Origin of the sequence: Pelagibacterium sp., assembly GCF_048264985.1 — a bacterium.
GTDB lineage: Bacteria > Pseudomonadota > Alphaproteobacteria > Rhizobiales > Devosiaceae > Pelagibacterium.
The window spans coordinates 113,416-164,321 of the sequence record NZ_JBLXCL010000005.1; the positions used below are offsets into that span (position 1 = coordinate 113,416).

Genomic DNA, 50,906 nt, shown 5'->3' on the forward strand with positions numbered 1-50,906 from the left:
CCGGCGATCTGCCCGAACTGCCCGATTCCGTGCATGAAAAGCTCAAGGCATTTTATGACGAGAAGGTGCGACCGACCATCAGAGGCGAGATCTAGCGATTGCTCGACCCCGCCGGGATAAGGATGTTGCGCCCTTGACCCCGTGGCCCGCAGGGTCATATGGATGGTTGTCAGCAGAAGGAGATTTATGCGCAGAGGCTCCGATTTGAACCGCTTTTAGCGGCATCGCCCGGCACATCGATGTGCCGGACCTCTTAGCATATCCAAATTCTGCGGAGTTCTCATGCAGACTCAGAACGTGACCATCCGTGCCTATGAACCGGCAACGGACACTGAAAAACTGTCGGGCATATGGCTCGATGCCAGTTTGCGCGCCCATGGTTTCATCGGCGAAGACCGGCTGTTGCAGCAACGCGCGCTTATCGAAACAGAGTACCTGCCCAATGCCCAGACCTGGGTGGCGTGTCTTAACGAAGAGCCCGTCGGCTTCATCAGTCTGATCGACACTTTTGTCGGGGGAATATTTGTCGCCCCAGACAGGCAAGGGCACGGCATTGGCCGGCGGCTGATCGCAAAGGCGATTGGCGAAAAGCGCACGCTTAGCCTTGAAGTCTATACGGCCAACCACCAGGCCATGCAGTTTTACACTGTGCTGGGGTTTGAGGAGGTTTCACGCCGGCCAATCGACGATGAGGGCCAGCCCTTTGAAAACGCCCTTCTGCGTTTGAGCGATTGATCGTGTGGCCGGGCAACCGTTTGCGCTGCCCGGCCATTTCTGATTGTCGAACGGGATCAGGACCAGTTTGGAAACGGATCGGCCAGATGGGCCCAGGCGTTCGGGTTGAACCGATGGGCAGGAACGAGACACCCGTCCAGCGCGCGGCGCAGAGCGGTTTCGTCCATGGGATCGCAACCGATAAAGACGATTTCCTGCCGGCGGTCACCCCAGACCGGATCGAGATAGGGCGCCATTGCGCGCTGCCAATCGGGATCATCGGGCCAGCGGTTTTTTGGCACGGAGGCCCACCACAGGCCGCGTTTTTCGGTCCGGACAAGAGCGCCCGCGTGGCTGAGTTCGCCCACATGATCGGGCCGGGTGGCAAGCCAGAAAAACCCCTTGGCACGTACGACGCCAGGCCAGGCCGAATTGACAAAGCGCTGGAAAGGCTCAGGCACGAAGGGGCGTTTGGCGCGATAGACAAACGAGCGGATGCCATATTCCTCGGTTTCGGGCACATGGTCGGCAAAGCCGCTCAACTCGCGAAACCAGAGCGGGTGTGTCTGGGCGTGATCGAAATCAAACCGCCCGGTGCCCATGATCTTTTCGAGCGGCGCCTTGCCGAAATCGGTCTCGACAATCTCAGCCTCGGCGTTGAGCGAACGGATGATCTTGCGGGCGGCATCGCGCTGATCGGCGTCGCCAAGGCTTTCGCCATGCTCGGCGAGCCTGTCGCGGGAGGCGTAATGGGTGAGAAGATTGGCCGCGTCGACGACTGTGACCATTGTGTCGAGCCGAGCGAAATCGGACAGGCTACGCTCCTCCTCGTCGCGAAACGCGAAGGTTGTGGCGACCGGAAGCGGCTCGGATATACCCGTGGATTCGATCAAAAGGTAATCGAAACGCCCCTCTTCGGCCAGCTTGCGCACTTCAACAAGCAAGTCATCGCGCAGCGTACAGCAAATGCAGCCATTGGTCATTTCGACAAGCTGTTCGTCGGTACGCGAAAGATTGGCGCCACCCTCGCGCACAAGGGACGCATCGATATTGACCTCGCTCATATCGTTGACGATGACGGCGACCTTGCGGCCCTCGCGATTGGCGAGAACATGATTGAGCAGCGTAGTCTTGCCAGCGCCCAGAAAGCCCGAAAGCACGGTGACGGGGAGACGGGTGTCCATGAGTTGTGACCTTGTGCGATGAAGACCGCGGGGCCGCGCAGAGCGGCCCCGCTCAGATTCAGTGAACTGTGCCCGAGCCACCCACTGCGACAATGTTCATGGGCACGCCTTGCACCGCGACGGTGCCGGTCGGCTCGAAGGCGACGGCGTCGATCCGGTGGATCAAAGAAGCGTTGGGATCGGTCACGAGAATTTCGTTTCCAGCCACAGCGATGCGGGGACGCGGGTCGGACCAATGGCCGTCCATCGAATAGGGCGCAGTGAGCGAAAGTTTTGTGCCAAGTTCGCCCGAAAGGATGTTCAGGCGATGCAGATTGCCATCTTCAGTGAAGATGTAAGCAAACTGGGGCCGCACCGGATCCACGGCGAAATGCACGCGGCGCGCAGGCAGATCGACAAGACGGAAAGCCGGCGCATTTGGGTCGATCAGGACAACCCGATCAGCACCGAAATTGCCCAGAAAGTATTGAATACCGACGCCGCCGATCAGGGTCGAGCTTTTGCCTTCGGGAAGATCCTCGCCATAAGCCAAATGGGATATCTGGGGGCCGTTCGCGCTATCTGTGACCAGCAGCAGGCCGGTATCGCAGGCGATGGCGAGCAGATTGGCTGAGCTTGCCTCTCCATGAAGACCGGGACATTCGTACGTGTCGCCAAGTTTTTGGTCGTTGGCGTCCAAAATATTGATACCGACAGGCAGATTTGAAGGATCTTCAGGGTCAGGCTCGGTGATGAGCACATGATCCCCATACGCTACTGCAACGCCATGATGCGGCTCACCGGCCGCAACGCGGCGCGGCGCGTCTGTGCCGAAGCGGGATTCTTGGACGATCCTGGCGGCGCCCTCCTGATCGAAGAACAGGGCGATCTGGCCGTGATGTTCAACGAAATGGACGGGATATTCGCCTTCAACCGCAACGTCGAGCAGCGCGGGGTCGCCGATTTCGATATCACCATGGTCACCGTGATCGTCGACAGCAATGCCAGTATCGATTGCCTGCACGATATTGGCTTCGGCCTGAACAGCGAAGACGTGCTTGCCGCCGGAGGTGGCGTACAGGCTGGCCGGACCTTGTAGTGTGAAGGTGTCGGTGACCTTGCCGCCATCGAGATCTATGACGCTGACACTGCCTTGCGCCTGGTCGGACACGAAAGCGCGCCAGATCGAGACCTCATCGGCAAGTGCTGCATCTGGCAGGACGATGCCGGCCAGAAGGGCGGCACTCAAAAGGGGGCCATTAAGCTTCATTACAATCTCCACTAAATGTTATAACATTACATATTGGGTTATACTCGGGCGCGCAATGATGCGTTGAGAACACCGTGACGCCGAGGGTGGGACGGGCTGCACACTGGCTGCCCGTCCCCTTGCCCATCAACCAATGCCGGCAGGCAAACCGGTTCAGTCGGCGAGGCAATCGATAAGGTTGCTGGCCATTGTTTCGATCAGCGTGAAATAGAGTTCGGGGCCATCGGCGATATCTGCACCAAGCGGATCAAGCGTTCCAATGCGTGCGCCGGTCCCTTCGGCGATGGTCTGGATGACTTGGGGCGAAAATTGAGGCTCGGCAAACAGACATGCCGCGCCTTGCTGTTCCACAACCGAACGGATCTCGGTCAACCGCCCCGCCCCTGGAGCGATTTCGGGATTGACCGTGAATGAGCCCGCAGCCTCGATGTCAAAGCTCTGTTCGAAAGCGTGATAGGCGTCGTGGAAGACAAAATATGGTTTGCCACGGGCGGGGGCGATGCGCGCATCAACTTCGTCTTGCAGTGCATCGAGACGGGCGACGATGGCTTGACCATTGGTATTGTAGGTTTGCGCGTTCTCAGGATCAGCAGTTATCAGCGCATCGGCTATAGCTGCAACCATAAGGCGGGCATTGTCGGGATCGAGCCAGATATGGGCATCGCCATGCTCATGATTGTGACCCTCGTTGTCGTCTTCATGCTCATGGCCATGATCGTCGTGATCTTCTTCATGGGCGTGTTCTTCGTGACTGTGAGCCTCGAAGAGACCACCCTCGCGAAGTTCAAGAATCGTCATGCCCTCGATATCCATCATCTCGACCTTGGTGGCGTTGGCCGATAGCGTCTCGAGCGGACCATCGAGGAAGGTTTCGAGGTCTTCGCCGATCCAGAACACCAGATCGGCGCCTTCGAGCTTTCCCGCATCGGACGGACGCAGGGAAAAGCCGTGCGGGCTGGCCGCGCCCTCGATCAAGAGCTCAGGCGTACCGACCCCATCCATGACTCCAGCGACCAAGGAATGCAGCGGCTTGATTGTGGCGACAACATTTGGCGCGGCCAGGGCTGGGCTGGCGGCGAACAATGCGACGGCGACGGGAGCGAGAAGAGCAAAAGCTTTATTGGGCATTGTCGGGAGGGCTCCAGACGATTATGTTATGACATTACACGTCAATGTAATGCTATAACATTGCAACTGAAGTCAATGCACATCTCTCAGGATTGGGCATGAAAAATTTTTCAGCGCAGAACCGTCCCGATACGCGCGACACTATTGTCAGGGTCGAGGGCGTGGGGGTCAAGCGCGACGGCCGATGGCTGGTGCGCGGGGTGGACATGGCGATTGCGCGCGGCGAAATCGTCACCCTGATCGGGCCGAACGGCTCGGGGAAATCAACGACGGTCAAAACAGCACTGGGCATCATCAAGCCCGATGAGGGCAGTGTATGGCGGGCCAAGAACCTCTCCATCGGTTATGTGCCGCAAAAGATCGCCATAGACCGTTCGCTGCCCATGACCGTTGCGCGATTGATGAGCCTTGTGGGGCGCCCAACACGGGCAGAGATTGCTGCGACGCTGGAGCTTGTCGGCATTTCCCACCTTGCGCGCGCGCAGGTGCATTCGCTTTCAGGCGGCGAATTCCAACGCGCCCTGATTGCCCGCGCCGTGATCGGGCGTCCTGATCTTCTGGTGCTCGATGAGCCCGTACAAGGGGTGGATTTTTCCGGAGAGGTTGCGCTTTACGATCTGATCGGGCGCATTCGCGACGAGACGGGTTGCGGGGTCATTCTGATTTCCCATGATCTGCACGTGGTGATGGCGCGCACCGACACGGTGATCTGCCTTAATGGGCATGTGTGCTGCCAGGGGACGCCCGATAGCGTGGCCGCGAGCGGGGAATATGCAGCGCTGTTCGGCCCACGGGCTGCGGAAACGCTGGCGATCTATCGCCATGAGCACGACCACGCGCATCTGCCCGACGGCACAGTGCGCGATGCTGCGGGGCAGCTCCATTTCGACCATCACGCCCACGGCCCTCATTGCGACCATGACCATAAAGAGGGACGCACCCATGCTTGAGAGCTTTTTCACGCGCGCACTGATTGCCGGTGTGGGACTGGCAGCGGTGACCGGTCCGCTGGGAAGTTTCATCGTGTGGCGGCGAATGGCATATTTCGGCGATACTATGGCTCATTCGGCCATTCTGGGCGTGGCGCTGGCGCTGTTCTTTTCGTTTTCCCCGGTGGCCGGGGTGTTTGCAATCGCTGTCTTGGTGGCCTTGATCCTGGCGCTGCTGCAACGCCGGGCTACGCTATCTGCAGATTCCCTGCTTGGGCTATTGAGCCATTCGGCCCTGGCGCTGGGGCTGGTGATGGTCTCGCTGATGCCTAATGTGCGGATCGACCTGATGGGACTGCTGTTCGGCGACATCCTGGCGGTCTCGGTGAACGATCTGGTCCTGATCTATGGCGGGGGCATCGTGGTTCTCGGGGTATTGGCATGGCTCTGGCGACCAATGCTGGCGGGCACCGTGTCCGAGGACATCGCGCAGGCCGAAGGGCTGAACCCAGAACGCTCGCGGCTGATTTTCATGGTATTGCTGGCGGGGCTGATCGCCATTTCGATGAAAATCCTTGGCGTCTTGCTGATCACCGCAATGCTGATTATTCCGGCAACGGCAGCGCGGCGGCTGGCCAACACGCCCGAGCAGATGGCAATTTATGCCAGCATTGGCGGAATTGCCGCCGTTCTTGCAGGCTTGTGGGCATCGCTGCATTTCGATACGCCATCCGGACCTTCGATCGTGGTTGCGGCGCTCTGCGTTTTCGCTATTACCTCCATCGTCCCGCTTGGCAACAAGGGAGCCGCTTAAGATGAGTGCGCATTCCGATCTTACCCGTAATCAATCCCTGGTGCTCGATCGGCTGGAAAAAGCCGAAACGCCGATGAGCGCCTATGCGATTTTGGATCAGTTGCGCGATGACGGGCTTCGGGCGCCGCTTCAGATCTACCGGGCGCTTGAAAAGCTCCTCGATATGGGGCTGGCGCATCGGCTGGAGTCGATGAACGCTTTCGTTGCCTGCGCCCACCCTCATTGCCATGAGTCAGGACTTATCGCCTTTGCGATCTGCGAGAAGTGCGGGCAGGTCTCGGAGTTTTCCGACGATGTTGTGCGCGAGCGGCTGAACGGCTGGGCGGACCAGGAGGGGTTCGTGGTCAAGCGCACGACCATGGAAATACGAGGCGAATGCAGGGTTTGCGCAGCTGCCTGATTTTGACTGACGGCGCGAACCGCGCCACCGGCGATCGTCATGCGTATGTGCTATGTGGGACGGCCCGCGATCACTCAAGGAAATAGGTGATCGTCGTTACGACCCTGACCTTCTTGTCCATCTGCTTTTCGCTGCGCTGATCGGGGATTTCGACGGCAGCGAGGATTTCAAAGACACCCTGATTGGCTGTCTGGATGGTGCCCACTTGCGCGCCAGCTTCATCGGCAAACTGCTGGGCGGCTTCGCGGGCGCGTTGAGTGGCTTCAGCCAGCATGTCGGTTTTCAGGTCGGTCAGTGCCGTAAAGACGTAAGACGGGCCGGCATTGTAGCTGTCTGAGGAAAACACCACCCCGGCGCGCAACAGATCGCCGATGTCGCGCGAGGCGGCGGCGATGGCTTCCACATCGTTTGAGGTGACCATGAACTCCTCGGTCAAGACGAAGCGCGCCTCGTCTGGGGTGCTGCCCGCGTTGTAGCCGGCGAGGCGATCCTCGACCAAGATGTTGTTGACCTGCATAGCCCCGTCTTCAAATCCGCGATCGGTGAGGAACGAGCGCACGGCGGCATCGGAGGTTTCAAGCTGGGCGCGAGCGTCTTCGAGGGTGGGGCCGGTGGCAACGAACTTGATGGGCCAATAGGCGAGATCGGCGGTGACGTTACGCTCGGAGAGGCCCTTGACCGTGACTGTGCGGATCGGCTGACGGGATTCGACGAGCGCCTGCCCGCCTAACCAACCGGCCAGCGCCAGCCCGATTGCGACCAAAAGCGCAGCAATGATGCGCGAAACAGATTGCATGATGGGTCCCCAATTACTCTATCCGGTCGCGACACTGCGGTTGAAATATCCAAATGTTCGCGCACCAAAAAACGCCCCCCGGCGTGCAGCCGATGGGGCGCTCTAATTGTGGTGGGTTTTGGGCGAAATCGCCCTCCCCGCAACCTGATCAGGCGACTTTGGAAATATCGGGCACAGCGTCGAGCAGCATGCGGGTATAATCGGCCTTGGGCGCGCCAAAGATCTCTTCAACCGGCCCGCTTTCGACGAGATGGCCATTGTGCAGGACGCCAACAGCGTCGGCCATCTGGCGTACAACGGCGAGGTTGTGGCTGATGAGCAGATAGGTAAGGCCAAACTCTTCCTGCAACCGGCTCATCAGTTCGAGTACCTGTGCCTGAACCGAGACGTCCAGAGCCGATGTGGGCTCGTCGCAGATGATAAACTCAGGCTGGCTGGAAAGCGCACGGGCGATGGCGATACGCTGGCGCTGGCCACCCGAGAACTCGTGGGGATATTTGCGCATCGAGATTGGGTCGAGCCGCACGCGCTCGAGCAGATCGGCAACGCGCTCGGCAATTTCACCGGGCTTTCGGGCGATGCCAAGTGCGCGCATTGGTTCGGCGATGATCTCCCCGACCCGCCAGCGCGGATTGAGGCTGGCATAGGGATCCTGAAAGATCATCTGAATCTTCGAGCGCCGTTTTGCAGCGGCACCCTTTGACCAGATATCAGTACCCTCAAGCGACACAGTGCCCGAGGTGGGGGGCAAGAGGCCGACCATCATGCGCGCGCAGGTGGATTTTCCCGACCCCGATTCTCCGACGAGACCATAGGTCTGCCCGCGCTGGATGGTGAAGGACACATCTGTGACGGCCTTGACGATCTTGCGGTTGCGACCGGTGAGCCGGGACAGAAAGGAGCCGGACAGGTCGAACTCCTTGTTGAGCCTGTCAACGACAACGAGCGGCTGGTCGGTTTTCTCCGAAGCGAAGCTGTCGCCCTTGGCGACGGCCGCCGCGAAACGCGGATTCTGTGCCTTGATCGAGGGAATGGCCTCGATCAGTTTGACCGTATAGGGCTCTTTGGGCCGATTGATGATATCGCCCACCGAGCCGGTTTCAACGATCTCGCCCTTGTTCATGACGATCATGCGGTCGGCAGCTTCAGCGATGACGCCCATATCATGGGTGATGAGCATTACGGCGACGCCACGCTCGGCGCAAAGGCGCTTGAGAACCTTGATGATCTGGGCCTGAACCGAGACGTCGAGTGCCGATGTCGGCTCATCGGCAATCACCAGTTCAGGTTCGGCCGCCAGCGCGAGCGAAATCACCACGCGCTGACGCATGCCGCCGGAAAACTGATGCGGATAGGAATCGATGCGGCTTGCGGGATCGGGAATACCTGCATCGGCCAGAAGGGCAATCGCACGGTCACGCGCTTCATCCTGGCTGAGCGGCAAATGGCGCCGGATCGTTTCGATAAGCTGTTCACCAACAGTGAACAACGGATTGAGCGAGGTTAGCGGATCCTGCATAACCATACCGATGCGGCGCCCACGGATCTTGCGCAGGCTTTCCTCGTCCAAGCCATCGATCCGGTCCCCGCTCAGGGTGATCGATGCCGAAGAAATCTCTCCCGGAGGATCAATGAGACCCATGATGGCGGTGCCGGTCATCGATTTACCGGCGCCCGACTCGCCGACCACCCCCAGAACCTCACCAGGCATGATGTCGAACGAGATGGAATTGACGGCTTTGAAATCGCCGCGACGCAAGTGAAAGACGACTGAAAGGTCTTTGACGGAAAGAACAGGTTCGCTCATCAGCGCAGCCTTGGATTTAGGGCGTCACGCAGCCAGTCACCCAACAGGTTGACCGACAGGGCAAGAAGCACAAGCGTGATGGCAGGGAAAAACAGGATCCACCATTCACCGGAAAACAGGAACTGCTGGCCGATGCGGATCAGTGTGCCCAGCGAAGGCTGGGTGGGCGGAACGCCGACGCCGAGGAACGAGAGCGTGGCTTCGGCAATGATGGCGAGCGCCAACCCGATGGTACCGATAACCAGAACCGGTCCCAAAACGTTAGGCAGGATATGGCGGATCAGGATGAACACCGGTTTGACCCCAATGATCCTGGCCGCAGAGACATAGTCCTTTTGCCGCTCGACCATTGTCGTGCCACGCACGGTTCTGGCGAACTGCGCCCAGTCTGAAAGCCCGATGGAAAAGATCAGCACAAAGATGGCCATGGACTCACGCTGGTTGGGCGGAATAATGCCGCGCGCGATGCCGAAGATCAAAAGCGCGATCAGAATCGAAGGAAACGAGAGCTGAATGTCGGCGATCCGCATGATGATGGTATCGGTCAGCCCGCCGCGATATCCTGCAATCAGGCCAAGCGTGACGCCGAGGACCATGGCGAACAGGATTGCAGACAACCCCACCATAAGCGAAACGCGACTGCCATAGAGAATGGCCGAGAACACGTCGCGCCCCTGATGGTCGGACCCAAGCAGGAAGAAGCTGCCGGAAAAACTCTCGCTCATGGGCGGGGTAAACCCGTTCATGAGGTTGAGGGTGCGCGGATTAAACGGGTCGTATGGCGCGATCCAGGGCGCAAAAATCGCGGCAAGGATCAGAACGGCTGCAACGATCGAGGATACGATGGCGACCGGCGAGGTGCGGTAGGAATAAAACACATCGGAATCGATGATGCGGGCCATCCGGCTCTTGGGGGCCAAAGGGGTGATGTCGTTCATGTTCAGTGCCCCTTTGCCGCGCCGACCCGCAAACGCGGATCAACGACGTAATAGAGAATGTCGACGATGAGATTGACGACAACGAAGACAAAGCCGACAAAAATCAGATAGGCCGCCATGACCGGCACGTCGACGACAGCGACCGACGACAGAAACAGCGAGCCGATACCGGGCCATTGGAACACGGTCTCGGTGATCAGCGCGCCCGTGATGATCGAGCCCAATTGCAGGCCCGCGATGGTGATCACGGGGACCATGGTGTTTTTCAGCGCATGGGAGAAATTGATGGCGCGCTTCGAAAGCCCGCGAGCCCTTGCGAACTTGATGTAATCCTGGCGCAGCACTTCAAGCATTTCGGCGCGTACAAGACGCATGATCAGCGTCATCTGAAACAGCGAAAGCGTGATGGCCGGCAAGATAATCGAACGCAGCCCGGTTTCAGTGAAAAACCCTGTACGCCACCAGCCAAGATCAATCACTTCGCCCCGCCCAAAACTGGGCAGCCATTGCAGCTCTACGGCAAAGATGTAGATCAACCCGATACCGATGAGGAATGTCGGTAGCGACACCCCGATAAGCGAGAATGCCATGATGGCAGCGGCGCCCGGATTCTTGCGGTTCAGCGCAGTAAACACGCCAGCCAGGATGCCGAACACGAGTGCAATGGTGGCCGAGGTCAGCGCCAGTTCAATGGTCGCTGGCAAACGCGACATGATAAGATCGGCAACCGGGGTCTGAAGACGGTACGAGATACCGAAATTTCCCTGCAGCGCGTTGACGATGAACCGGAAGAACTGTTCGTAGAACGGGTCATTGAGCCCGAGACGTTCGCGCAGGACTTCCTGATCGGTGATCGAGGCTTCCTGGGACACCATGGACGCGACAGGGTCGCCGACATAGCGGAACATGATGAAAGAGATCAGAGCGACAGCAAGCATCACCAGTACGGATTGCCCAAGTCGCTTGAAGATGAAGGCCAGCATCGATGTGGTCTCCGTAAACGCTAGTGCGCTTCAGCACGGGATACCCCGAACCTATGTGCATTGCGTTTTACTGTATCGGAAAATTCGCCGACGACAATCGCGGCCATAGGCTGGCGATCTTGTCGAGATAAACGAAACGCCGCGCCACAAATTTGAAGACCAAAAGTGTGGCGCGGCGCGCTGTCAGGATGAAAATCTTACTCGAAGACGATACCTGTCATGGACGGCTGGTTTTCCGGATGCACGGCGAGGGTCAGGTCGTCGCGCATTGCGTAGGCCAGAACCTGGTTGTGGACCGGGATGAAGACGCGGTCTTCCTGAACCTGAGCCCAGATGTCGGCCATTACGCCATTACGGGCTTCAAGATCGGTCATGGTGCCGAGCGAGACGATCATCTCGTCGACTTCCGGGTTGGAATAGAGACCGATATTGTAGGTGCCGTACTCTTCGCCCTTGGAGTGAACCAGATCGTTGAAGATGTAGGCCGAGTCAAAGGTCGGAACGCCCCAACCGAGGAGATAGAAATCGGTTTCATTGGTCAGGATCAGCGGCGAATGCTGAGCCACTGGCCGCGAAGCCAAGGTCACATCGATACCGATCTGGCCGAGCATGCCCACGACAGCCTGGGAGATCGCTTCGTCGTTGACGTAGCGGTCATTGGGCGTGTCGAGCGTAACCGAAAAGCCATCGGCATAGCCGGCTTCGGCCATCAGCTCGGTGGCGCGGTCGATATCAACTGCGGGACAGGCATCGAGCTCTTCGGTCCAGCCGTTCACGAACGGGGGCGCATTTACGCAAGTGGGCAGCGACTGGCCGCGCATCACGACCTGACGAATGGCATCGCGGTCAATGACCAGCGACATGGCTTCACGCACCAGCGGGTTTGCGAAGGGGTTTTCGTCAGTGACGTTGGAGCTGATCAGCGGCTCGTCATCCATGGCGTAACCGAAATAGATCGTACGGTTCTCAGGGCCGGTTTCGACCTTGATGCCATCGGTGCTGGCAAGGCGCTCGATATCCTGGACAGGCACGTCCTGGACCAGATCGACTTCACCTGAAAGCAGCGCAGCGACGCGGGTCGCGTTGTCCGAAATCGGAGTGTAGATGATTTCGGTGACGGCGGGCGCATCACCCCACCAGTTTTCATTGACGTTGAGAACCGAGCGCACATCGGGATCACGTTCGGCAAGGATGTAAGGGCCCGTGCCATTGGTGTTGCGAACAGCGAAGTTTTCTTCGCCAGCCGCGAAATCCTGGACTTCCTGGAGGTCGTTTTCTTCCGACCAGCCTTTGTCCATCATGAACGTGTTGGTGATGTTGTTGGGATAGAGCGGGCTTGGACCAGCCATCTGGAATTCGACAGTGTAGTCGTCAACGGCGGTCACGCTCTCCACGTCGGCATGAAGCTGACGCATGTTGGAGTTGTCGGATTTGGCGCGGTCGATCGAGAACACGACGTCTTCTGCTGTAAACTCTTCGCCGCCATGGAAGGTCACACCTTCACGCAGCTCGAACACCCAGACGGTTTCGTCGCCTTCCTTGACATACCAATCGGTCGCAAGGCGCGGCTGAAGCGTGCCTTCCACATCGCGGTCGAGCAGTGTCTCGTAGATGTGGTGGTTGAAGGTGTGGGTCACGCCCTGGTTCTGCGAGTGCGGATCGAGCGTGAGCGCATCGGACTGACGGGCCCAGCGCAACGTTTCAGCGTTGGCCGCACCAATGAACATTGTGGAAGCAAAAAGAGCAGCCGAAATACCGGCAAGCGTGTTTCGCATATCGAGTTTATCCCCTTGAAATTACCCGCCACCGGCGCCTTTTGCCAGACGCCGATGGCGGAAGCCATCATCCAGAAAGCACCCGCGCCTGTTCGGCCGCAACGAGATACTGACTTGAGGGTCGAATATGTCGAAACGGCACGGTCAGACGATTAAGCTCTTCCTGTTGATCGATGTGCAGGGATTATCTTTTTTTGCATGATGATCCCTCCCTGCGACTTGGGGCCAGCAACGCGTGGGAGTTAAGCCCCAAGCGTTGCGCGCCGAAGCCGCAACAAAGCGTCTTTTGTTTGATCGCGCAATGGGTATGTGGCGGACGTTTACGTCAGATATACTGTCCTTATTTGACTACGTGGTCAAAAAACTGCCCAATTCCGGGCTATTCCAGCGTACTGCCCAGTACGATATGATCAAAAAATCGGCAAAAAAATTTTTGTGCGCGATTGCTGAACAGCCCGCAATTCGGTGTATGCGGCCGCGTTTCGCCTCACGATTTCAAAAAGGGCTGTAAGAATCTGGCACGAATGAGGACTAAACGAGCAGGCCCTTGAAAACAAAAACTGTATTGGATTTGCGGTGATACCGGCGCAGCGCTTGGACAGAGATCAATTGTACAGCATGGCGGTGCACCGTTTCGGCCCCGCCCTGGCGCGACTGGCGCGCGGATACGAGGCTGACGGGGAATTGGCGCGCGATCTCGAACAGGAGATGCATGTGGCGCTGTGGCGGAGCTTAGAGCGTTTTCGCCGTGAGGCCGAGCTGTCCACCTGGGTCTGGCGTGTCGCGCACAATACAGGCGCCAAGCATGTGCAATCGGCCACCCGCCAGAAACGCCATGCCCCGCTTGTCCCAATCGAGGATGTCGAGCTGGCCAGCGATCAGGCGGGGCCGGAAGTCCAGACCGACAAGGCTCTGAAATTGAAGCGCCTTTATGGGTTCATCCATGCACTCGAGCCGCTCGATCGTCAGGTGATGCTGCTCTATCTCGAAGATGTGGACGCCGCAGCCATCGGCGAGGTGACCGGCCTGTCGCCGGGCAGTGTGGCTACCCGAATCCATCGCATCAAGGCTGCCTTGTCTGCACGATTTGAAACGGGAGACACGCCATGAGCCCCCACCCCAACGGAACCGAGCCGACGCGCCTGCACGATTTGTGGACTGAGCAGGACACGTCAGTTCAAGAATTCACGCCAGAGGTCCTTGCACGAAGCGCTGCAGCGCTGGACGCCAGAGTGCGCAAGCGCAATATGCTTGAATATATCGCCGCCGGTGCCGTTATCGTCGTTTGCGTCATCGTTTCGGCCATCACAATTGCCGCGGGCATTTCAGATGGTGCCGAAGGCATTGCTTTGGGGGGCATGATAGCGCTGGCGGTTGGTGCGGCAGTGGTGGCATGGCAGCTCCACGCACGCACCGGACAACCAAGGGCTGCAAGTGGCCAAGAGACCACGCTTGATGCAATGCGGGGAGAACTGGTCCGTCAGCGCGACGCACTGAAGGCGATATGGAGCTGGTATCTGCTGCCGTTTGCGCCGGGCCTGATCTTGATCTATGGCGCCGATTTCTTCCGGCCCGAAGCCAATCCGGCGCTCTCGCTGGGGCTTCTGGTCGCTTCGGCGGGGCTAGGCTTGTTTGTCGGATGGATCAACCATATGGCGGCCCGCCAAATTGACACCGAGATAAGACGGATTGATGCCGAACGCGCGCCTTAGCCCGAACTTATCTGGCGGGAGGCTCCCAAAGCTCGATGGGATTGCCTTCGGGGTCATGGATGCGGGCAAAACGGCCGGTTTCGGGCGTATCCCATTCCGCGCGGGTTTCCACTGTGATGCCCGCCGCAGTGAGGTCTGCCATTAAGGTCGAGAGATCATCGACGCGGAAATTGATCATCCATTGCTTGTCGTGGGGGAAATAGTCGGTTTCGCGCTGGAAGGGCGCAAAGACAGTCATGCCTGTCTCCTGCTCCCAGAAACCGGGGACGCCCAGATGAGCCTCGTACCATCGGGCCAGCGCTTCGGTGTCGCTGGCGCGGAAGAACACGCCGCCTATTCCTGTCGCCTGCGCCATTCCCAGCCTCCCTGACATCTTGCAACATTGGGTTATGTTGCAAGACAAAGGTCAAGAGGTTGCGCCGGAGGGCAAGGCCAATTATGACATAATTGCCTTTTTTGTGAGGAGTGCCTGCCTCTCGTGTCGATGATATCGCAAAAAGCCCGCTACGCCCTTCGCGCCCTTGTGGCGCTTACACGTGCCGGCCATGGTGAAAGCCTGATGATCTCGGAAATTGCCACAGGGCAGGACATTCCGAAAAAATTCCTCGAACAGATTCTGCTCGAACTCAAGCGCAGCGGCGTTGTGATGTCCAAGCGCGGCAAGGCCGGTGGCTATCTGTTGCTAAAAACGCCCGGAGAGATCAGCTTTGGCGAGGTGCTGCGGATCATTGACGGTCCGATTGCGCCCCTGCCCTGTCTGTCGAAAATCGCCTACCGGCGATGTATCGACTGCCGCAGTGAGGACGATTGCGAAATCCGGCACGTGTTTGCCAAGGTGACTGACGCCACCCGCGCCGTGCTCGATCGCACGACGCTGGCCGACGCAGTGGGGGAAGTCGATCTGCTGGAAAAAGCCAGCTAGAGCGGACTAGACCCCACTCGGCTTTTACCCGAAAGCCTTTTCGCCCTCGACCCAGACGCCTGAGACATCAAGCGTGTCCGAGAGGTGAACGAGTGAGGCTGCCGCTCCTGCACCCAGATGGCCCATCGTGTCGGCCAGACCGACTGCCTGAGCGGGGTAGAGCGAAGCCATGCGCAGCACCTCATCGAGATCAAGCCCGATGGTCCTGTGCATATAGGTCACAGCATCGATCATGGTAAGATCGGCCCCGGCCAGTGTACCATCGGCAAGCCGCAACGCGCCATCCGCCCTGACGATTTCACGCCCATTGAGCGCAAAACCGGTCATGTCGGTGCCCATGGGCGACATGGCGTCGGTGACAAGGAAGATCTTGCCCGGACCGGTCTTGGCGCGCAGGGCGATGGCGATGGTGGCAGGGTCGACATGGATGCCATCCGCAATGAGTCCGGCCCATACACCATTGGCCAGAGCCGCACCGACAAGTCCGGGCTCGCGATTGCCAAGCTGACTCATGGCGTTGAACAAATGGGTGACCATCGACGCCCCGGCCCCGAAGCCCGTCACAGCGCCAGCAATACCTGTATCGGAATGACCGAGCGACACCGTCACGCCCGCCTGCACCAGCCTTGCGATCTGATCGGGCCCGACGGATTCGATGGCAACAGTGGTCAACAGGGCAGGCATGGCCTGCCCAGCTTCAGCGAGGGCCGTCAGATCGGCTTCATCCATGGGGCGGATAAAACCGGGATTGTGGGCGCCCTTGCGCGCCACCGACAAATGCGGCCCCTCGATATGGAGACCGGCAAAACCGGGCACCTTCTGTTTGTGTGCGGCAACGCCGGCATCGAGCGCGGAGCGGGTGACCTCACGGGTATCGGTGACCAGGGTCGGCAGCAGCGCGGTGGTGCCGAACTGGAAATTGGCGGCACAGAGCTTGCGCAAGCCCTCGACGCTCCGATCCTCGTTGAACAGCACGCCGCCGGCGCCGTTGACCTGAAGATCGACAAAGCCCGGCGCAAGCATGCCGTGGTCAAGGTCGATCCGCCTCGCTTCGGCCGGAACATCGTCGATACGGACAAGCGATTTGACGCGGCCATTCTCGATCAGAACCGCCTGCCCCTCGTGCCAGGCGGTGCCGTCGAAGATTTTGGGCGCCGAAATGGAAAGCATTGTCATAGCGTGGATGTCACCTTGCGCAGGTGCGGGGGCTCGTCGGGATTGAAACCACGATGGCGAGCCAGCGCTTCGATAAAGCCATAGAACGAAATGACCAGAGCAATCGGATCGGTCAGCGGATGACCGGTGCGCGCGACGGGCAGCGCGATGCCCGTGCCGGGTTCGGGGTCGGTGACAAAGACCGAACCGCCCTGCCCCTGGAGCCGTGAACACGTTTCCAGAATGGACCCGCGGGCCTTGTCATCAGCGCTCAGAGCAAGCACCGGAAAGCCCTTCTGAACGATTGCAGCCGGGCCGTGGAGCACTTCAGCGGTGGAATAGGCCTCGGCATGAAGACCGGAGGTTTCTTTAAATTTGAGCGCAGCTTCATGAGCGATGGCGGCGCCGGGGCCGCGCCCCAGCACGTAGAGCGAATTGGCATCGGCAGTCGCTTCAACAAGTGGCGACCAGTCACAGGCCAGTGCCTTTTCGAGGGATTGCGGCAAAGTATCGAGTGCGGACAGAAGGGCCTTGTCGCCCGTCCAGCCGGCAACCAGCGCCAGACCGGCCACGGCCGAGGTGACGAATGTCTTGGTGGCGGCAACCGATTGTTCGGTGCCCGCGCAGATGTCGACGACGTGGTGCGCCGCTTCAGCGAGCGGGGAGCCATGGGTGTTGGTGATGGCGATCGATGTGGCGCCCGAGCGCCGGGCACTCTGGAGCATGGCGACGATATCGGGGCTTTTGCCCGACTGGGAGATGCCGATGGCGGCAGCGCGATCGAGCTTGAGATCGACGCCATAAATCGAAGCTATGGACGGCCCCACCGAGGCGACGGCAACCCCTGTCGAAAGCTCGCATGCATATTTGAAGAAGGTTGCAGCGTGGTCGGACGATCCGCGTGCGATGGTGACGATGAGGCGCGGATCGGCATCGGCGAGCGCCTTGGCGGCTGCGTCGAGCGCCGGACGTCCCTCTCCGAGCAATCGGGCGACGGCAGCGGGGATTTCGGCGATTTCGCGCTTCATATGGGTTTGGGTCATACCAGCGATGGTCCTTTTTTAGTTCTGCAGGCGCAATTCGGCGACGAAATCATAGGCGTCGCCACGATAAATCGAGCGGGTGAATTCAACGATCCGACCGGACGAAAGGTAAGAGGTTCGCTCGATACGCAAGCTGGCGGCGCCGGGCGCGACCTCGAGCAGATCGGCATCCTGTTTGCCCAGGTTGAGCGCCGCTATGCGCTGAATGGCACGGACCGGGCGATTGCCGGTTTCATCGAGCTTTGCGTAAAGCGAATGGGCAATTGAGTTGGGGTCAGGCAGCACCGATGCGGCAATCGACGCGCGCTCGATGGCGAGCGGATTGCCGTCGGCGACACGCAAGCGGGCCACGCGGGCCACCTTTTCGCCGGCACCCAGACCGAGAATTACGGTTTCCTCATTGGAAGGGTCGTAAAGCCCGCGATCAAGCCATTGGGAACTCAAGATCATGCCGCGCCGCGCCATATCCTCCGTGAAAGAGGTGAGGCTGGAAAGCGACTGCTCAACCCGCCGAACAGTGGCGGCAACAAAAGTTCCTGAGCCGTGACGTTGAATCAAAATACCATCAGCCACAAGATGCTGCACGGCTTTGCGCACTGTGACGCGGGATATTTCGGCAGTGGCAGCGATGTCGCGTTCCGAAGGCAGCGCATCGCCGGGATTGATGAGGCCCGACTTGACTGCATCCTCGATGGATCGGCGCAGGCGCATATACAACGGACCGCCGCTTCGCGCCCCGGCAGTTTGCCGAAATATGTCCTCGATGGTGGCACTCATCGGATCGCTCCTCAGCCGGCGAGACGCCGGGCACCCACATTGACCAGCATAATACCAATAATAGACCATTGGCCAAGCTGGCAGATCGCAAAATCCGTAAAAAGTGGAAAAAGGGGGCGTTTTGCCGCGATTTTGGGCCTAAAATGGGCCATGAACGACAATTTCGCGACACCCCACTGGACAAGTGGTATTTTTTTGGCACTATCGAGGCAACAGGAGGATTGTGCATGGAACGCAGGGGCAACATGCTGATCGGGTCGCTTGCGCGGAGGCCGAAGCCGTGAGCGCGCTTGTCCCAACCGAACATGCCGATCCGCGTTTTGCCGGGCTGGATGCGTGGGACGACAACGCTATTCTTTCGGCACTGCTCGCAGGCCAAAAGCGCGGCCTTGGTGCCATCGACACAGCCATTTCCGAGATTGCCAGAGCCGCCGCGCTTGGCGTTGCGGCGCTGCAATCGGGCGGACGCCTTATCTATGTCGGAGCTGGAAGTCCCGGACTGATCGCGCTGGGCGATGCACTGGAAATCCCGCAAACTTACGGCATCGCCCGTGACCGCATCGTCATCGTGATGGCTGGCGGACTGGCGATGACCGAAGAACTGCTTGGCGGGCCCGAGGATGACGCCGACCAAGGCAAATCCGATCTCGCAGCGCTGGCCCCAACCGCCAATGACTGCGTTGTCTGCGTCTCGGCAAGCGGGACCACCCGCTATACTGTCGCCGCGCTGAAGACGGCCAAGGCCGCAGGCGCCAAAACTGTTGGCATTGCCGGCAATGGCGGTGCGCCACTGCTTGAACTTGCCGATGTTGCGATCCTGCTGGCGAGCGGGGCCGAGGTCATCTCGGGTTCGACGCGCCTGGCAGCGGGGACCGCACAAAAAGCCACGCTCAACATGCTCTCGACCCTAATCGGGGTTCGCATGGGGCATGTCCACGACAATCTCATGGTCAACGTCACTGCCGATAACGATAAACTGGTCCTAAGAGCCACCGGCATCGTTGCCCGCATCGTCGGGGTGGGGCCCGAACTTGCGGCGCAGGCCATGAACACTGCCCACAACCAAGTAAAGCCCGCGATCCTTCTGGCCGCTGGCGCACAAAATCTGTCCGAGGCGCAAGACTTGCTTGCGCAATCGGGCGGTGTCGTACGCAAGGCCCTGACCTTTCTGGGTCGCCAATAACGCCTTGCGCGACAAGAGGGAACGCCCGCCCGGAACCATTCCGGACGGGTTTAACAAAGAAGAGGAACCATCATGATCTCGAAATCGAGACTACTTTGCACAAGTGCCGGCTTCGTCGTTGCCCTGACAGCGACACCGTTGCTGGCTCAGGACGTGACGCTGACAGTGGAAAGCTGGCGTAATGACGATCTGACGATCTGGCAGCAAACCCTGATCCCGGCCTTTGAATCCGCCAATCCGGGCATCAAGATCAATTTTGCACCGACAGCGCCCACCGAATACAACGCAGCGCTGAACGCCAAGCTCGACGCTGGTTCGGCCGGTGATCTGATCACCTGCCGTCCGTTCGATGCGTCGCTGGCCCTGTTCGAAGCCGGTTATCTGGCCCCGCTCGATGACCTCGAAGGCATCTCGAACTTCTCGGACGTTGCCAAATCCGCCTGGAATACCGATGACGGCTCGACACCGTTCTGCGTACCGATGGCTTCGGTGATCCACGGCTTTATCTACAACGCCGACGCGTTTGCCGAACTCGGGCTTGAAGAGCCGACGACCGAAGAAGAATTCTTCGCCGTTCTCGACGCCATCAAGGAAGACGGGACCTATATTCCGCTCGCCATCGGCGCAGTGGATCAGTGGGAATCGGCTTCAATGGGTTACCACAATATCGGCCCGGCATACTGGGCCGGCGAAGAGGGTCGCCTTGCCCTGATTTCGGGCGACGCAAAATTCACCGACGAAGAATGGACAAAGCCGCTCAGCGTTCTGTCGCGGTGGGGCGAATATGCTGGCGACGGCTATCTTGCGCAAACCTATCCTGACAGCCAGAACCTGTTCACGCTTGGCCGTGCCGCCATCTTCCCCGCCGGGTCGTGGGAAATCGCGCTGTTTGAAGAACAAGCCGATTTCGCGCTTGGCGCATTCCCGCCGCCGGTGCCTGCTGAAGGTGACACCTGCTATATCTCCGATCACAACGATATCGGTATTGGCATGAATGCATCGACCGACCACCCCGAGGAAGCCCGCACGTTCCTCAACTGGGTTGCATCGGCCGAGTTTGCCAGCCTCTATGCCAACGCCTTGCCAGGGTTCTTCGGTCTTTCGAGCGATCCTGTGACCATCGAGAACGAACTCGCCAACGAATTCGTTTCCTGGCGCGAAAACTGCGAATCGACGATCCGCCCGACTTACGCGATCCTGTCGCGCGGCACGCCGAACCTTGAGAACGACAACTGGCTGCATGCCTCCAACGTTCTGGCCGGCACCGAGACGCCGGAAGACGCCGCGGCTGCCATCCAGGCCGGACTTGAAAGCTGGTACACACCGGGCATGTTCGACGAGTAAACACGCCCCGGACTGCACGCCACCCTGGCCCTTCGAGGCGAGGGTGGCCCTTGCAGCCACCGGCCGAACGCCATGCTCCCTGCCGGCAAAGCGGGGAATGAGCGGCACTTGCACACATCATTTCTTTCGGGCGGCATCGCATCGCCCGGGTTTTGGACTTTAAGAGGGGAACATCATCATGGCGGTGGATCAGGACGTCACGTCCAAACCCGCACGGCGCTGGCACATAGCCGTTTTCCTGGCACCGGCGGTGCTCGTTTATACCGCCATCATGATTATCCCGCTGTTCTCGACGCTGTTCCAATCGCTCTTCAACACAGTTGACGGCGAGCGTGCTTTTGTAGGGCTGCGCAATTTCGGAACATTGTTTTTCGACCCGCGCTGGGCGGCTAGTTTCTGGAATGCGCTGGCGAACAATTTCTGGTTCTTTGTCATCCATATGATCGTGCAGAACCCGATCGGTGTGTTGCTGGCGGCCATCCTGTCCAACCCCAATCTGCGCTTGCGCGGGTTTTATCGCACAGCGATCTTCATCCCCACGATCCTGTCCTTTGTGATCGTCGGGTTTGTGTGGAAACTGATCCTCTCGCCGCTGTGGGGTATTGCGCCCAACATGCTCGACGCGATCGGTATGCGCGGCCTTTTCTCGCCATGGCTGGGACAGGAAGGCGCAGCGCTGACAACACTGGCGCTGGTTTCTGTCTGGCAGTTCGTGGGCATTCCCATGATGCTGATATACGCCGCGCTGCTTTCGATCCCCGACGAGGTGATCGAGGCCGCGGAAATCGATGGAGTGACCGGGCCAAAACAATTCTTCAAGATCCAACTCCCGCTGATCCTGCCGACCATCGGCATCATCTCGATTCTCACCTTTGTCGGTAATTTCAACGCTTTCGATCTTATCTATGTCAGCCAGGGCGCGCAGGCGGGGCCAAACTTTTCAACCGACATCCTTGGCACTCTGCTCTACCGGACGTTTTTTGGTTTCCAGCTCCAGCTGGGCGACCCCAACATGGGTTCGGCGATTGCCACCATGATGTTCCTGATCATCCTTGTGGGGGTTTCGATCTACCTGTTCGGGATACAAACACGGCTTCGGAGGTATCAGTTCTGATGAATACGGCCCGTTCCTCCCTGCCCCGCGCCTTCGCCGCCCATGCCGTGCTGATCACCTATACGCTGATCGCGCTGTTTCCGGTGTTCGTCATCATCGTCAACGCGTTCAAGGAGCGGCGAGCGATCTTTAACGATCCGCTGGCGCTGCCCGAGGCGGAAACCTTCTCGCTGATCGGGTTTGAAACCGTCACCAACCAGGGCGACTTTCTGCTCTATTTCCAAAATTCGCTCGTCGTTACCGTCGCTTCGCTGTTCTGTGTGCTCTTGTTTGGCGCCATGGCTGCCTTTGCGCTGTCCGAATACCGCTTCAAAGGCAATGCACTCATGGGGCTCTATCTGGCGTTGGGGATCATGATCCCCATCCGGCTGGGCACCGTGGCAATCTTGCAGATCATGGTGGCGACCGGGCTGGTCAACACGCTGACGGCGCTGATCCTGGTCTATACGGCGCAGGGCCTGCCACTGGCGATCTTCATTCTTTCGGAATTCATGCGGACAGTTTCGAGCGACCTGAAAAACGCCGGCCGTGTCGACGGGCTTTCAGAATACAAGATCTTTTTTACCCTGGTGCTGCCGCTGGTGCGGCCCGCCATGGCAACCGTTGCCGTGTTCACCATGATCCCGATCTGGAACGATCTGTGGTTTCCGCTGATCCTGGCTCCGGCCGAGGCAACAAAGACCGTGACGCTGGGCGCACAGGTCTTTATCGGACAATTCGTCACCAACTGGAACGCCGTGCTGGCGGCACTGACGCTGGCCATCATCCCTGTTCTGGTTCTCTATCTCATCTTCTCGCGGCAATTGATCCGCGGCATTACTTCAGGAGCGGTCAAATGAGCCAACCTATTCGCGTGCTCGTTGCCGGCCTGGGCAATATGGGCCGGGCCCATGCCATGGCCTATCACAACCACCCCGGCTACGAGATTGTCGGCGTCGTAACGCGCAGCAGGGATTCTGTACCCGCAGGGCTCGACAGCTATCCGCACTGGAGCGATTTTTACGAGGGGCTGGCCGCAACCAAGCCCGACCTCGCTTCGATCAATACCTATTCCGACAGCCATGCCGACTATGCGGTTGCCGCCATGGAGGCTGGCGCACATGTGTTCATCGAAAAGCCATTGGCGACAAATATCGCCGATGCCGAGCGGGTCGTGGCTACCGCCGAACGCCTGGGCAAGAAGCTGGTGGTGGGCTATATCCTGCGCCACCATCCCTCCTGGGTGCGCTTGATTGAAGAAGCGCGCGGTCTTGGCGGACCTTACGTTTTCCGCATGAACCTCAACCAGCAGTCTGCCGGTCGGTTCTGGCGCACGCACAAGACGCTGATGGAGACCACATCGCCCATCGTCGATTGCGGCGTCCATTATATCGACGTGATGTGCCAGATCACCGATGCCAAACCGGTGCAGGTGCGCGGCATGGGCGTTCGGCTATCCGATGAAGTGGCGCCGGAAATGTACAATTACGGACATTTGCAGGTGCTTTTCGACGATGGCTCGCTGGGCTGGTACGAGGCCGGCTGGGGGCCGATGATTTCGGAAACCGCATTTTTCATCAAGGACATCATGACACCCAAGGGCTCGGTGTCGATCGTGATGGACGAGGGCGCCAAATCCTCAGATCACGAAACCCATACCAAAACCGACCGCATCCGCATTCACCGCGCAGAACTGGGCAGTGATGGAGAGTTTGTCCATCAGGACGAGATGCTCTCAATGGAGGGCGAGCCGGGGCATGATGCGCTTTGCGCTCGTGAGCAGGATTACGTCCATCGCGCGATTACCGAAGACATTGATCTGGGCCGGCACATGAGCGACGCCGTGCAATCGCTGCGCATCTGCATCGCCGCCGATGAATCGATACGGACTGGCAAGCCGGTGGATCTGTGATGGGAACGAGCGCTATGGATTTGAGTGCCTGGTTCGCCCATTCCACCCTTTGTGCCCCGCGCGGCGAGGGCGCGAACACTGGGCGCGCTGAAAGCGCTTTCAACGTTGAAAGGCTCTATAAATGACCGCTCTCGAACTTTCGGGCATCAAGAAGACTTTTGGGTCGACAGACGTTCTGCACGGGATTGACCTTTCGGTCGACGAGGGGGAATTCGTCATTTTCGTCGGCCCGTCTGGCTGTGGAAAGTCGACATTGCTGCGGATCATCGCGGGGCTTGAAGATGCCAGCGGCGGGACCGTCAAGATCGACGGCAACCTGGTCAATTCCACCCCGCCTGCCAAGCGCGGCATTGCCATGGTCTTCCAGTCCTACGCGCTCTATCCGCACCTCACCGTCAAAGGCAATATGAGCCTGGCGATGAAGCAGGAAGGCGCTGCAAAGTCCGAGATCGACGACCGGGTCGGGGTTGCAAGCAAAATGCTCGGACTCGATCCGCTGCTTGAGCGGCGACCATCGGAGCTTTCGGGCGGTCAGCGCCAGCGCGTGGCCATTGGCCGGGCCGTTGTGCGCAAGCCGAAACTGTTTCTCTTTGACGAGCCGCTTTCAAACCTCGACGCTGCGCTGCGCGTCAACACGCGCCTTGAGATCGCGCGGCTGCACCGGGAACTTGCGGCAACCATGGTCTATGTGACCCACGATCAGGTCGAAGCGATGACGCTGGCCGACAAGATCGTGGTTATGAATGCCGGCCGTATCGAGCAAATCGGCTCGCCCATGGAGCTTTACAACCGCCCCGCCAACATGTTCGTCGCCGGATTTATCGGTTCTCCGCAGATGAACTTTCTCGAGGCGACGACACTGGGGGAAACCGGCGCCAAGACCGTGGGCATTCGGCCCGAGCATATGAGCGTGTCCCAGACCGAAGGCGATTTGAGCTGTGAAGTCGTCCATATCGAACAGCTCGGGGCCGACACCAATCTGTATCTGCGGCATGAGAAATCAGGACTTTTGACGGCTCGGCTGTTCGGCGAACATTATTTTGCGCCCGGCTCGAAAGTGTTTGTGACGTTTGACAAGGCCAAGCGGCATTTGTTCGATGACGAGGGCAAGGCAATTCGATAAGACGCGCTCAGAGGCCGTTTAGAAACGCGCGCGAGCGGTCGAGGCAGAGTTTAGCTGCAGCTTGATTGTAATCATCGAGGCTGGGGTCGAGGAAATAGTGGCCCGCCCCGTCATAGCGGTGCATCTGGAGATCGGCCTCACCCTTGTTGGCCACCCAGTCGGCGAAATAGTCTTCATCATCGAATGGATCGGGATGGGCAATGTGCACCGATACGGGCAGACCGGGGGTGGGCGGCGTCATCCAGTCGGTGATACCCGCGTACAAAAGGGCTCCGGCCATTTTCGGGCGGTCGGCCCAAAACTCCCCGACCAACGCAGCGCCAAACGACACACCCGACAAAACAGCCTCAGCCGGTGCAGCCTCAACGGCGGCTCGGGCACGCGCCATAATGGCATCTGTTCCCACTTCCTTGCGCAAGGCGAAGGCGGCATCGTAATTGTCTGCTGATTGTCCATCGAACAGGTCAGGCAGCATTACAGTATGACCGTCGGCCTCGAAAACGGCGGCAATTTCACCCTCGACCGGCCGCAGACCGAGGATGGAATGAAACAAGACGATATGAGCCATGACGTACCTCCATTGGTGCCGCGCAGGATGTCGTTCTTATTTTGTTCCGTCAAGGCGCGATTTCAGCCCGCGCAAGGCCGCTATTGGGCAACCCTCACGACGACGCTGCCCCGTTTGCGTTTGCTGTCGACCCTTGCGTGAGCCTTGGCGATATCGTCAAAATCAAACACATCATCGATGACGATCTCATATTCTTCGCTGGCGGCCAGGCCGGCGAGGAAGGCGACGTCCTCGGGGCGTTCTGCGGCCATACCGGCCATGGGGCGCTTGCCGTCCTTAGGGCGAGCGAGCATTTCGGCCACGCCGCCGCTTATGGCCAGGTAGCGCCCTCGGGGTTTGAGTACCGACAAGCTGGATTGGAAATCGATTGCACCGACCGTATCGGCGATCACATCATAGGCTGAGAAATTTGCCATGTAATCGGTGGTCACGTAATCGATGACAGCATCGGCCCCCAGACGCCGAACCAAATCAGCATTGGCGGCGCTCGACACTGCGCTCACCTTCGCACCACGCCGTTTGGCCAATTGCACAATTGCGGCGCCGACGGCGCCCGACGCGCCGATGACAAGAACATGCTCGCCCGCTGCAAGATTTGCCTTGTTGATGAAATGAAGCGCTGTGGTACCGCCGAAACACAGACCGGCCGCCGCCTCGAACGATAGGGTTGGAGGCTTTGCAACGATCGGCTTGCGCTCGGAGACCGCAACATATTCGGCGTGCGCTCTGAGTCCGGTGCCCGGAAAGGCGATCACCGAATCTCCTATTGCGAAGCGGCTGGCCCTGGGGCCAAGCGCGACGATCGTTCCTGCCAATTCGGCGCCAAAGATCGGCTGACGTGGGCGGAAAAAGCCGATGGCAAGGCGCATCAAGGTTTTCATGCCGCGCGGCGCATCAAGGGCGCGCATGCGCACATCACCCGAATTGACAGTGGTGGCCACCACCTTGATGAGCACTTCGTCATCGCGCGGCATAGGTACCGGGCGTGACTGGATCTCGACAGTTTCGGGCCCGCCATAGGCTGTAACGATCGCAGCTTTCATCGTGTTGGGAATTGTCATTTTTCGGTCTCCCCGGCTTTCCAGAAGAACACCTCGCCAATGGGTGCGCCGAAGGTTTCGGCAATGCGGAATGCTGCCTCCAGCGAAGGAGAATATTTGTTGTGCTCGATGGCAGCGACGGTCTGGCGGGTCATGCCGATCTTGTCGGCAAGTTCCTGTTGGGTCATCTCGCTGTGCTCGAAACGCAAGCGGCGGATCTGGTTGGTGATCGGAGGGCGGGCCATCAGTCCATCATCCTGAAACTTACGATCTGGATGACTTCACGCACCAAGGCAGCGAAGGCGAGGGCAAAGAGCAGCAGATTGATCAGCATCACCACTGTGGCACCGGCCGGATCGGGCGCGTAGGCCTGGCGGGCAAAGGCTGCGATAACCCCGCTGGCAGCGATCACCCCGATGATGAGCCATTCAAGAAGAACCAGCCCGACCCGGTTGGCTCGTGCATCGATGTCGCGCTCACGCTCATCGGGTGCTGCGTCCATGTTCTGGCGGGCGAGAACCGCCGCCACGATATTGATCGGCAACATGATGGCGATGGAAAGCCCCAAGCACCAGACGAACAACCAAAAGACGCCATCGCCATCAAGCGTACCCGCCAAGGCGGCGGATCCCACCTGCCAGAAATAAACTGTCCAGATGACCAGCGTGGTCACCACAGCAATCCATGCGTTCTTTTCCCGAAAGCTCATAGCACGCTCCAATGGACGACATCATTGGAGCAATAGGTAATATTTATTACTTCATGTCAAATATAATTAACATAATGGCGCATTTTTTTGCCATAGCAGCAACGAACGGCTTACAGCATGGCTTCGATTTCCCGGCGATGGGCGTGCATCTTAAGAAACACTGCATAGTCAATATCGTAGCGCGCCTTACGGGGCAGGTCCGGGGTCCGGGTAACCGAGGCGTGGCGCATGGCGTGGGCGGCGTCGGCAAGACGAGGGTATAGCCCTGCAGCCGTCGCGGCGGCCATGGCGGTGCCAAGGATCATGGCATCTGCGTCCGGCAATTCGTGGATGATGCAGCCAGTCACATCAGCATAGAGCTCCATCAGGAGGGGATTGCGGGTGTGGCCGCCTGTGACGTGCAGCGTGTCGATGGCATAGCCGGTGGCGTTCAAGGTTTCGAGAATGTGACGCACGCCGAGCGCTATGGACACGGCGGCACGCCAGTAGAGCTTGCACAACCCGTCGAACGAGGAATCGAGACTCATCCCGGACATGACGCCCAACGCGGCTGGATCGGCAAAGGGCGAGCGGTTGCCGTGAAAATCGGGGAGGATATGAAGGCGGGGCGCCAGATCGGGCTCGCTCTCTCGCAGGCGATTGATGCGATTGATGATTTCCGCATGCATTACGGGCGTGGGCGCAGCTCCAGAAGCATGTGATCGAATGATGTAGTCAAGCGCGGCGCCTGACGCTGACTGGCCCCCTTCGGTGAGCCAGAAACCGGGCAGCACGGCGCCAAAATACGGCCCCCACAGGCCAGGGGTCGGGCGCGGATCGCGTGCAAGCGCGGTCACCGCGCTGGAGGTGCCGGCAACCAGTCCCAGGTGCCGATCGACGCCCAGTGGGTCTTCGGCATACATGCCCAGCGCACCGGCATGGGCATCGACCATGCCGGTGCCGACGACGACGGAACGCGGCAGGCCCAGTTCGCGCGAGGCTTTGGCAGTAAGGCTGCCGAGCGGGGCACCAATGGGGGACGCTGTGCGTGGCAGGCTCGCGCGGGAAAGCAAATCGTCAAGGCCAATGGACGCAAGGAAATCGGTGGGCCAACCATCGGCACGATGGGCAAGAAAGCTCCATTTGCTTGTCAGCGTCGATTGTGACCGCTCGAGACTGCCGCAGGATTTCCAGGCGAGAAAATCTGCAAGATCGAACATGTAGCCGGTCTTTTGCCAGATGGACGGCAAATTGCGCTTGAGCCAGAGGAGTTTGGGAATTTCCATTTCCGGGCTGAGCGCTCCGCCAGCGAACTCAAGAACCTCATGACCCGTCGCGTTGATGAGCGCGGTTTCTTCCATGGCCCGGTGATCGAGCCAGACGATGGTATCCCAATCGGCCTCACCATCTTCGCTGACAGGCAGCGGTGCGCCATCCCTGCCCCGAACGACGAGGGAGCAAGTGGCAGCGAACGCCATGGCCCTGACCGATTGCGGATCGGCATTGGCTTCAGACAGTGCAGCGCGCACCGCGGTGCAAACTGCCGACCAGATATTTTCGGACCGGTGTTCGGCGCGAATCGCGCCTTCGCGACGGATGTCGATCGGCGCTTCGGCGCGGCCAAGACTGTCGCCTGTCGCTGTTACGACCCCGGCCCGGGCGCTGGTCGTCCCCACATCGACAGCAACCAGAAGGGCGGTCATGCAATCCTCTAAGCGTGCGAGCTTTTTCTGGGAAGCGACCTTAATGAAACATGCAAATTGTGCAAATCGTCGATGAGGGCATCGGGTTCAAGCGCCGCAAGCTGTGCCTTGAGCCCGGCAGGCGCAATATGGCTCCCACCGGCAAAAGCGATGACGGCCATGCCCGCAGCTTGTGCAGCCATGACCCCGGCGGGGCTATCCTCGATCACCACGCAATTGGCGGGCGCAACGCCCATACGCTGGGCAGCAAGCAAGAACAGATCCGGTGCTGGCTTGCCGTTGCTGACCATAGTGGCCGAATAGATGTTTGGGGCAAGGCGGTTGTAAAGTCCGGTCAGTTTAAGGCTGATTTCGATACGCTCGGAAACGCTTGAAGAGGCGACGCATACGGGGATATTGAGCATATCGAGCACATTTGCGATGCCGGGCATGGGCCGCAGCGCGCTTTTGTAGCGTGCATAGAGGCTGTGACGCATGTCCTCGAGCGCTGTGGCATCCATCGTGACACCATAATCGGTGGCAAGGGACGCCGATACAGCCTTAAGAGTGCGGCCGAGGAAATCGCGATAGGCGACATCTTTGGAAATGGTCACGCCCAACGATGCTATCGTATCGACAAGCACATCGATGGCGATGGGCTCGGAATCGACAAGCACGCCATCACAATCGAAAATGACCAGCGAAGGCCCGTGTGCATCTGATGTACGGGCTTGCGCCCCATTCATCAGAGCTTGCCCTGTATGTAGCGGGTGAGGGTTTCGCCGGCGCCATGCGACCAGACCGTCCGCAGCGCGTTCTTAAACGCAGCACGGTAGTCGGGATGATCTGCGGCAACGCCGAAAATGTCTTTCATCTCCAAAAACGCCTCTGGGTCGTCCTTGGCACGGATGGCAGCGGCCTGGATGCGATCCCAATTGGGATCGTTAGGGCCGATGGGCGCGCCGGAATCGGTTACCCCGTAACAATAACGGCACCAAAGCGCCGAGACCAGTGCCATCCCTTTAACCGAGCCCCCCGATTTGAGGCGATCTTCGACCGAGGGCAGGATGAATTTGGGTTGGCGGTTGGAGCCATCCAGACACAGACGTTGAATGGTATCGGCGATCCTGGGGTTGGCGAAACGATCCGCAATCAGGCCCCGGTAATCGTCGAGATCGGTATCCGGCACGGGGGGGACGACGGGAATGATCTCGTCCTTGGTAAGCTTTTCGAGAAAAGCTGCAATCAAGGGATGCGCCATGGCTTCGTGGGCGAAATGGATATCCATGAGCGCAGCGGGATAGGCGATGGCGGCATGACCGCCGTTGAGGATGCGGATTTTCATCAGCTCCCAAGGCGAAACGTCATCGACAAAGGTAACGCCGACCTTTTCGAGCGCGGGGCGCCCTGAAGGAAAATTATCCTCCAGGACCCATTGCTTGAAGGTTTCGCAAAACACCGGCCAGTCGTCGGCAATGCCGTATTCATCGGCAACGATGGCGCGTTCGCGGTCGGACGTTGCAGGCGTGATGCGATCGACCATGCCATTTGGAAAGGCGACCGACGAGCGGATCCAATCGGCCATTTCGCTATCGAACAGATCGGCCAATCCCGCCACGGCATTCAGGGTCACCTTGCCGTTGTGGGGGATGTTGTCGCAGCACATGATGGTGAAGGGATCTATCCCCGCAGCGCGGCGCGCTTTGAGTCCGGCAAGGATGAGGCCGAATACAGTCCTGGGCGCTTCGGGCTGGGCCGCGTCAGCGACGACATCGGGATGTGTGGGGTTAAAATTACCGGCAGCGTCGAGGTAATAGCCACCCTCGGTGATGGTGAGGGACACAATGCGGATAGCGGGATCGGCAAGCTTTGCAACGAGCGCTGCCGGATCGCCGGGATCGAGAAAATCGACCATCGGGGCCGTGATCCGCGCACTGGTTTTCGATGCCTCCTGCTCGACGATCGTCGAGAGGTAATCCTGCGCGGCGAGGATCTTTCTCATTTCGGCGTCATTGGCACGCACGCCGGCCCCCACGATTCCCCAATCGTGGTCCTGTTCGAGATCAAAAAGATCATCGAGATAGACGGCCTGATGGGCGCGATGGAAGTTGCCAACACCAAAATGGACGATCCCCGCCGCGAGATTCGAGCGATCATAGCGCGGCACGGCGACTGAACCGGGCACGGAGGAGAGAGTGTTTGCCGCGAGTTTGACGCTCATGATGCCGCTGATCCTCGAATAGTGGTCTATCGTCTGTCGGCCCTCAGGCTGCCTGGCCCGAGGCGTCAAACTTGTAGATGCGCCCCTCTTCAGGCGAGAGGGATACGGTTTCGCCATGCTTGAAGGGCACGTCGCCAGCGGCACGCGCAGTCAATGTGCCGATGCCATCCACATCGATGTGGAAGAAGGTGTCGGATCCCAAATGCTCGGACACTTTGACCACGCCCGACCAAGTGCCGCCCTGCTTTGCCACCGCCAGATGCTCGGGGCGGATGCCAATTGTGTGCGCGCCGAATTTTTCGGCCTCTGCACCCTCGATGAAGTTCATCTTGGGACTTCCGATAAAACCGGCGACGAACTTGTTGGCGGGCTTTGTGTAAAGCTCGAGCGGAGAGCCGTATTGCTCGACGCGGCCGGCGTTGAGCACCACGATCTTGTCGGCCATCGTCATGGCCTCCACCTGATCGTGGGTGACATAGACCATGGTTGTCTTGAGCTTGTTGTGCAGATCGGAGATCTCGAGCCGCATGTTGACGCGCAAAGCGGCGTCGAGATTGGACAATGGCTCGTCGAACAGGAATGCCTTTGGCTGGCGCACAATGGCACGGCCAATGGCAACGCGCTGGCGTTGGCCGCCCGAGAGCTGGCGTGGCTTTCTGTCGAGGTAGTCGGTGAGGTTGAGGATCGAGGCCGCATTGTTGACGGCGGCGTCGATCTTTTCCTTCGGCGCTTTTTCCATCTTGAGGGGAAAGGCGATGTTGCCACGCACGCTCATGTGGGGATAGAGCGCGTAGGACTGGAACACCATCGAGAGCTTGCGCTGAGCCGGCGCAGCCCTGGACATATCCTCGCCGTCGATGAGGATCTGGCCGTCGCTGACATCCTCAAGGCCGGCGATCAGGCGCAAAAGCGTTGACTTGCCGCACCCCGACGGGCCGACGAAGACAACGAACTGACCATCCTCGATCTCAAGCGATATGTCGGGAATGACGGTGACGCCGCCGAAATTCTTTTGAACGTTCTTAAGTGTGATCGATCCCATGTGTGTGGCCCTCCCTTACTTCACGGCGCCAAAAGTGAGGCCGCGGACCAATTGTTTCTGGCTGAACCAGCCCATTATGAGGATGGGCGCGATGGCCATCATCGATGCTGCCGAGAGCTTGGCCCAGAACAGGCCCTCGGGCGAAGAATAGGCCGCTATGAAGGCCGGAAGCGGGGTTGCCTGGGTGGTGGTCAGAACGATCGTCCAGAACGATTCATTCCACGCCAGAATGATATTGAGCAGCATCGTCGAGGCGATGCCGGGGATCGCCATGGGGGTGAGCACATAGATCACCTCCTGACGCAGGCTGGCGCCATCCATGCGAGCCGCTTCAAGAATATCGACGGGGATTTCCTTGAAGTAGGTGAACAGCATCCAGATGATGATCGGCAGATTGATCAGCGTAAGGACAAGAACCAGACCCAGGTGGGTATCGGTCAGGCCCATCATGCGAAACAGCATGGTGATGGGCACAAGAACGCCAACCGCCGGCAGCATCTTGGTCGAGAGCATCCACATCAGGATGTCCTTGGTGCGCTTAGTGGGCGAGAACGCCATTGCCCAGGCTGCGGGAATGGCGAGAACCAGACCCAGCAACGTCGAACCGACGGCAGTGATTATCGAATTGCCCAGGAAGCGGAAATAGTTCGAGCGTTCGAGAACCGTCTCGTAGTTTTCGAGCGTCCAGCTGAAGAACAGAAACTGGGGTGGGGTCGCAATGGCTGTGCCTTCGGTCTTGAAGCTGGTCAGAAACGTCCACAGGATCGGAAAGAAGATCACAAAGGCGATGAGCCAGGCAAAGACAGTGAAGCCAATTTTGCGTCGGGTGGAAATTGCGCGTGCCATGTCAGGTTCTATGCCTCCAGATTCTTGCCGACGACGCGAAGCAGGAAGATCGCGACAATGTTGGCGAGGATGACAGCGACGATGCCGCCGGCCGAGGCCAGTCCAAAATCGTACTGGAACTGGGCCTGGAGATAGATCAGGAACGGCAGATTGGTTGTCGCCACGCCCGGCCCGCCATTGGTAGTGACGAAGATTTCGGCAAACACCGAGAGCAGGAAAATGGTCTGGATGAGCATGACCACGGTGAGTGCACGCGACATGTGGGGCAAGATTATATAGAAGAATAGCGAGAGCGGCCCTGCACCATCCATGCCGGCGGCCTCGCGCTGCTCTTCATCGAGCGATTGAAGCGCTGTGAGCAAGATCAGCGTTGCAAACGGAAGCCACTGCCAGGCAACGATGATGATGACCGAAAACAGCGGAACATGGGCAAACCAATCGACCGGCTGGAGCCCGAAGTTGCGCGCGATCCACGCGAACAGCCCGTTGACCGGGTGCATGAGCATGTTCTTCCACACCAGCGCCGAAACTGTAGGCATGACGAAGAACGGAGCGATGACCAGAAGGCGCACGATGCCCTGCCCGAACATGGGCTGATCGAGCAGCAGCGCCAGCAAAGTCCCGCCAACAAGAGTGATGAGCAGCACGCCGCCCACAAGGACGAGAGTATTTAAAAACACCGTCCAGATGTTGGGGTTGGCGAAAAAATAGGTGTAGTTGGCAAAGCCGGTGAATTCGGGCGCCCTGAATGCGGTGTACCACTGGAACGAGAACCATACGGTCATCGAGAGCGGCACGATCATCCAGATCAGGAGCGAGATGACCGATGGGGCCATCATGAACCTGGCCGCTGTGCGGGTTTGAGCTGTTGCCATTGTCCTCTCCCTGACCTTGGCGTGCGATTGGGGGATCGCAATTTTTCTAGTCCGCTCTCGATATGCGGAGCCGAAAGGTCTCAATGCAGTCAAAGCGAGGGGCCGAAATTCTCCGGCCCCTCAAATTTGGATCTAGCGGTAGTAACCGGCGCGATCCATTTCCATGCGCGCCGTCTGCTGGGCCTGCTCAAGCGCCTGATCGACATTGACCTGGCCAGCCAGGGCAGCCGAGAAGATCTGGCCGACCGATGTGCCGATGCCCTGGAATTCAGGGATGGCGACAAACTGACCGCCAGCGTAGGGCACGTCCTGAACCGAGGAGTTCGTCGTGTTGGCCGACTGGATCGCCTCAAGGGTGATCTCGGCAAACGGAGCAGCATCGGTGTAGGCCGGGTTTTCATAGAGCGAGGTGCGCGTTCCCGGAGGAACGTTGGCCCAACCTTCTTCCTCGGCGACCATTTCGAGGTAGGCTTCCGAGGTTGCCCAGTTGATAAACTGCTTGGCTGCATCGACATTCTGGCTTGATGCAGGAACGGCCAGTGACCATACCCAGAGCCAATTGCCGTGGTTTTCATACTCGCCATTGGTCGGGAACAGAGCGTAACCCACGCTATCTGCAACCTGGCTGTCATCGGGATTGGACACGAAAGAGGCAGCGACTGTAGCATCCATCCACATGCCGCACTTGCCCTGCTGGAACAGCGCCAGATTTTCGTTGAACCCATTGGAAGACGCGCCTGGAGGGCCCGCATCGGTCATCAGGTCAACATAGTAGGTCAGCGCTTCATTCCATTCTGCGCTATCGAACTGGGGCTCCCAATCCATATCGAACCAACGGCCACCCATCGAATTGGCGAGAGCGGTGATGAACGCCATGTTCTCACCCCAGCCAGCCTTGCCACGCAGGCAGATGCCATAGATTTCGTTGTCACGGTCGGTGATTGCCCGCGCCGCTTCGCCAATGAATTCCCACGTCGGGCTTTGTGGCATTTCCAGACCGGCATCTTCAAAGAGGTCGGTGCGGTACATGATCATGGCGCTTTCCGCATAGAACGGAGAGGCATACTGGGTGCCATCGACCGAAAGCGCCTCGCGCACTGCGGGGATCAGGTCGTCGGTATTGTAATCATCGCCAAGTTCGTCGAGCGGAGCGAGCCAGCCCTGGGCGGCCCAGATGGGCGTTTCGTATGCGCCGATAGTCATAACGTCATACTGGCCGCCGCCTGTCGCGATGTCGGTGGTGACGCGCTGGCGCAGTACGTTTTCCTCCAGCGTCACCCACTCAAGGTCAATCCCGGTTGCTTCGGTGAACCTGTCAGACAGACCCTGCATGCGGATCATGTCGCCATTGTTGACCGTGGCGATGGTGAGCGATTGGGCCTGCGCGCCGGCTGCAAGGGCAAACAGCGAGCACGACCCGATGATGATCGAGCGTAATTTCATATGGTAATCCTCCCATATGCTCCTAGAATGAGCATTTGCTATACGCATGGGCAATTACTCATTTTCTGTGGCGCGATGTCAAGGGAATTTGCTCACGGGGCGGGAAATTGCCCAAGATGGACCATCGGTGTCAGGGCTAGTCCGACAGCGCCCCGGGTGAAATTGGCGTTGGATCAGAGCGATGGAACACCGCATCGTTGCAGATACCGAAAAGCCCAGAAACTCTCATTGGCCAGCCAATCGATGCTGCCAGATGGTCGCGGCCAACGGGGCGCGGGCGCAATCAGGCCAGGAGCTTGGCGGCGGTTTCTTCGTCGGTAATAAGGCCATTGACCAGACCGCTGGCAATGGCGGCGCCGATAGCGGCAACCTTGTTGGGACCGCGCGCTGAAGCGACAACGAGCGCCGAATCGCTCATGGGCCAGGGCGCGGAGGCCACGCGTTCATTGGTCATGCCGGCGACCAGTTTTCCATCCGCGTCGAATACCCAACCGAGCATTTCGCCCACGGCACCGGCTTTTTGCAGGGCCTTGAGTTCGGCGCGCGTGACAAAGCCATCCTCATAGAGCGGGGCGTTGGGGCCCAAATCGCCGACTCCCACGAACCACACGCTCGCCTGCGCAGCCAGGGCAAGGTTTTTTTCGATTCCGACCTGGCTATGGAGCAATTGCCGATCATGGGCCGAGGCGGCGATAACCGGCAGTGGCATTGGAAAGCTGGGGGCTTTGACCTTGTCGGCAATCGAGAAGATCACGTTATAAAACGCCGCCGAGCCATCAGGGGCAATATTGCCGGTCAAAGAAACAATCTTGTGCTGCGGACAATCCATGGCGGGCAGCATATCGACAGCGGCTTTGAGGGTGCGGCCGGTGCCCACCCCCATGATGACCGGGCTGGCGCCCGAGAGTGTTTTTTCAATTTCCAGCGCCGTCGCATCGGCAACGCCGAGCGTGGCATCGGGATGACCGGGGTCGGAGGGCACGATTTCGACAAGGCGCAGCCCGAAACGGGTCCGCAGACCGGCCGCCAGTTCAAGACAGTTGGCAATGGGGTGATCGAGGCGGACCTTGATGAGTTTTTCGGTGATGGCCAGAGAGACAAGACGCTGCGCACTCTGGCGCGACACACCGAGCTTGGCCGCGATCTCGTCCTGGGTGTTGCCGGCAACATAATAAAGCCACCCTGCACGGGCGGCATCGTCGAGCTTGTTGCGAGTGGCTTCCGAACGCGGCGGCACAGTATTCTCCCCCTCCAATCTGGCCTAGATATACCGCATCGCCGCATATGGAAAGGATCTGGACACATAGAGCCGACCAAACCTGCAATCACCATGACCGATTGCAGCGGATGCAACCGGCTGCTGCGCGCCGGCTGCTCTTTGAAATTTCGGCCAACACGACATCGACCTGGGGGCGCAAACGCGATGGCGGCTGTCCCGATGTAAAAACGTTGAAGCAAAAGGTGCGCAATCTCATGGATCCAGCGCGCGATCTGGGCCATATCCACCGCTGGACTGCCTTTGGGCTTTCATGGGCCCCTGCTGCAATCGCTTACCCTGCGATGGCAGCAATTGGGCAAAACATTTTCCCTGCCACGGGGTTCATCGCAATGGATTGCACCCCATATTGGCGGTAACGGTTTTCGATCCCCCGACCCCATTTTCGGGGCAACAACGGAGAAACGCACATGGCTATCCTTATCGGCGATACAGCGCCCGATTTCACCGCGGTGACAACCGAAGGAGAGATCCGGTTCCACGATTACATCGATGGAAGCTGGACGGTGCTGTTTTCGCACCCCAAGAATTACACACCGGTCTGCACCACCGAACTCGGCTATACTGCCAAATTGAAACCCGAGTTCGATAAGCGCGGCGTCAAGGTGCTGGGGCTATCGGTCGACAAGATCGAAGATCATGAAGGCTGGGCAAAGGACATCGAGGAAACCCAGGGCGCCGCTCTCAATTTCCCGCTGATCGCAGATGATGGCACAATTGCGCGCCAATACGACATGATCCACCCAAATGCCGACAATACGCTGACAGTGCGGAGCGTTTTCGTTGTCGGCCCGGACAAGAAGGTCAAGCTCAAGCTCGAATACCCAGCGTCCACGGGACGGAATTTCGACGAGATCCTACGGGTAATCGACAGCCTGCAATTGACGGCCAAACATCAGGTGGCAACACCGGTGAACTGGAAGGACGGCGAAGACGTCATCATCGTTCCGGCCGTGACAAACGAGCAGGCCAAGGAAAAATTCCCCGATGGCTGGAACGAGGTACGGCCCTACCTGCGCATCGTCAAGCAGCCCAGCGCCTGACCACCAACATCCAAACCAAAGAAAAAGGGCCCGTTCGGGCCCTTTTTTTGCTTAGTAGGATATGCCTGCCTGGTTGAGCCGGCTTTCTTCCTGTCTGCGAACCAGCGCCAGGTTCTGATCGGCGGAGCGCACTCGGGATTCGAGTCTGCGGCGGTCCGATTGCAGGAAGGTCAATTCCCGCGTCAGCGTAGCGATCTCCTCAGCTGTCAGGTCGCTGCGACGCAGCTCGGCCAACTTTGAATCGATATCGCTGTCGAGACTGTTGAGTTCGGCTTCGAGATTGAAAACATCCCTACCCGCATCATGGACCCGCGCGAACGCAACGCCCAGATCACCTTGGCAAACACCGTAATACCGCTCACCCGCCCGGCCCTGTCGCTCGGCATTGTTGAGGCGGCAATAGACCCGCAAACCTTCCGTGCGACCGCTCTGATAGAGCGCATTGTCGACTGGAATACCGAATTCGGAACACGCCTCAACGTGGCTCGAAATGCGGTCCGCGGGGCGCCCGTCGGCACCGTCGCCGAACCCGATGGAACGCCAATCGCCAGCTTCGCATTGCTCACGCGATAGTGTGGCGCATGACGCCAGAAGAAGCGCGGCGAAAAGCGCTGCACACAGTATGAGTAGTCTCTGCATCGATAAGGTCCCCCAAGAAGCAACAAGACCCGACCATACGGCGGGGCCCGCAGTCTTGGCAACCCGATCAGGGGGCCGGCATCGGGCAGGAAACGCCAGTCCCCTTCAGGCCACAATAGCCATCTGGATTCTTGGCCAGATACTGCTGGTGATAGGTTTCGGCAAAGTAGAACGGGCCGGCCGGCGCAATCTCGGTGGTGATTTCACCCCTGCCCGCCGATTTGAGTTCGGCACCATAGCGATCGCGACTGGCCGCAACGGACTCGGCCTGCGCCTGGGATGTCGTGTAGATCGCCGAACGGTATTGGGTCCCCACATCATTGCCCTGCCGCATGCCCTGGGTGGGATCATGTTCCTCCCAGAAGGTTTTCAGCAGTGTTTCAAGCGCAATTTTTTCAGGTTCATAGACAACCATGACGGCCTCTGTATGCCCGGTGCCGCCCGAACACACTTCGTCATAAGTCGGGTTTCTCGTTTCACCACCCTGGTAGCCGACGGCCGTGACGTAGACCCCCGGCAATTCCCAGAACAAGCGCTCGGCACCCCAAAAGCACCCGAGGCCGAAATAAATCACTTCGCTGCCCGAGGGATATGGACCCTTGAGCGGATGACCGCTTACGAAATGATCTGCAGCAACGTCCAGCTCGGTTTGACGCCCGGCGATCGCGGCACCTGGAGCAGGAAGCGTTGAGGGTTTGGAAAACAACGAAAAGATCATGCGCATGGGCTCCGATCGGGATTAAGGGCTCGGACCAGGCCCAGCGCGAAATCTGCTAGAACTGATCGATGCTGACCAAGCGCCGCCGCGACTGCGAGCGCCCCAAGAGGGCAAACAGCAGGCCGATGACGCCGATCACGGCCCAGCCGGGCCATGCCAGCAATGTGGTGAGCGTCGGCTCCCACAGCAAGGGGTGCAAATTATCTTGAACGGCCAGTTCAACCGATTCGAGCGTGCCGGGAAACAGACTGGCAATCGTTGACGCCAGGGGGGTCGCGACGAACGCATTTGCTGCCAGCATGGCCGTGCCGTCGGCAACCAGAAGAACCACCGATAGCGCCAGGAAAGCTGCCGCCAGAATTCTCGATACAACACGCATGATACTCGTCCCTGCCTGTTCTGGCATGGTGCTATTGACGCAGCTCGATCGCGTCGAAATGCTTGAACAACAATAGCATGGCGGGCCCAAGCAAACGCAATCGGATTCTCGATATTTGCTTAACCGCACCAGCCTGAACGCCCCGAACGCGGCAAATGTCCCCTCAAAACAAAGTTTTCACGCTTTTTTGCCCCGCGCCCCTTGGCAGAGACCGCAAACCCAGCTAATCGGGCTGCCACGCGGAGAGATGGCCGAGTGGTCGAAGGCGCACGCCTGGAAAGTGTGTAGGCGGGGAACCGTCTCGAGGGTTCGAATCCCTCTCTCTCCGCCACTTACGTCCGGAACCTTCGGAAACGCTGAACATCCCGGAAATCAAGGCCGCTCCACCACCCAATTGGTACATAAGGGTGGTACAAAATGGTCCTTTCCCTCAATCGCCCCTTCCGGCGCGATGGCATCTATTATTATCGCCGGTGCGTGCCCCCCGATCTCCAGACTGTGATCGGCAAACGGGAGGAACGCATCAGCCTGAAAACGCGCGAAGGTCGCATTGCGCGCCTCCGCTATCTTACTGTTTCCGCGCGGGTTGATGCGCGATGGCGCCTCCTTATCGATAAACCTACGACAGCCGCTTGCTTGAGGAAGAAGTACCTTCCGCTGCTCCTCGGAGAAGAGCCCGCGGTCGGCACGGAGCTGGCTCCTGTTTCTGTCCCAAGACCAGAAGAGCCAGTTTCTGTCGCTGAGGCGAGCTTGTCAGCGGCCTATCTCGTGGAGCTCTGGGCTCAGCGCACCGGTCCCAAGCCCAAGACGCTCAAGCGATGGTCGGGTGTCATGGCCAAGCTCATGGCGTTCCTCGGACACGACGACATCCTGCGCATCACGGAAGAGGACGCTGAGCGCTGGCGCGACTACCGCCAGGCCGCCGGCATCTCACCAAGCACCATCGCTGCTGCGGACCTCGCCGGTCCACGAACAATTCTAAATTGGGCTGTTTCGAATCGCTCCTTGCCGATCAAGCACAATCCCTTCCTCGGCGTGCGCATCAAAGTCCGCAAGCGCATCCGGCTGCGTGAGCGTGGGTTCACCCTGTCTGAGGCCGAGACAATTTTAAAGGCGACCTTGGCCGATCAGGGACCGAAAATCTCGATCACTGGGGCTGCGGCCAGAAGATGGGTGCCCTGGCTTGCGGCCTACTCCGGCGCGCGCGTTAATGAACTGACGCAACTGCGGCACGCGGACATTATTCAAGAACGTACTCCTGACGGAGAGCCGCTCTGGTGCATGCGCATTACACCCGAATCCGGAACCGTAAAGACCGACGCGGCCAGGGTTGTTCCCTTGCATCCCCATGTGATCGAGCAAGGCTTTCTCGCTTATGTGGGCAGGCGACAAAACCTGCCCCTCTTCTTCGAACCTTCGCTAGTGCGCAAGGCCAATGCGGCGCATCGCCAAGCCGACAAGGTTGGGGAGCGGCTGGCCGCCTGGGTGCGCGCACTGGGTGTGCCCGATGGCGTGCAGCCTAACCATGGATGGCGTCATCGCTTTCGCACGATCGGGCGATCCTTGCGCATCGCCGACTCCATGATGAACGCGATCGATGGTCACGCGACCGAGAGTATTGCCGATGCCTATGGAGATTATGTTATTAAAGCGATGCACGAAGCGATCTCAGTCTACCCTGCGTATACCATCTAGCTCAGAAATAGCGGTAACGGGATTTTAGCCAAGGTTTCGGGTCAATCGGATAAGCCAAGCGCCAAATGCGCTCGAGTGCTTTGTCGCGTTGGCCCCCTGCTTGATGCGCAGGTTTCATTGGCGCCGCATGGCCTTCTTCGCCCCCGATCTGGTGAGCGCGTGTTCTGATCTCTCCGATATTGACGGGTATGATGCCCTCCTCCATCTTCTCCCTCCAATCCGGAACTCCGATGTCGGCTTCCGCCGTAACCATTGATATGGACAGGCTCCATTGCCGATCTCCATCATGCACCGCCGCTCTATGCTCGATGGCATTTTCACCTTGAGCAGCGCCATGGAAGTCGGCTCGTGGCTGGACAAGATCGAAGACATGGTCTTCACTAGAGCGACACTTCGGGGACAAGATGCACGACAAGATCACCGTCAGAATACCTACCGAGGTTGCCGAAGCATTCGAGCAGTTTCTTGAGGAGCGGCCGGACTGCGGGGATACCCGGCAGGATGCCATGCGATACATTTTACGCGACTGGCTCATCGGCCAGGGTTATCTGGCTCTGCCTCCCCGCCAGGAAACAAGCACTGGCGGGAGATGAGGGATGGGAAGACCAAGGACTGGCTTCGGATATTGAAGCGATTGCCACAAAGTCCTTGGCACTACCGAACGCATGCCGATACTTTCTGATCGGGCTATGGTTCTGGGGATGTGGCGGCGTGGACAAGTAAAAAAGGAAGATCGCGCTCGCCTCAGTTACGCCGCATGTCCCCCGCCGACGCCAGGTGTAATCGGGCGCGCGCCCAGCTTGAGCGAAATCCGATTCTCTCCACAGGAGCTGTGTGGCGCGATGGCCCGGTGTTCCTATCTCCACCCGATCTCCGACTTGCCGTTATAGTCGTGCGAAAAGTCGCCATGGGCCGAACGCGCCGAATTGGAGTGCGGGCGTCAGCCAGACGCCAGTAAGGGTTCTATCGCCGCCACCACTTTTTCCCGGGACTTTGCCTCAAGCGGAAGGATCGGCCGAGGTGGAGCGAGTATTCCAATTCCGATCAATTCGACCAGCAAGTACATGACCCGTAGACTGCCGAAGGCTTTGAAGGTGTCCCACAAAGGCGCGAGCATTGCGTCAATCGTCCGGACTTCATCGGCGTTGCCGGCTTGCGCGGCTCTTACCATCGCCAAGACGGGACCAGGTATTGTGCCGCCAAGAACACTGTAAAAGGCGTCGGCGCCCGCCAGCATCGCATCTGCCATTCCCCAATCGCCACTGTAGCCGATCGCAAGACCGGTTCGTTCGCGCAGAGTTGCGATTTCGGATGCAAAGACTCCATCGGACGGCAAAGGCATTTTGACCGCCCTGATCGTTGGCAGGTAGGAAAGCCGGACCAAGAGGTCCAGGGTAAAGTTGAAATGGGTGGTGCCGGGATTGTTGTAGATGCAGAGCGGCAGATCGGACGCCTCCGTGACGGCCCGGTAGTGCTTATATGCCTCATCCTGCGTGAGCGGCGTATAGGAGACAGGAGCCATTAGCAGAGCGTCAGCGCCGGCTGCCTCAGCGTCCCGTGCGAGATGTTGCGCCTCGTCTGTGCGGAGGGCTCCCACCCCAACGATGAGCGGTACGCGACCTCGCACACACTCCACGGCCGCTTCTGTCGCGCGCCGACGTTCGTTGCGAGTCAGGTACGCGTAAATGCCTGTCGAGCCCAGCAGACCGATGGAATCCACTTTCGCTTCGCAGAGCCGTTCCAGCAATTGCGCCAGGATATTGGTGTCAACGCGGCCATCTTTATCTGCTGGCGTGATCGGGAAAGCGGAAAGCCCGTGAAAGGGTGATGAGCTGAGCATTGCGGCTCCTTGAACGATTTATCTTGAGATGAGCAGTCGAATGCCGACCCCCGCAAAGAACAACGCAAGCACGCCCTCAAACCAACGTCTTGCCTTGGCATAGGCCTTTACCATCGGAGCCGTTGAGAACAGCAGCGCGTAGCCCGAGAAGATGAGGAGGCCGAGTAAGATGCAGCCGATCAGCGCGGCCGCCACAGTGGTAAGTGTCGCATCTGAGCTGACTTCAAGGAACATTATGGCAATCCAACCCAGCACAGCCTTGGGGTTGCCGATATGCATGAGCACACCGCGACGGTAGAACAACCAGGCGTTCGGCGCGGCAGTCGCCGTTTGGTCCAACTCCTCGTCCGGGGTAACGGCCGATCGGGCCGCTTTCCAGGCAAGCCACAATAAGTAGAGAGCGCCCGCCACCTTCAGGATCGTCACGGCATGCGCGTAGGAGGTGAAAAGAGCCGAAACACCTGTTGCAGCAATCGTTCCCCAGATAACCGACATGGTAACGACGCCGGCGGCCAGGGCGAGACCGGAGCGGCGGCCGTGGCGCATCGCTGCGTTCATGATCGCCATGTTGCTCGGGCCAGGACTCGCAACAGCGATGACGTAGGCGGTATAAACCAGCAGCAAGTCGTGAACGGTCAAGATCGGTTCAGCCCGGTTGATAGAAGGCGTTCATCAGAAGCGACGCTGAAAGGCTTAGCATGACGATGCCGACAAAGGCGTCCAAAAACCGCCACGCCAATGGCCGGGCGAAGACCGGCTGAAGCAGTCGAGCGCCGTAGCCAAGAGTGGCAAACCATACAAAACTCGCCGTTGCAGCGCCGATCGCAAACACCGGCCGTGTTGCCTCTGGCTGGGCCGAGGCCGACGTTCCCATCAAGAGGACCGTATCAAGATAGACGTGGGGATTGAGAAAGGTGAATGCCGCACCCGTTAAGATGACATGGCCAAGCGGTAGTCTCGCAGTAGCTGTCGCTGATAGAGCGTTTGTCTTGTTCATCCGGAGAAGTGCAGTGACGCCATACCACGCCAGAAAGAGCGCACCACCAACCGTCAGGATCGTTTTCAAGTCTGGCACAGCAGACAGGAATGCGCCCACCCCGCTGACACCGGCTGTGATCAGCAAGGCATCGGATAGCCCGAAGAACAAGACGATTGCCCCAACATGCTCTCCTTTCAGCCCTTGACGCAACACGAAGAGATTTTGTGCCCCGATCGCCATAATCAGGGCGGCGGAGAGGGCAAAGCCGGAAATGAATGGGGTGACAGCGTTGATCATGCAACTGTTGATGCCGCAAGGCTGCGATGAAGTAAAACTTGTTCTTCTACGTCAGATGAAGCAATGCTTCATCCATGTTGGATTATCCCGCTCTCGCAGCCGTGGCCGCAGTCATCCGAGAAGGCACGTTTGAACGTGCAGCGCTCTCACTCGGCATTACGCCCTCGGCCGTTTCGCAACGGGTTCGCGGTCTCGAAGAACGGCTGGGAGCAATCCTGATCATACGCGGACAACCCTGTCAGTCCACAGAACTTGGGGGAACGCTCTGCGCCCACTTCGACCGTGTGCGACTGCTTGAAACCGATCTCTCGCCCGATTTAGCGTTCGATGCTGGCCATGAACGCTCAAGAGTCCCCCTTAAAGTGGCAGTCAACGCAGACAGCCTCGCTACATGGTTTCCGCAGGCGGCAAAGCTCTTTGGACATACGTCCGGCGTGCCGCTCGAGCTGACTCTGGATGATGAGTCGCACACGGCCGATCGTCTACGCTCCGGTGAAGTGATGGCTGCGGTGACAGCTGACGCCCGCTCGGTGCAGGGGTGCCGTACCTTTCCACTCGGTTCGCTGCGCTATGCCGCCTGCGCGAGCCCCGATTTCGTCGCTCGTTTCTTTCCAAGCAGCATGACCGCTGCTGAACTGGCGAAAGCGCCCTGCCTGCGTTTTGATCGACGGGACGGGCTTCAAGCGAGATGGGCAAGACAAACGTTCAGCGTTGAGCTTGATGCTCCAACATACGCGGTCGCCTCGACACATGCCTTTATCGATTTGGCGATCGCCGGATTGGCTTGGGGTATGCAACCAGTACAGTTGGCAGAACCCCACATTGCTGCCGGGCGTTTGGTCGAACTCGATCCACAAACGCGGATCGATGTCGAGTTGAATTGGATCGTTGCTGGCCTCCCTGCAGCCTCTTTGGATCTCATGACCAAGGCCGTTCGCTCGGCAGCGCTGGGCGCACTTTTTTGAGATGCTTGCCGGGCCGCCTATGCTGCGGCCTTGAAGGCGTTGATTGATGACGTCCGCATTACTCCGCGGCGGCGCGTGCAGCGTTAAGCCACCCATCGACCCTATCGCGGTTATCCTCGATCCACTCCGTGGCATGGGTAGCAATGTCGTCATCGCCATTGTTCATTGCGGCGTTCTGCGCAGAAATATCGGCGAGCGGAACCGAAGCAGTTTCGAGCAGCGCGCGCACTGCGGGGTTGGCTTCCAGAAATGCTGAATTGGCTACTGGCACGATATCGCCGCCCGGGAATCCTACGGTGCATGGATCGTTTACGCAGCCAACTACACCTTCCAAGGTCGCCGTGGGGGCAAGGCTCATGTCAGGCAAATCTACTTCGGGAACTTCGATCCACATCACATCTTCGCCCGGAACCAGCTCACTCAAGGTCCAGTTCGGGGTCCAAGTATAAAAGAGGATATTTTCACCTGCTTCATAAGCAGCGATAGCGTCGGCCATGGATGCAGGATATCCCGCCTTGATCGGGTTGATATGCTCACGCAGCTCATAGGCATCGAGATGGTGCTCGATCATCAGTTCGCAGCCCCAACCCGCAGGACAAGCTACAAGGTCAGCACGGCCATCGCCATTGCGGTCGAATGCAGCTTTGACTTCATCACGCTTGAAATCCGCAAGGGTTCTAATGTCGAACTGCTCGATTGCTGCGATGTTAACGAGGTAGCCCTCTATGGTGCCGGCCTCCACAACTGCGCCTACGATCTCGGCATCTTGCTCGAACGCCTGCCGATAGGAGTCGTGAAGGGGAAAGGAGCCATCAACCCAGAGATCCATGTCGCCTTGGGCGACAGCCTGGTAAAAGAGCGGTGCGTCGAGCGTAGTGATCTGCGGGACGTCATAGCCCAGTTCATCAAGCAGTTGCCGGTAGACCTCGGCGTAGAACCAACCAGTGTCCCATGTCGCCTGTGCCATGTTAATGCTTACGCCTTCGCCTGGCCGGTCCTTGGCCATTGCGCCGAGGGATGGGCTGGCACTGAGAATCGCGGCAGAACTGAGCGCGATAAGAGAAGATTTGATGCGAAACATGGCGGCTTAGACTCCTGCATTCTGATGGGATCCCAACGGGCTGAAGCGGCCGCCAGATAGTCGGCTAGTGCCGAACGCGCTGCTCTGCGCCGGAGAGGGGCGGATATAGCGACATCTTACCCATGGCACGCTTCCGGGTAAACCCGCGAGGAAGGCGGTATCCTCCGTGGCAAAAACGGGACCATCAGCATTCGGAACCGCACCGAGTCGGGTTAAGAGGCCGGAATGGGGCGCGTTGCTTATGGCCGGAAAGGGGCCGAAACCGGACTATCCGGTTCTAGCCAGGAATCTAAGAAAACCGCCGTTCAGTAAACGACCCCATTACCGCCGTTCGCAGGCTCCGTTGCCTACGTTCGTTTTCCAGCCAATCAACAGAGCCTGAGACTTTTGCGGGTTTACCAGGCATGCCAGTAAGTGCGCCATCCGGCGCGCAAAACCATCTCGTTCCGTCAGATGTGGCGCTGTACACGCACTACCCGATCCAGCGCCGAGATTTTAACAGGGATAGGTTCCCTCAAGGTCGCGCGGGTTCTCCTATTAAGGGCTCGGCGTCAATGGCCGGCGCACGAAAGCGTTTTAGCCGCAACGCGTTGCCAAGCACGAATACACTCGACATCGCCATCGCTCCTGCCGCCAAGACCGGCGACAAAAGCAGCCCAAATGTGGGATAGAGAACGCCGGCGGCGACCGGAATGAGAGCGGTGTTATACGCAAATGCCCAGAACAGGTTCTGACGGATGTTGCGGATCGTTGCCTTCGAGAGCGCGATGGCATTGGGGACGCCCCTGAGACTCCCCGACATCAGCACCACGTCGGCGGCCTCGATGGCGATGTCGGCGCCTGTTCCAATAGCGATACCGACATCGGCTTCCGCCAGCGCGGGCGCGTCATTGATGCCGTCCCCGACAAAGGCGAGCCGACCGTGCGCCAGTTTCAGCTCCCTTACCGCAGCGACTTTGCCATCGGGCAGCACCTCTGCCACCACGTGGTCGATGTTCAGACGCCGGGCGATCGCCTCGGCAGTGCAGCGATTGTCACCGGTGATCATCGCTACCTTGAGACCAAGATCATGAAGGGCTTTGATGGCATCTGGTGTGGTTTGTTTGATCGGATCGGCAACAGCAATGAGTGCTGCGAGCTGCCCGTCGATGGCGGCATAGAGCGGGGACTTACCGTCTTCGGCGAGCTGGGCTGCAGTGGCAGCGAGCGGCGAGACGTTGTGCCCGAGACTTTCCATAAATCGGTCAGCACCGATCTCGACGGGACGTCTGTCTGCCAGGGCGCGTATGCCGAAACCGGTAAGACTCTCAAAATCGGTAACATGTGGGAGCTCCAGACGCTGTTCTTGAGCTGCGTGGACAATGGCTCGCGCAATGGGATGTTCGGATTTGGCTTCAACTGCGGCGATGAGAGCCAACACATCGTTGCTGTTAAACCCGTCAACGGTTTCAAGGTCTGTCAGGACGGGTCGGCCCGCGGTCAGCGTTCCGGTCTTGTCGAACGCCACAATTCGGGCGCCCATCAATGACTGGAGCGCCTCGCCCTTGCGGAACAAAACGCCCATCTCGGCGCCACGTCCGGTTCCAACCATGATGGATGTGGGTGTTGCCAGCCCCATGGCACATGGGCAGGCGATGATGAGCACGGCTACGGCATTGACAAGGGCAAAGGTGATCGCCGGATCAGGACCAAGGATCGCCCAGACAACAAAGGTCAATGCGGCCAAAGCCAAGACGGCGGGGACAAACCACAGCGTCACCCGATCGACCAGCGCCTGAATTGGGAGCTTGGATCCTTGCGCTTCTTCGATCATGCGGATGATCTGGGCAAGCGTGGTGTCGGCGCCTACTGCGGTCGCGCGGAACGTTAGCGCACCAGTCTGATTGACCGTGCCGCCGACGATCGTGTCGCCCGCTGTCTTTTCGACAGGCACCGGCTCACCTGTAATCATGGATTGGTCAACAAAGGAGGACCCCTCTACGACTTCACCGTCTACCGCAACGCGTTCGCCCGGCCGGACGTCCACCAAATCGCCAGCGACGATTTCGGAGAGAGAGATCTCCACACTTTTGCCGTCGCGTTGAACACGTGCTGTTCTGGGCTGGAGGCCAACAAGGTGCTTGATCGCATCCGATGTTCGCCCCTTTGCACGGGCCTCCAGATAGCGGCCAATCAGGATCAAAGTCACGATCACGGCGGCCGCCTCGAAATAGACGTTCACGGTCCCAGCGGGCAAAACCTGCGGCGTGAAGGTTGCCACCACCGAATACGACCAGGCGGCGAGTGTGCCCACGGCCACCAGCGAGTTCATGTCTGGCGCGGCCCTGGCAAGTGCCGGTAACCCGGTCCTGTAAAAGCGCAGTCCGGGCCAGAACAGCACCAGTGTGGTAAGGGCAAACTGGAGATACCAGCTCTCTTGCATACCTATGCTGTTCATTACCAAATCGTGGATTGCAGGGATAAGGTGCGAGCCCATCTCCAGAACAAAAACCGGCAAAGTGAGCAAAGCTGCAATAGACACGTGCCGGGCGAGAGCCGACTGCTCGAGCTGCTTGCGGGCGGCTTGGGCCTCCCCATCCGCTCCGGCGCTTGTTGCGTGCGCCTGATAACCGGCTGAAGCAATGGCTGCGACCAGTGCGGCCTCAGTGAGAGATGCACTTCCCGAGACGGAAGCACGCTCAGACGCAAGGTTCACCGAAGCGCTGGTCACCCCGGGAACCGAAAGCAACGCCTTTTCCACGCGACCGACACAAGAAGCGCAGGTCATCCCTTCGACTGCGAGCTCCAGTTTCTGGCCAGGAACCTTATAGCCTGCATCCTCGATTGCCTTGACCAGAGCATCACGGTCTACAGCTTCAATAAGTGTAATCTCCGCGCGCTCGGTCGCAAGATTGACGCTGGCTCCAGAGACGCCTTGCACGCCCACCAAAGCCCTTTCAACGCGACCAACGCAGGATGCGCATGTCATTCCGACCACAGGAAGCGTGATCTTTGTTGGCCCAGCGGCCGTAGCCGGTCCAGTTCTGGCATCGAGGTTTGTATGGGCGGTCATCGGTCGCTCCTGTTGGCAAGCTCTGAGATACGTTCTCTGCGCCTTCCAGTCGATGGAAGGTCAATAGTGCCAGGAAACTATTTCTCCAGTGCCGAATTCCCTTGACCTTCCTCCTGCTGGAACCCCCATCGTCCAAAACAGCAATTCATAGGAGAGACACATGGAATTTCACATCGACAACATGACGTGCGGCGGCTGCGCCAAGAGCGTCACCAAAGCGATCCAATCGGTAGATCCTGAAGCCAAAGTCGATATCGATCTTGGTGCCAAGGTGGTGCGTGTCATCTCGAGCTCTGAAGAGGCCGCCATTGCCGGCAAACTGGACGCTGTGGGCTATTCACCGCGGCGTGCGGCCTAGCCAACGCCCGGGCTCTCACTGTTCGAGTTCGGCAATGAGCGTTTTCATCTCATCGATCTCCCGGCGCTGGGCTTCGATGATTTCGTCAGCCAGCTCGCGCACCCGTGGGTCGGTCAATTCCGCCCTCTCGCTGGTGAGAATGGCAATGGAATGATGTGGGATCATCGCTTTCATCCAGTCGACCTGATCGACACTGGTCTGCGAGCGCACCATATACAAAGATCCCGCAAATATGAGCGCGGCGACAGCAAAGATCGCTGCATTAACCCCTTTGTGATCATACATGCCCAGCATGAAGGCCATCATCACGATGGCCATCGTCGCGCCCATGATCAGCGCCATATAGGCCCGAGTCTCGCTCCAGTAGACGTGCTCGAATGCATATGTGTTGAGATACATGAGCCCAAACATGATCACCGTGGACGTGGCGATCATTGCAGCAAAGCGCAGGTATTTGCTCATTGTCGATCCTTTCTTCCGGCAGGTTCGGTCTGCTGTCTGACAGTTCGGTCCGATCGATCAACCCCAACCGATAAGTCCTCGTCCTCGAAACCGCCATACTTTGGGGAATTGTTCAGTACGATGGGAGCTCCGAACCTCCCGCAGGCCATGGAGTTAGTTTGTTGAAGTTTGGCAGCCGGACGGCACAGTTGATGATCGCCGCACTGCTTGCGCTGGCCGTCTCTCTGGCCTGGCTTCCGGTTGGTGTGGGTGCCCTGGAGCATCATCCCCAAATGCATGGCAATGGGATCGAGGAGGCGCACGGTGAAGCTCATCGCGATCCCGACTCTGGCGAGATGGCCAGCGACCAAGTCCCATGTCAGCCCTGCGGCGTCGATTGCTGCATGATGACACATTGCCATCCCGGCTTGGCGACCGAAACCCATGGCACCTTGTTTTCGGGTTCAGGCGACACGACAGTCAACACCATTGAAGCGGGCGTATTCGGCGGCGCGCCCGATGTTGCCGTTCCTCCTCCACGTATCCTGCTGATCTGATTGAATATAAACCAGATTTGACAGGAGAATTCCGATGAATTTTACAAATACAGTCTTCATGGCTGCCCTTGCAGCCACTGCGCTTTCCGTCCCCGCTCTCGCGCAGGAGGCCGACTTCCAATTGCCCGAACAGTGCACAACCTCCGCTGGGATGGGCGATATGGATCATTCGTCCATGGGCCATGGTAATATGGATGGCA

The 50,906-nt window shown here is 58.9% G+C and carries 53 protein-coding genes, 1 tRNA gene and 1 pseudogene (1 of these 55 running past the window's edge); 22 read left to right on the forward strand and 33 right to left on the reverse strand.

Features of this window, described 5'->3' with window-relative positions; translation table 11 throughout:
- Both ACN0TA_RS14220 and ACN0TA_RS14225 read left to right on the forward strand, forming a co-directional pair.
- On the forward strand, positions 1–95 hold the 3' end of the coding sequence (locus tag ACN0TA_RS14220; RefSeq protein ID WP_417584063.1) for an aldo/keto reductase. 883 nt of this gene lie to the left of the window's left edge; only the last 95 of its 978 coding nucleotides appear in the window; its start codon lies beyond the left edge, outside the window; its stop codon occupies positions 93–95.
- Positions 96–282: 187 nt separating this feature from the next.
- Positions 283–735 carry a GNAT family N-acetyltransferase gene (locus ACN0TA_RS14225; RefSeq protein WP_417584065.1) on the forward strand — a complete coding sequence of 151 codons (453 nt, stop codon included), beginning with the start codon at positions 283–285 and terminating at the stop codon, positions 733–735.
- 56 nt (positions 736–791) lie between these two features.
- Here the strand turns inward: ACN0TA_RS14225 and ACN0TA_RS14230 are convergent, their stop codons facing one another.
- From ACN0TA_RS14230 to znuA, 3 genes are all read right to left on the reverse strand, one after another.
- Positions 792–1,898: a GTP-binding protein gene (locus tag ACN0TA_RS14230; protein WP_417584067.1), complete on the reverse strand. Its 1,107-nt coding sequence runs from the start codon at positions 1,896–1,898 to the stop codon at positions 792–794.
- Between the two features lie 58 nt (positions 1,899–1,956).
- Complete coding sequence (aztD, locus tag ACN0TA_RS14235; RefSeq protein WP_417584069.1) at positions 1,957–3,147, reverse strand: zinc metallochaperone AztD; 1,191 nt, start codon at positions 3,145–3,147, stop codon at positions 1,957–1,959.
- A gap of 153 nt (positions 3,148–3,300) precedes the next feature.
- Positions 3,301–4,275, reverse strand: a complete 975-nt coding sequence (gene znuA / locus ACN0TA_RS14240) for a zinc ABC transporter substrate-binding protein ZnuA (RefSeq protein WP_417584071.1) — start codon at positions 4,273–4,275, stop codon at positions 3,301–3,303.
- 98 nt (positions 4,276–4,373) lie between these two features.
- Here znuA and ACN0TA_RS14245 point away from each other — a divergent pair, with 98 nt between their 5' ends.
- Genes ACN0TA_RS14245 through ACN0TA_RS14255 form a run of 3 tightly spaced genes read left to right on the forward strand, consistent with a single transcriptional unit; the run spans position 4,374 to position 6,418 of the window.
- On the forward strand, positions 4,374–5,225 hold the full coding sequence (locus ACN0TA_RS14245) for an ATP-binding cassette domain-containing protein (RefSeq protein WP_417584073.1): 852 nt from the start codon (positions 4,374–4,376) through the stop codon (positions 5,223–5,225).
- Positions 5,218–6,018 (forward strand): metal ABC transporter permease, encoded by an 801-nt coding sequence (locus ACN0TA_RS14250; protein WP_417584075.1) that lies wholly within the window; start codon positions 5,218–5,220, stop codon positions 6,016–6,018. Before ACN0TA_RS14245 ends, ACN0TA_RS14250 begins: the two co-directional genes overlap by 8 nt.
- Position 6,019: 1 nt before the next feature.
- A complete protein-coding gene (locus tag ACN0TA_RS14255; RefSeq protein WP_417584077.1) occupies positions 6,020–6,418 on the forward strand; it encodes a Fur family transcriptional regulator in 399 nt (132 codons plus the stop codon).
- 70 nt (positions 6,419–6,488) lie between these two features.
- Here the strand turns inward: ACN0TA_RS14255 and ACN0TA_RS14260 are convergent, their stop codons facing one another.
- The 5 genes from ACN0TA_RS14260 to ACN0TA_RS14280 form a co-directional block, all read right to left on the reverse strand.
- Entirely contained in the window at positions 6,489–7,214 is a 726-nt protein-coding gene (locus ACN0TA_RS14260; RefSeq protein WP_417584079.1) for an SIMPL domain-containing protein, read from the reverse strand.
- A gap of 148 nt (positions 7,215–7,362) precedes the next feature.
- Positions 7,363–9,021: an ABC transporter ATP-binding protein gene (locus ACN0TA_RS14265; protein WP_417584081.1), complete on the reverse strand. Its 1,659-nt coding sequence runs from the start codon at positions 9,019–9,021 to the stop codon at positions 7,363–7,365.
- Positions 9,021–9,959: an ABC transporter permease gene (locus tag ACN0TA_RS14270; protein ID WP_417584083.1), complete on the reverse strand. Its 939-nt coding sequence runs from the start codon at positions 9,957–9,959 to the stop codon at positions 9,021–9,023. The genes ACN0TA_RS14265 and ACN0TA_RS14270 overlap by 1 nt, the downstream gene beginning before the upstream one ends.
- Positions 9,960–9,961: 2 nt before the next feature.
- Entirely contained in the window at positions 9,962–10,942 is a 981-nt protein-coding gene (locus ACN0TA_RS14275; RefSeq protein WP_417584085.1) for an ABC transporter permease, read from the reverse strand.
- A gap of 197 nt (positions 10,943–11,139) precedes the next feature.
- Entirely contained in the window at positions 11,140–12,717 is a 1,578-nt protein-coding gene (locus tag ACN0TA_RS14280) for an ABC transporter substrate-binding protein (RefSeq protein ID WP_417584087.1), read from the reverse strand.
- Positions 12,718–13,335: 618 nt separating this feature from the next.
- On the opposite strand from ACN0TA_RS14280, the gene ACN0TA_RS14285 reads away from it, so the two are divergent.
- Complete coding sequence (locus ACN0TA_RS14285) at positions 13,336–13,827, forward strand: RNA polymerase sigma factor (RefSeq protein ID WP_417584089.1); 492 nt, start codon at positions 13,336–13,338, stop codon at positions 13,825–13,827.
- Positions 13,824–14,429 carry a hypothetical protein gene (locus ACN0TA_RS14290; RefSeq protein ID WP_417584091.1) on the forward strand — a complete coding sequence of 202 codons (606 nt, stop codon included), beginning with the start codon at positions 13,824–13,826 and terminating at the stop codon, positions 14,427–14,429. Before ACN0TA_RS14285 ends, ACN0TA_RS14290 begins: the two co-directional genes overlap by 4 nt.
- Positions 14,430–14,436: 7 nt before the next feature.
- On the opposite strand, the gene ACN0TA_RS14295 is transcribed toward ACN0TA_RS14290, so the two are convergent.
- A complete protein-coding gene (locus tag ACN0TA_RS14295; RefSeq protein WP_417584093.1) occupies positions 14,437–14,784 on the reverse strand; it encodes a VOC family protein in 348 nt (115 codons plus the stop codon).
- A 129-nt stretch (positions 14,785–14,913) separates the two neighbouring features.
- Between ACN0TA_RS14295 and ACN0TA_RS14300 the strand changes: the two genes are divergently transcribed.
- Complete coding sequence (locus tag ACN0TA_RS14300) at positions 14,914–15,351, forward strand: RrF2 family transcriptional regulator (RefSeq protein ID WP_417584169.1); 438 nt, start codon at positions 14,914–14,916, stop codon at positions 15,349–15,351.
- A gap of 24 nt (positions 15,352–15,375) precedes the next feature.
- Here ACN0TA_RS14300 and nagA read toward each other — a convergent pair whose 3' ends face one another.
- From nagA to ACN0TA_RS14315, 3 genes are read right to left on the reverse strand one after another with little or no spacing between them, the layout of a single operon-like run.
- Positions 15,376–16,527 carry an N-acetylglucosamine-6-phosphate deacetylase gene (gene nagA / locus ACN0TA_RS14305; RefSeq protein ID WP_417584095.1) on the reverse strand — a complete coding sequence of 384 codons (1,152 nt, stop codon included), beginning with the start codon at positions 16,525–16,527 and terminating at the stop codon, positions 15,376–15,378.
- Positions 16,524–17,549, reverse strand: a complete 1,026-nt coding sequence (locus tag ACN0TA_RS14310; RefSeq protein WP_417584097.1) for an SIS domain-containing protein — start codon at positions 17,547–17,549, stop codon at positions 16,524–16,526. Before ACN0TA_RS14310 ends, nagA begins: the two co-directional genes overlap by 4 nt.
- Positions 17,550–17,567: 18 nt before the next feature.
- Positions 17,568–18,326 carry a GntR family transcriptional regulator gene (locus ACN0TA_RS14315; protein WP_417584099.1) on the reverse strand — a complete coding sequence of 253 codons (759 nt, stop codon included), beginning with the start codon at positions 18,324–18,326 and terminating at the stop codon, positions 17,568–17,570.
- Between the two features lie 280 nt (positions 18,327–18,606).
- On the opposite strand from ACN0TA_RS14315, the gene ACN0TA_RS14320 reads away from it, so the two are divergent.
- The 6 genes from ACN0TA_RS14320 (at position 18,607) to ACN0TA_RS14345 (ending at position 24,981) form a co-directional block, all read left to right on the forward strand.
- Positions 18,607–19,509 (forward strand): N-acetylmuramic acid 6-phosphate etherase, encoded by a 903-nt coding sequence (locus tag ACN0TA_RS14320; protein ID WP_417584101.1) that lies wholly within the window; start codon positions 18,607–18,609, stop codon positions 19,507–19,509.
- Positions 19,510–19,581: 72 nt separating this feature from the next.
- Positions 19,582–20,853 carry an ABC transporter substrate-binding protein gene (locus ACN0TA_RS14325; protein ID WP_417584103.1) on the forward strand — a complete coding sequence of 424 codons (1,272 nt, stop codon included), beginning with the start codon at positions 19,582–19,584 and terminating at the stop codon, positions 20,851–20,853.
- Between the two features lie 178 nt (positions 20,854–21,031).
- On the forward strand, positions 21,032–21,967 hold the full coding sequence (locus ACN0TA_RS14330) for a carbohydrate ABC transporter permease (protein ID WP_417584105.1): 936 nt from the start codon (positions 21,032–21,034) through the stop codon (positions 21,965–21,967).
- Positions 21,967–22,806, forward strand: coding sequence for a carbohydrate ABC transporter permease (locus tag ACN0TA_RS14335; RefSeq protein ID WP_417584107.1), 840 nt, complete (start codon positions 21,967–21,969; stop codon positions 22,804–22,806). The genes ACN0TA_RS14330 and ACN0TA_RS14335 overlap by 1 nt, the downstream gene beginning before the upstream one ends.
- Entirely contained in the window at positions 22,803–23,858 is a 1,056-nt protein-coding gene (locus ACN0TA_RS14340; RefSeq protein ID WP_417584109.1) for a Gfo/Idh/MocA family protein, read from the forward strand. The genes ACN0TA_RS14335 and ACN0TA_RS14340 overlap by 4 nt, the downstream gene beginning before the upstream one ends.
- A 121-nt stretch (positions 23,859–23,979) precedes the next feature.
- Positions 23,980–24,981, forward strand: a complete 1,002-nt coding sequence (locus tag ACN0TA_RS14345) for an ABC transporter ATP-binding protein (RefSeq protein ID WP_417584111.1) — start codon at positions 23,980–23,982, stop codon at positions 24,979–24,981.
- A 7-nt stretch (positions 24,982–24,988) separates the two neighbouring features.
- Here ACN0TA_RS14345 and ACN0TA_RS14350 read toward each other — a convergent pair whose 3' ends face one another.
- The 12 genes from ACN0TA_RS14350 to ACN0TA_RS14405 all read right to left on the reverse strand — a co-directional run bounded on the left by ACN0TA_RS14350 (position 24,989) and on the right by ACN0TA_RS14405 (position 36,623).
- Positions 24,989–25,549 (reverse strand): dienelactone hydrolase family protein, encoded by a 561-nt coding sequence (locus ACN0TA_RS14350; protein WP_417584113.1) that lies wholly within the window; start codon positions 25,547–25,549, stop codon positions 24,989–24,991.
- A gap of 80 nt (positions 25,550–25,629) precedes the next feature.
- A complete protein-coding gene (locus ACN0TA_RS14355) occupies positions 25,630–26,610 on the reverse strand; it encodes an NAD(P)-dependent alcohol dehydrogenase (protein ID WP_417584115.1) in 981 nt (326 codons plus the stop codon).
- On the reverse strand, positions 26,607–26,834 hold the full coding sequence (locus ACN0TA_RS14360) for a helix-turn-helix transcriptional regulator (RefSeq protein WP_417584117.1): 228 nt from the start codon (positions 26,832–26,834) through the stop codon (positions 26,607–26,609). Before ACN0TA_RS14360 ends, ACN0TA_RS14355 begins: the two co-directional genes overlap by 4 nt.
- Complete coding sequence (locus tag ACN0TA_RS14365) at positions 26,834–27,298, reverse strand: hypothetical protein (RefSeq protein WP_417584119.1); 465 nt, start codon at positions 27,296–27,298, stop codon at positions 26,834–26,836. The genes ACN0TA_RS14360 and ACN0TA_RS14365 overlap by 1 nt, the downstream gene beginning before the upstream one ends.
- A gap of 110 nt (positions 27,299–27,408) precedes the next feature.
- Entirely contained in the window at positions 27,409–28,980 is a 1,572-nt protein-coding gene (locus tag ACN0TA_RS14370) for an FGGY-family carbohydrate kinase (RefSeq protein WP_417584121.1), read from the reverse strand.
- An 8-nt stretch (positions 28,981–28,988) separates the two neighbouring features.
- A complete protein-coding gene (locus ACN0TA_RS14375) occupies positions 28,989–29,705 on the reverse strand; it encodes an HAD family hydrolase (protein ID WP_417584123.1) in 717 nt (238 codons plus the stop codon).
- Positions 29,705–31,180 (reverse strand): mannitol dehydrogenase family protein, encoded by a 1,476-nt coding sequence (locus ACN0TA_RS14380; RefSeq protein WP_417584125.1) that lies wholly within the window; start codon positions 31,178–31,180, stop codon positions 29,705–29,707. The genes ACN0TA_RS14375 and ACN0TA_RS14380 overlap by 1 nt, the downstream gene beginning before the upstream one ends.
- A gap of 43 nt (positions 31,181–31,223) precedes the next feature.
- On the reverse strand, positions 31,224–32,222 hold the full coding sequence (locus ACN0TA_RS14385) for an ABC transporter ATP-binding protein (protein WP_417584127.1): 999 nt from the start codon (positions 32,220–32,222) through the stop codon (positions 31,224–31,226).
- 15 nt (positions 32,223–32,237) lie between these two features.
- Positions 32,238–33,068 (reverse strand): carbohydrate ABC transporter permease, encoded by an 831-nt coding sequence (locus ACN0TA_RS14390; protein WP_417584129.1) that lies wholly within the window; start codon positions 33,066–33,068, stop codon positions 32,238–32,240.
- Between the two features lie 8 nt (positions 33,069–33,076).
- A complete protein-coding gene (locus ACN0TA_RS14395) occupies positions 33,077–33,943 on the reverse strand; it encodes a carbohydrate ABC transporter permease (RefSeq protein ID WP_417584131.1) in 867 nt (288 codons plus the stop codon).
- 132 nt (positions 33,944–34,075) lie between these two features.
- Complete coding sequence (locus tag ACN0TA_RS14400) at positions 34,076–35,386, reverse strand: ABC transporter substrate-binding protein (RefSeq protein ID WP_417584133.1); 1,311 nt, start codon at positions 35,384–35,386, stop codon at positions 34,076–34,078.
- A 283-nt stretch (positions 35,387–35,669) separates the two neighbouring features.
- Positions 35,670–36,623 (reverse strand): sugar-binding transcriptional regulator, encoded by a 954-nt coding sequence (locus ACN0TA_RS14405; protein ID WP_417584135.1) that lies wholly within the window; start codon positions 36,621–36,623, stop codon positions 35,670–35,672.
- 449 nt (positions 36,624–37,072) lie between these two features.
- On the opposite strand from ACN0TA_RS14405, the gene ACN0TA_RS14410 reads away from it, so the two are divergent.
- A complete protein-coding gene (locus ACN0TA_RS14410) occupies positions 37,073–37,705 on the forward strand; it encodes a peroxiredoxin (RefSeq protein WP_417584137.1) in 633 nt (210 codons plus the stop codon).
- Between the two features lie 51 nt (positions 37,706–37,756).
- Here the strand turns inward: ACN0TA_RS14410 and ACN0TA_RS14415 are convergent, their stop codons facing one another.
- The 3 genes from ACN0TA_RS14415 to ACN0TA_RS14425 form a co-directional block, all read right to left on the reverse strand.
- Positions 37,757–38,344 (reverse strand): DUF2799 domain-containing protein, encoded by a 588-nt coding sequence (locus tag ACN0TA_RS14415; protein ID WP_417584139.1) that lies wholly within the window; start codon positions 38,342–38,344, stop codon positions 37,757–37,759.
- A gap of 67 nt (positions 38,345–38,411) precedes the next feature.
- Positions 38,412–39,062: a peptide-methionine (S)-S-oxide reductase MsrA gene (msrA, locus tag ACN0TA_RS14420; RefSeq protein ID WP_417584141.1), complete on the reverse strand. Its 651-nt coding sequence runs from the start codon at positions 39,060–39,062 to the stop codon at positions 38,412–38,414.
- 55 nt (positions 39,063–39,117) lie between these two features.
- A complete protein-coding gene (locus tag ACN0TA_RS14425; RefSeq protein WP_417584143.1) occupies positions 39,118–39,441 on the reverse strand; it encodes a hypothetical protein in 324 nt (107 codons plus the stop codon).
- A 241-nt stretch (positions 39,442–39,682) separates the two neighbouring features.
- Here ACN0TA_RS14425 and ACN0TA_RS14430 point away from each other — a divergent pair.
- The 4 genes and pseudogenes from ACN0TA_RS14430 to ACN0TA_RS14445 all read left to right on the forward strand — a co-directional run bounded on the left by ACN0TA_RS14430 (position 39,683) and on the right by ACN0TA_RS14445 (position 41,729).
- Positions 39,683–39,772: transfer RNA gene (locus ACN0TA_RS14430), tRNA-Ser, on the forward strand.
- A gap of 86 nt (positions 39,773–39,858) precedes the next feature.
- Positions 39,859–40,035 (forward strand): annotated as a pseudogene (locus tag ACN0TA_RS14435) (DUF6538 domain-containing protein); the annotation flags it as partial.
- A gap of 237 nt (positions 40,036–40,272) precedes the next feature.
- Entirely contained in the window at positions 40,273–41,136 is an 864-nt protein-coding gene (locus tag ACN0TA_RS14440) for a hypothetical protein (RefSeq protein WP_417584171.1), read from the forward strand.
- Positions 41,137–41,540: 404 nt separating this feature from the next.
- The gene (locus tag ACN0TA_RS14445; RefSeq protein WP_417584145.1) at positions 41,541–41,729 is read left to right on the forward strand and encodes a hypothetical protein; all 189 of its coding nucleotides are present in this window, start codon (positions 41,541–41,543) and stop codon (positions 41,727–41,729) included.
- Between the two features lie 347 nt (positions 41,730–42,076).
- Here the strand turns inward: ACN0TA_RS14445 and ACN0TA_RS14450 are convergent, their stop codons facing one another.
- From ACN0TA_RS14450 to ACN0TA_RS14460, 3 genes are read right to left on the reverse strand one after another with little or no spacing between them, the layout of a single operon-like run.
- Complete coding sequence (locus ACN0TA_RS14450) at positions 42,077–42,976, reverse strand: dihydrodipicolinate synthase family protein (RefSeq protein ID WP_417584147.1); 900 nt, start codon at positions 42,974–42,976, stop codon at positions 42,077–42,079.
- 18 nt (positions 42,977–42,994) lie between these two features.
- Entirely contained in the window at positions 42,995–43,615 is a 621-nt protein-coding gene (locus tag ACN0TA_RS14455; RefSeq protein ID WP_417584149.1) for a LysE family translocator, read from the reverse strand.
- Positions 43,616–43,622: 7 nt separating this feature from the next.
- Entirely contained in the window at positions 43,623–44,252 is a 630-nt protein-coding gene (locus tag ACN0TA_RS14460; protein WP_417584151.1) for a LysE/ArgO family amino acid transporter, read from the reverse strand.
- Between the two features lie 74 nt (positions 44,253–44,326).
- On the opposite strand from ACN0TA_RS14460, the gene ACN0TA_RS14465 reads away from it, so the two are divergent.
- On the forward strand, positions 44,327–45,217 hold the full coding sequence (locus ACN0TA_RS14465) for a LysR family transcriptional regulator ArgP (RefSeq protein WP_417584153.1): 891 nt from the start codon (positions 44,327–44,329) through the stop codon (positions 45,215–45,217).
- Between the two features lie 58 nt (positions 45,218–45,275).
- Here ACN0TA_RS14465 and proX read toward each other — a convergent pair whose 3' ends face one another.
- The gene (gene proX / locus ACN0TA_RS14470; protein ID WP_417584155.1) at positions 45,276–46,298 is read right to left on the reverse strand and encodes a glycine betaine/L-proline ABC transporter substrate-binding protein ProX; all 1,023 of its coding nucleotides are present in this window, start codon (positions 46,296–46,298) and stop codon (positions 45,276–45,278) included.
- A gap of 514 nt (positions 46,299–46,812) precedes the next feature.
- Positions 46,813–49,350, reverse strand: coding sequence for a heavy metal translocating P-type ATPase (locus ACN0TA_RS14475; RefSeq protein ID WP_417584157.1), 2,538 nt, complete (start codon positions 49,348–49,350; stop codon positions 46,813–46,815).
- Between the two features lie 160 nt (positions 49,351–49,510).
- Between ACN0TA_RS14475 and ACN0TA_RS14480 the strand changes: the two genes are divergently transcribed.
- Complete coding sequence (locus tag ACN0TA_RS14480; RefSeq protein WP_417584159.1) at positions 49,511–49,708, forward strand: heavy-metal-associated domain-containing protein; 198 nt, start codon at positions 49,511–49,513, stop codon at positions 49,706–49,708.
- Between the two features lie 15 nt (positions 49,709–49,723).
- Here ACN0TA_RS14480 and ACN0TA_RS14485 read toward each other — a convergent pair whose 3' ends face one another.
- A complete protein-coding gene (locus ACN0TA_RS14485; RefSeq protein WP_417584161.1) occupies positions 49,724–50,170 on the reverse strand; it encodes a DUF305 domain-containing protein in 447 nt (148 codons plus the stop codon).
- A gap of 161 nt (positions 50,171–50,331) precedes the next feature.
- Here ACN0TA_RS14485 and ACN0TA_RS14490 point away from each other — a divergent pair, with 161 nt between their 5' ends.
- Positions 50,332–50,706 (forward strand): hypothetical protein, encoded by a 375-nt coding sequence (locus ACN0TA_RS14490; RefSeq protein ID WP_417584163.1) that lies wholly within the window; start codon positions 50,332–50,334, stop codon positions 50,704–50,706.
- Positions 50,707–50,906: the final 200 nt, after the last annotated feature.

Bases quoted from the DNA above. Each gene is read 5' to 3' on its own strand.
- ACN0TA_RS14295 (WP_417584093.1), bottom strand. From the start codon at position 14,784: ATGGCGCAGGCGACAGGAATAGGCGGCGTGTTCTTCCGCGCCAGCGAC.
- ACN0TA_RS14485 (WP_417584161.1), bottom strand. From the start codon at position 50,170: ATGAGCAAATACCTGCGCTTTGCTGCAATGATCGCCACGTCCACGGTG.
- ACN0TA_RS14380 (WP_417584125.1), bottom strand. From the start codon at position 31,180: ATGAGCGTCAAACTCGCGGCAAACACTCTCTCCTCCGTGCCCGGTTCA.
- aztD (WP_417584069.1), bottom strand. From the start codon at position 3,147: ATGAAGCTTAATGGCCCCCTTTTGAGTGCCGCCCTTCTGGCCGGCATC.
- ACN0TA_RS14265 (WP_417584081.1), bottom strand. From the start codon at position 9,021: ATGAGCGAACCTGTTCTTTCCGTCAAAGACCTTTCAGTCGTCTTTCAC.
- ACN0TA_RS14225 (WP_417584065.1), top strand. From the start codon at position 283: ATGCAGACTCAGAACGTGACCATCCGTGCCTATGAACCGGCAACGGAC.
- ACN0TA_RS14465 (WP_417584153.1), top strand. From the start codon at position 44,327: ATGTTGGATTATCCCGCTCTCGCAGCCGTGGCCGCAGTCATCCGAGAA.
- ACN0TA_RS14270 (WP_417584083.1), bottom strand. From the start codon at position 9,959: ATGAACGACATCACCCCTTTGGCCCCCAAGAGCCGGATGGCCCGCATC.
- ACN0TA_RS14425 (WP_417584143.1), bottom strand. From the start codon at position 39,441: ATGCGTGTTGTATCGAGAATTCTGGCGGCAGCTTTCCTGGCGCTATCG.
- ACN0TA_RS14260 (WP_417584079.1), bottom strand. From the start codon at position 7,214: ATGCAATCTGTTTCGCGCATCATTGCTGCGCTTTTGGTCGCAATCGGG.
- ACN0TA_RS14415 (WP_417584139.1), bottom strand. From the start codon at position 38,344: ATGCAGAGACTACTCATACTGTGTGCAGCGCTTTTCGCCGCGCTTCTT.
- ACN0TA_RS14300 (WP_417584169.1), top strand. From the start codon at position 14,914: ATGATATCGCAAAAAGCCCGCTACGCCCTTCGCGCCCTTGTGGCGCTT.
- ACN0TA_RS14315 (WP_417584099.1), bottom strand. From the start codon at position 18,326: ATGAGTGCCACCATCGAGGACATATTTCGGCAAACTGCCGGGGCGCGA.
- proX (WP_417584155.1), bottom strand. From the start codon at position 46,298: ATGTTTCGCATCAAATCTTCTCTTATCGCGCTCAGTTCTGCCGCGATT.
- ACN0TA_RS14440 (WP_417584171.1), top strand. From the start codon at position 40,273: ATGGCCAAGCTCATGGCGTTCCTCGGACACGACGACATCCTGCGCATC.
- ACN0TA_RS14400 (WP_417584133.1), bottom strand. From the start codon at position 35,386: ATGAAATTACGCTCGATCATCATCGGGTCGTGCTCGCTGTTTGCCCTT.
- ACN0TA_RS14330 (WP_417584105.1), top strand. From the start codon at position 21,032: ATGGCGGTGGATCAGGACGTCACGTCCAAACCCGCACGGCGCTGGCAC.
- ACN0TA_RS14255 (WP_417584077.1), top strand. From the start codon at position 6,020: ATGAGTGCGCATTCCGATCTTACCCGTAATCAATCCCTGGTGCTCGAT.
- ACN0TA_RS14310 (WP_417584097.1), bottom strand. From the start codon at position 17,549: ATGACCCAAACCCATATGAAGCGCGAAATCGCCGAAATCCCCGCTGCC.
- ACN0TA_RS14410 (WP_417584137.1), top strand. From the start codon at position 37,073: ATGGCTATCCTTATCGGCGATACAGCGCCCGATTTCACCGCGGTGACA.
- znuA (WP_417584071.1), bottom strand. From the start codon at position 4,275: ATGCCCAATAAAGCTTTTGCTCTTCTCGCTCCCGTCGCCGTCGCATTG.
- ACN0TA_RS14280 (WP_417584087.1), bottom strand. From the start codon at position 12,717: ATGCGAAACACGCTTGCCGGTATTTCGGCTGCTCTTTTTGCTTCCACA.
- ACN0TA_RS14475 (WP_417584157.1), bottom strand. From the start codon at position 49,350: ATGACCGCCCATACAAACCTCGATGCCAGAACTGGACCGGCTACGGCC.
- ACN0TA_RS14350 (WP_417584113.1), bottom strand. From the start codon at position 25,549: ATGGCTCATATCGTCTTGTTTCATTCCATCCTCGGTCTGCGGCCGGTC.
- ACN0TA_RS14390 (WP_417584129.1), bottom strand. From the start codon at position 33,068: ATGGCACGCGCAATTTCCACCCGACGCAAAATTGGCTTCACTGTCTTT.
- ACN0TA_RS14325 (WP_417584103.1), top strand. From the start codon at position 19,582: ATGATCTCGAAATCGAGACTACTTTGCACAAGTGCCGGCTTCGTCGTT.
- ACN0TA_RS14335 (WP_417584107.1), top strand. From the start codon at position 21,967: ATGAATACGGCCCGTTCCTCCCTGCCCCGCGCCTTCGCCGCCCATGCC.
- msrA (WP_417584141.1), bottom strand. From the start codon at position 39,062: ATGATCTTTTCGTTGTTTTCCAAACCCTCAACGCTTCCTGCTCCAGGT.
- ACN0TA_RS14445 (WP_417584145.1), top strand. From the start codon at position 41,541: ATGCACGACAAGATCACCGTCAGAATACCTACCGAGGTTGCCGAAGCA.
- ACN0TA_RS14290 (WP_417584091.1), top strand. From the start codon at position 13,824: ATGAGCCCCCACCCCAACGGAACCGAGCCGACGCGCCTGCACGATTTG.
- ACN0TA_RS14285 (WP_417584089.1), top strand. From the start codon at position 13,336: ATGGCGGTGCACCGTTTCGGCCCCGCCCTGGCGCGACTGGCGCGCGGA.
- ACN0TA_RS14395 (WP_417584131.1), bottom strand. From the start codon at position 33,943: ATGGCAACAGCTCAAACCCGCACAGCGGCCAGGTTCATGATGGCCCCA.
- ACN0TA_RS14375 (WP_417584123.1), bottom strand. From the start codon at position 29,705: ATGAATGGGGCGCAAGCCCGTACATCAGATGCACACGGGCCTTCGCTG.
- ACN0TA_RS14480 (WP_417584159.1), top strand. From the start codon at position 49,511: ATGGAATTTCACATCGACAACATGACGTGCGGCGGCTGCGCCAAGAGC.
- ACN0TA_RS14230 (WP_417584067.1), bottom strand. From the start codon at position 1,898: ATGGACACCCGTCTCCCCGTCACCGTGCTTTCGGGCTTTCTGGGCGCT.
- ACN0TA_RS14275 (WP_417584085.1), bottom strand. From the start codon at position 10,942: ATGCTGGCCTTCATCTTCAAGCGACTTGGGCAATCCGTACTGGTGATG.
- ACN0TA_RS14450 (WP_417584147.1), bottom strand. From the start codon at position 42,976: ATGCTCAGCTCATCACCCTTTCACGGGCTTTCCGCTTTCCCGATCACG.
- ACN0TA_RS14360 (WP_417584117.1), bottom strand. From the start codon at position 26,834: ATGGCCCGCCCTCCGATCACCAACCAGATCCGCCGCTTGCGTTTCGAG.
- ACN0TA_RS14460 (WP_417584151.1), bottom strand. From the start codon at position 44,252: ATGATCAACGCTGTCACCCCATTCATTTCCGGCTTTGCCCTCTCCGCC.
- ACN0TA_RS14340 (WP_417584109.1), top strand. From the start codon at position 22,803: ATGAGCCAACCTATTCGCGTGCTCGTTGCCGGCCTGGGCAATATGGGC.
- ACN0TA_RS14345 (WP_417584111.1), top strand. From the start codon at position 23,980: ATGACCGCTCTCGAACTTTCGGGCATCAAGAAGACTTTTGGGTCGACA.
- ACN0TA_RS14365 (WP_417584119.1), bottom strand. From the start codon at position 27,298: ATGAGCTTTCGGGAAAAGAACGCATGGATTGCTGTGGTGACCACGCTG.
- ACN0TA_RS14245 (WP_417584073.1), top strand. From the start codon at position 4,374: ATGAAAAATTTTTCAGCGCAGAACCGTCCCGATACGCGCGACACTATT.
- nagA (WP_417584095.1), bottom strand. From the start codon at position 16,527: ATGACAATGCTTTCCATTTCGGCGCCCAAAATCTTCGACGGCACCGCC.
- ACN0TA_RS14355 (WP_417584115.1), bottom strand. From the start codon at position 26,610: ATGACAATTCCCAACACGATGAAAGCTGCGATCGTTACAGCCTATGGC.
- ACN0TA_RS14250 (WP_417584075.1), top strand. From the start codon at position 5,218: ATGCTTGAGAGCTTTTTCACGCGCGCACTGATTGCCGGTGTGGGACTG.
- ACN0TA_RS14385 (WP_417584127.1), bottom strand. From the start codon at position 32,222: ATGGGATCGATCACACTTAAGAACGTTCAAAAGAATTTCGGCGGCGTC.
- ACN0TA_RS14370 (WP_417584121.1), bottom strand. From the start codon at position 28,980: ATGACCGCCCTTCTGGTTGCTGTCGATGTGGGGACGACCAGCGCCCGG.